The organism is Acinetobacter sp. SM34, assembly GCF_022012365.1.
Taxonomy (GTDB): Bacteria; Pseudomonadota; Gammaproteobacteria; order Pseudomonadales; family Moraxellaceae; genus Acinetobacter.
On the sequence record NZ_JAKLTP010000002.1, the window covers coordinates 173014 to 230684 of the forward strand.

At 42.4% G+C, this 57671-nt stretch carries 52 protein-coding genes and 4 pseudogenes (2 of these 56 only partly in view); 22 read left to right on the top strand and 34 right to left on the bottom strand.

Annotation, left to right across the window (positions count from 1 at the left end; all coding sequences use genetic code 11):
* The 13 genes from LZZ98_RS02560 to LZZ98_RS02620 all read right to left on the bottom strand — a co-directional run.
* Positions 1-563 carry the 5' portion of an ATP-binding cassette domain-containing protein gene (locus tag LZZ98_RS02560; RefSeq protein ID WP_237786512.1) on the bottom strand. Its footprint begins 79 nt before the window's first position, so 563 of the gene's 642 nt are visible here — the first part of the coding sequence; it begins with the start codon at positions 561-563; its stop codon lies off the left edge, out of view.
* Between the two features lies 1 nt (position 564).
* Positions 565-1248 (bottom strand): molybdate ABC transporter permease subunit, encoded by a 684-nt coding sequence (gene modB, locus LZZ98_RS02565; protein WP_237786513.1) that lies wholly within the window; start codon positions 1246-1248, stop codon positions 565-567.
* A 27-nt stretch (positions 1249-1275) separates the two neighbouring features.
* Positions 1276-2037 (bottom strand): molybdate ABC transporter substrate-binding protein, encoded by a 762-nt coding sequence (gene modA / locus LZZ98_RS02570; RefSeq protein ID WP_237786514.1) that lies wholly within the window; start codon positions 2035-2037, stop codon positions 1276-1278.
* Positions 2038-2051: 14 nt separating this feature from the next.
* Positions 2052-3293 carry a molybdopterin molybdotransferase MoeA gene (locus tag LZZ98_RS02575; RefSeq protein ID WP_237786515.1) on the bottom strand — a complete coding sequence of 414 codons (1242 nt, stop codon included), beginning with the start codon at positions 3291-3293 and terminating at the stop codon, positions 2052-2054.
* Positions 3290-4213 (bottom strand): bifunctional molybdenum cofactor biosynthesis protein MoaC/MoaB, encoded by a 924-nt coding sequence (gene moaCB / locus LZZ98_RS02580; protein WP_237786516.1) that lies wholly within the window; start codon positions 4211-4213, stop codon positions 3290-3292. The genes LZZ98_RS02575 and moaCB overlap by 4 nt, the downstream gene beginning before the upstream one ends.
* An 84-nt stretch (positions 4214-4297) precedes the next feature.
* Positions 4298-4831: a molybdenum cofactor biosynthesis protein MoaE gene (locus tag LZZ98_RS02585; protein WP_237786517.1), complete on the bottom strand. Its 534-nt coding sequence runs from the start codon at positions 4829-4831 to the stop codon at positions 4298-4300.
* A gap of 1 nt (position 4832) precedes the next feature.
* Positions 4833-5084 carry a MoaD/ThiS family protein gene (locus tag LZZ98_RS02590; protein WP_237786518.1) on the bottom strand — a complete coding sequence of 84 codons (252 nt, stop codon included), beginning with the start codon at positions 5082-5084 and terminating at the stop codon, positions 4833-4835.
* 1 nt (position 5085) lies between these two features.
* Positions 5086-6138, bottom strand: a complete 1053-nt coding sequence (gene moaA / locus LZZ98_RS02595; protein WP_237786519.1) for a GTP 3',8-cyclase MoaA — start codon at positions 6136-6138, stop codon at positions 5086-5088.
* Positions 6139-6272: 134 nt separating this feature from the next.
* Positions 6273-6899 (bottom strand): molybdenum cofactor guanylyltransferase, encoded by a 627-nt coding sequence (mobA, locus tag LZZ98_RS02600; RefSeq protein WP_086174359.1) that lies wholly within the window; start codon positions 6897-6899, stop codon positions 6273-6275.
* On the bottom strand, positions 6896-9676 hold the full coding sequence (locus LZZ98_RS02605) for a nitrate reductase (protein ID WP_237786520.1): 2781 nt from the start codon (positions 9674-9676) through the stop codon (positions 6896-6898). Before LZZ98_RS02605 ends, mobA begins: the two co-directional genes overlap by 4 nt.
* 309 nt (positions 9677-9985) lie before the next feature.
* On the bottom strand, positions 9986-11596 hold the full coding sequence (gene nirD, locus LZZ98_RS02610) for a nitrite reductase small subunit NirD (protein WP_237786521.1): 1611 nt from the start codon (positions 11594-11596) through the stop codon (positions 9986-9988).
* A 30-nt stretch (positions 11597-11626) separates the two neighbouring features.
* The gene (nirB, locus tag LZZ98_RS02615) at positions 11627-14173 is read right to left on the bottom strand and encodes a nitrite reductase large subunit NirB (protein WP_237786522.1); all 2547 of its coding nucleotides are present in this window, start codon (positions 14171-14173) and stop codon (positions 11627-11629) included.
* A gap of 31 nt (positions 14174-14204) precedes the next feature.
* Positions 14205-15545 carry an MFS transporter gene (locus LZZ98_RS02620; protein ID WP_237786523.1) on the bottom strand — a complete coding sequence of 447 codons (1341 nt, stop codon included), beginning with the start codon at positions 15543-15545 and terminating at the stop codon, positions 14205-14207.
* A gap of 447 nt (positions 15546-15992) precedes the next feature.
* Between LZZ98_RS02620 and LZZ98_RS02625 the strand changes: the two genes are divergently transcribed.
* Positions 15993-16580 (top strand): ANTAR domain-containing response regulator, encoded by a 588-nt coding sequence (locus LZZ98_RS02625; protein WP_086174364.1) that lies wholly within the window; start codon positions 15993-15995, stop codon positions 16578-16580.
* Positions 16581-16583: 3 nt separating this feature from the next.
* Positions 16584-17579 carry an ABC transporter substrate-binding protein gene (locus LZZ98_RS02630; protein ID WP_237786524.1) on the top strand — a complete coding sequence of 332 codons (996 nt, stop codon included), beginning with the start codon at positions 16584-16586 and terminating at the stop codon, positions 17577-17579.
* Here the strand turns inward: LZZ98_RS02630 and LZZ98_RS02635 are convergent.
* Positions 17562-17705, bottom strand: a complete 144-nt coding sequence (locus tag LZZ98_RS02635; RefSeq protein WP_237786525.1) for a hypothetical protein — start codon at positions 17703-17705, stop codon at positions 17562-17564. The two genes, LZZ98_RS02630 and LZZ98_RS02635, sit on opposite strands and share 18 nt — an antisense overlap.
* A 60-nt stretch (positions 17706-17765) precedes the next feature.
* On the opposite strand from LZZ98_RS02635, the gene LZZ98_RS02640 reads away from it, so the two are divergent.
* A complete protein-coding gene (locus LZZ98_RS02640) occupies positions 17766-19844 on the top strand; it encodes a TonB-dependent receptor plug domain-containing protein (protein ID WP_237786526.1) in 2079 nt (692 codons plus the stop codon).
* A 131-nt stretch (positions 19845-19975) separates the two neighbouring features.
* Here the strand turns inward: LZZ98_RS02640 and LZZ98_RS02645 are convergent, their stop codons facing one another.
* Positions 19976-20251, bottom strand: a complete 276-nt coding sequence (locus tag LZZ98_RS02645) for a hypothetical protein (RefSeq protein WP_237786527.1) — start codon at positions 20249-20251, stop codon at positions 19976-19978.
* 354 nt (positions 20252-20605) lie between these two features.
* Here LZZ98_RS02645 and mdh point away from each other — a divergent pair, with 354 nt between their 5' ends.
* Complete coding sequence (gene mdh, locus LZZ98_RS02650; protein ID WP_237786528.1) at positions 20606-21778, top strand: iron-dependent methanol dehydrogenase; 1173 nt, start codon at positions 20606-20608, stop codon at positions 21776-21778.
* 229 nt (positions 21779-22007) lie between these two features.
* Positions 22008-22988: an alpha/beta hydrolase gene (locus LZZ98_RS02655; protein WP_442862679.1), complete on the top strand. Its 981-nt coding sequence runs from the start codon at positions 22008-22010 to the stop codon at positions 22986-22988.
* A gap of 25 nt (positions 22989-23013) precedes the next feature.
* Here the strand turns inward: LZZ98_RS02655 and LZZ98_RS02660 are convergent, their stop codons facing one another.
* A complete protein-coding gene (locus tag LZZ98_RS02660; RefSeq protein WP_237786529.1) occupies positions 23014-24195 on the bottom strand; it encodes a helix-turn-helix domain-containing protein in 1182 nt (393 codons plus the stop codon).
* Positions 24196-24399: 204 nt separating this feature from the next.
* On the opposite strand from LZZ98_RS02660, the gene exaC reads away from it, so the two are divergent.
* Both exaC and LZZ98_RS02670 read left to right on the top strand, forming a co-directional pair.
* On the top strand, positions 24400-25911 hold the full coding sequence (gene exaC / locus LZZ98_RS02665) for an acetaldehyde dehydrogenase ExaC (protein ID WP_086175871.1): 1512 nt from the start codon (positions 24400-24402) through the stop codon (positions 25909-25911).
* Between the two features lie 144 nt (positions 25912-26055).
* Entirely contained in the window at positions 26056-26775 is a 720-nt protein-coding gene (locus tag LZZ98_RS02670) for a glutamine amidotransferase (protein WP_237786530.1), read from the top strand.
* Between the two features lie 72 nt (positions 26776-26847).
* On the opposite strand, the gene LZZ98_RS02675 is transcribed toward LZZ98_RS02670, so the two are convergent.
* From LZZ98_RS02675 to tkt, 3 genes are all read right to left on the bottom strand, one after another.
* Entirely contained in the window at positions 26848-27432 is a 585-nt protein-coding gene (locus tag LZZ98_RS02675) for a YceI family protein (RefSeq protein ID WP_237786531.1), read from the bottom strand.
* Positions 27433-27795: 363 nt separating this feature from the next.
* On the bottom strand, positions 27796-28011 hold the full coding sequence (locus LZZ98_RS02680; protein ID WP_086197972.1) for a hypothetical protein: 216 nt from the start codon (positions 28009-28011) through the stop codon (positions 27796-27798).
* 164 nt (positions 28012-28175) lie between these two features.
* Positions 28176-30164 (bottom strand): transketolase, encoded by a 1989-nt coding sequence (gene tkt / locus LZZ98_RS02685; RefSeq protein ID WP_237786532.1) that lies wholly within the window; start codon positions 30162-30164, stop codon positions 28176-28178.
* A 714-nt stretch (positions 30165-30878) separates the two neighbouring features.
* On the opposite strand from tkt, the gene metK reads away from it, so the two are divergent.
* Positions 30879-32045, top strand: a complete 1167-nt coding sequence (gene metK, locus LZZ98_RS02690; protein ID WP_086197974.1) for a methionine adenosyltransferase — start codon at positions 30879-30881, stop codon at positions 32043-32045.
* Between the two features lie 55 nt (positions 32046-32100).
* On the opposite strand, the gene LZZ98_RS02695 is transcribed toward metK, so the two are convergent.
* Positions 32101-32343: a hypothetical protein gene (locus LZZ98_RS02695; RefSeq protein WP_086175965.1), complete on the bottom strand. Its 243-nt coding sequence runs from the start codon at positions 32341-32343 to the stop codon at positions 32101-32103.
* A gap of 315 nt (positions 32344-32658) precedes the next feature.
* On the opposite strand from LZZ98_RS02695, the gene LZZ98_RS02700 reads away from it, so the two are divergent.
* Positions 32659-32847: a hypothetical protein gene (locus LZZ98_RS02700; RefSeq protein WP_237786533.1), complete on the top strand. Its 189-nt coding sequence runs from the start codon at positions 32659-32661 to the stop codon at positions 32845-32847.
* Here the strand turns inward: LZZ98_RS02700 and LZZ98_RS02705 are convergent.
* Complete coding sequence (locus LZZ98_RS02705; protein ID WP_237786534.1) at positions 32844-33482, bottom strand: LysE family transporter; 639 nt, start codon at positions 33480-33482, stop codon at positions 32844-32846. The two genes, LZZ98_RS02700 and LZZ98_RS02705, sit on opposite strands and share 4 nt — an antisense overlap.
* A 147-nt stretch (positions 33483-33629) precedes the next feature.
* On the bottom strand, positions 33630-34205 hold the full coding sequence (locus LZZ98_RS02710) for an FxsA family protein (protein ID WP_237786535.1): 576 nt from the start codon (positions 34203-34205) through the stop codon (positions 33630-33632).
* Positions 34206-34327: 122 nt separating this feature from the next.
* Between LZZ98_RS02710 and ruvC the strand changes: the two genes are divergently transcribed.
* On the top strand, positions 34328-34873 hold the full coding sequence (gene ruvC / locus LZZ98_RS02715; RefSeq protein ID WP_237786536.1) for a crossover junction endodeoxyribonuclease RuvC: 546 nt from the start codon (positions 34328-34330) through the stop codon (positions 34871-34873).
* Positions 34874-34879: 6 nt separating this feature from the next.
* Here the strand turns inward: ruvC and LZZ98_RS02720 are convergent, their stop codons facing one another.
* Genes LZZ98_RS02720 through LZZ98_RS02730 form a run of 3 tightly spaced genes read right to left on the bottom strand, consistent with a single transcriptional unit; the run spans position 34880 to position 37001 of the window.
* Positions 34880-35206 carry a hypothetical protein gene (locus LZZ98_RS02720; protein ID WP_237786537.1) on the bottom strand — a complete coding sequence of 109 codons (327 nt, stop codon included), beginning with the start codon at positions 35204-35206 and terminating at the stop codon, positions 34880-34882.
* A 36-nt stretch (positions 35207-35242) separates the two neighbouring features.
* Positions 35243-35518 (bottom strand): acylphosphatase, encoded by a 276-nt coding sequence (locus tag LZZ98_RS02725; RefSeq protein ID WP_237786538.1) that lies wholly within the window; start codon positions 35516-35518, stop codon positions 35243-35245.
* Positions 35511-37001, bottom strand: coding sequence for an NAD(P)H-hydrate dehydratase (locus LZZ98_RS02730; protein WP_237786539.1), 1491 nt, complete (start codon positions 36999-37001; stop codon positions 35511-35513). The genes LZZ98_RS02725 and LZZ98_RS02730 overlap by 8 nt, the downstream gene beginning before the upstream one ends.
* Before the next feature lie 24 nt (positions 37002-37025).
* Here LZZ98_RS02730 and queG point away from each other — a divergent pair, with 24 nt between their 5' ends.
* Positions 37026-38120: a tRNA epoxyqueuosine(34) reductase QueG gene (gene queG, locus LZZ98_RS02735; RefSeq protein ID WP_237786540.1), complete on the top strand. Its 1095-nt coding sequence runs from the start codon at positions 37026-37028 to the stop codon at positions 38118-38120.
* Between the two features lie 303 nt (positions 38121-38423).
* Positions 38424-39413: a biotin synthase BioB gene (gene bioB / locus LZZ98_RS02740; protein WP_086198036.1), complete on the top strand. Its 990-nt coding sequence runs from the start codon at positions 38424-38426 to the stop codon at positions 39411-39413.
* Positions 39414-39465: 52 nt separating this feature from the next.
* Here the strand turns inward: bioB and LZZ98_RS02745 are convergent, their stop codons facing one another.
* Positions 39466-39678: a hypothetical protein gene (locus LZZ98_RS02745; RefSeq protein ID WP_237786541.1), complete on the bottom strand. Its 213-nt coding sequence runs from the start codon at positions 39676-39678 to the stop codon at positions 39466-39468.
* A gap of 755 nt (positions 39679-40433) precedes the next feature.
* Here LZZ98_RS02745 and LZZ98_RS02750 point away from each other — a divergent pair.
* From LZZ98_RS02750 to LZZ98_RS02760, 3 genes and pseudogenes are all read left to right on the top strand, one after another.
* A pseudogene (locus tag LZZ98_RS02750) lies at positions 40434-40757 on the top strand (helix-turn-helix domain-containing protein); the annotation flags it as partial.
* Positions 40758-40760: 3 nt separating this feature from the next.
* Positions 40761-41306 carry an IS30 family transposase gene (locus LZZ98_RS02755; RefSeq protein WP_237786543.1) on the top strand — a complete coding sequence of 182 codons (546 nt, stop codon included), beginning with the start codon at positions 40761-40763 and terminating at the stop codon, positions 41304-41306.
* Positions 41307-41407: 101 nt separating this feature from the next.
* Positions 41408-42691, top strand: coding sequence for an acyl-CoA dehydrogenase family protein (locus LZZ98_RS02760; protein WP_237786544.1), 1284 nt, complete (start codon positions 41408-41410; stop codon positions 42689-42691).
* A gap of 442 nt (positions 42692-43133) precedes the next feature.
* On the opposite strand, the gene LZZ98_RS02765 is transcribed toward LZZ98_RS02760, so the two are convergent.
* The 6 genes from LZZ98_RS02765 to LZZ98_RS02790 all read right to left on the bottom strand — a co-directional run bounded on the left by LZZ98_RS02765 (position 43134) and on the right by LZZ98_RS02790 (position 49805).
* The gene (locus LZZ98_RS02765; RefSeq protein WP_237786545.1) at positions 43134-43946 is read right to left on the bottom strand and encodes a MetQ/NlpA family ABC transporter substrate-binding protein; all 813 of its coding nucleotides are present in this window, start codon (positions 43944-43946) and stop codon (positions 43134-43136) included.
* A gap of 54 nt (positions 43947-44000) precedes the next feature.
* Positions 44001-44672, bottom strand: coding sequence for a methionine ABC transporter permease (locus LZZ98_RS02770; RefSeq protein ID WP_086175889.1), 672 nt, complete (start codon positions 44670-44672; stop codon positions 44001-44003).
* Positions 44673-45695: a methionine ABC transporter ATP-binding protein gene (locus tag LZZ98_RS02775; RefSeq protein WP_237786546.1), complete on the bottom strand. Its 1023-nt coding sequence runs from the start codon at positions 45693-45695 to the stop codon at positions 44673-44675. It lies immediately after the preceding gene.
* 144 nt (positions 45696-45839) lie between these two features.
* Positions 45840-47093 (bottom strand): SfnB family sulfur acquisition oxidoreductase, encoded by a 1254-nt coding sequence (locus LZZ98_RS02780; protein WP_086175891.1) that lies wholly within the window; start codon positions 47091-47093, stop codon positions 45840-45842.
* Positions 47094-47288: 195 nt separating this feature from the next.
* Positions 47289-48545, bottom strand: coding sequence for an acyl-CoA dehydrogenase family protein (locus LZZ98_RS02785; protein WP_237786547.1), 1257 nt, complete (start codon positions 48543-48545; stop codon positions 47289-47291).
* Between the two features lie 12 nt (positions 48546-48557).
* Positions 48558-49805: an SfnB family sulfur acquisition oxidoreductase gene (locus tag LZZ98_RS02790; protein ID WP_237786548.1), complete on the bottom strand. Its 1248-nt coding sequence runs from the start codon at positions 49803-49805 to the stop codon at positions 48558-48560.
* Positions 49806-50041: 236 nt separating this feature from the next.
* Between LZZ98_RS02790 and LZZ98_RS02795 the strand changes: the two genes are divergently transcribed.
* From LZZ98_RS02795 to LZZ98_RS02825, 7 genes and pseudogenes are all read left to right on the top strand, one after another.
* Positions 50042-51073 (top strand): methionine ABC transporter ATP-binding protein, encoded by a 1032-nt coding sequence (locus tag LZZ98_RS02795; protein ID WP_237786549.1) that lies wholly within the window; start codon positions 50042-50044, stop codon positions 51071-51073.
* A gap of 12 nt (positions 51074-51085) precedes the next feature.
* Positions 51086-51772 (top strand): methionine ABC transporter permease, encoded by a 687-nt coding sequence (locus LZZ98_RS02800; RefSeq protein ID WP_237786550.1) that lies wholly within the window; start codon positions 51086-51088, stop codon positions 51770-51772.
* A gap of 20 nt (positions 51773-51792) precedes the next feature.
* Positions 51793-52677, top strand: coding sequence for a MetQ/NlpA family ABC transporter substrate-binding protein (locus tag LZZ98_RS02805; RefSeq protein ID WP_237786551.1), 885 nt, complete (start codon positions 51793-51795; stop codon positions 52675-52677).
* Between the two features lie 157 nt (positions 52678-52834).
* Positions 52835-53986: a hypothetical protein gene (locus tag LZZ98_RS02810; protein WP_237786552.1), complete on the top strand. Its 1152-nt coding sequence runs from the start codon at positions 52835-52837 to the stop codon at positions 53984-53986.
* 120 nt (positions 53987-54106) lie between these two features.
* The gene (locus LZZ98_RS02815) at positions 54107-55510 is read left to right on the top strand and encodes an LLM class flavin-dependent oxidoreductase (RefSeq protein ID WP_237786553.1); all 1404 of its coding nucleotides are present in this window, start codon (positions 54107-54109) and stop codon (positions 55508-55510) included.
* Positions 55511-55714: 204 nt separating this feature from the next.
* A pseudogene (locus LZZ98_RS02820) lies at positions 55715-56924 on the top strand (IS256-like element ISAba26 family transposase).
* A gap of 22 nt (positions 56925-56946) precedes the next feature.
* A pseudogene (locus LZZ98_RS02825) lies at positions 56947-57087 on the top strand (IS3 family transposase); the annotation flags it as partial.
* A gap of 77 nt (positions 57088-57164) precedes the next feature.
* On the opposite strand, the pseudogene LZZ98_RS02830 reads toward LZZ98_RS02825, so the two are convergent.
* A pseudogene (locus tag LZZ98_RS02830) lies at positions 57165-57482 on the bottom strand (hypothetical protein); the annotation flags it as partial.
* Positions 57483-57524: 42 nt separating this feature from the next.
* On the bottom strand, positions 57525-57671 hold the 3' portion of the coding sequence (locus LZZ98_RS02835; protein ID WP_237786554.1) for a hypothetical protein. The gene runs 78 nt beyond the window's last position; 147 of the gene's 225 nt are visible here — the last part of the coding sequence; its start codon lies off the right edge, out of view; its stop codon occupies positions 57525-57527.

Consider the following 57671-nt stretch of genomic DNA (forward strand, 5'->3'; position numbering starts at 1 on the left):
ACATAGATCATCGGCACGTCCAGCTCATCTTTCATCCGTTTTAAAAACGGTAAAATCTGTTGTTTTAACTGGCTATCTAATCCGGTAAGCGGTTCATCCAGCAACAGTAAATTCGGTGAAGATAACAGTGCCCGACCTATCGATACACGCTGAGCTTCGCCACCTGAAAGCTGATGTGCTTTACGATGAATTAAAGGTTTTAATTCTAATAATTCTACAATGTCATCAAACTGGAATTTTCGTTCCGATGCAGCCAGCAATTTTTCTGCATAGCACAAATTCTGTTTTACATTCAGATGCGGAAATAGCAAAGCCTGTTGAAAAATTAAAGCGATTTTGCGTTGATGCATCGGCACCTGAATGTTTTGCCGGGTATCGACCAAAATGTGTTGATTAAACTGAATATAACCCTGAGTAGGCTTTAATAATCCCACAATATTTTTTAACAAAGTGCTTTTGCCACAACCAGAAGCACCGACAATCCCCAAAAGTGACTGCTGCATCTCCAGTTCAATATTCAACAGGCAATTATCTTGTTGATATTGAAATGCACATTTCAACATTTCAAGCTCCCAATTTGCGTTGATATTTTTGCAGAATAAAATAATTGGCAATTAAGGCGCTAAAAGCCAAAATAAGTGATAAAGCCACCAGTCGCATTGCCATATCTTCACCATTGGGTTGTTGCAGCAAGGAATAAATCGTGATTGGAATGGTGCGGGTTTCATCCGGAATATTACCTACAAAAGTAATGGTGGCGCCAAACTCTCCCAGACTGCGGCTAAAACATAAAATGCTGCCAATCACGATGCCAGGAATAGCCAGCGGCAAATTGATACTGAAAAATACTCTCCACGGCGCCGCTCCCAGTGAACCTGCAATCTGTTCCAGTTGCTGGTTCATCAGCTGAAATGAAAGCCGAATCGGTTGCACCATCAGGGGAAATGCCACAATCATCGATGCCAAAACCGCGCCTTTCCAGTTAAAGGCCAACTGTATGCCCAGTGTGTGCAGATATTTTCCAATGATGCCCTGATTGCCAAATAGTACCAGCAGTAAATAGCCCAGCACCACCGGAGGGAGCACCATCGGTAACTGTAAAAATGCTTCAACCAGAAACTTAAGCCGAAATTCATGCCGTGCCAATATCCACGCCAATCCGATAGCAAAAGGCAAGCAAAACAAGGTCGCAAAACTTGCCACTTTGGCTGATAAATAAAGTGCACTGAGTTCTTCCGGACTTAACATCTTTCAGCCATTTCCCCCGTGATCTGCCTAAGATTTCAGGCTAAAACCATATTTTTTAAATACTGCTTTGGCTTGAGCACTTTTTTCCACAAACTGTTCAAACTGCGCTGCCTCTTTATTCTGTTCGCCCTGCTTGGTTAAAGCCAGTGGATACGCAATCGGGCTATGTGAGTTTGCCGAAAAAGTACCGATGATTTTTACTTTCTGGCTGATCAAGGCATCGGTTTTATAGACGATCCCCACCTCACATTCACCTCGCTCAACAAAAGCCAAGGCTGAACGGACATCATCCGTTCCGACAATCCGACCCTTTAAATGATCCAGCCAGTTCAGCTGAATCAGGCTCTGTTTGGCATATTTACCAGCAGGCACAGATTCCATTTGTCCTGTACAAAGATGCCCTTTAAATGCTTGGGCAAACTTAAAATTGGGCTGTGGCTTAAATGCAATGTTTAAATTTTTTGGACTGATGGCCACCAGTTGGTTAAACAATACGGACTTGGCTCTGTTTTGATGAATGATCTGCTTTTTGATCAAATAATTCATCCAGTCCTGATCGGCCGAGAAAAATACATCACTGCTCGCCCCAGCCTGCACCTGTTTGGCCAAAGCTGAGGATGCACCAAATACAGGTACGATTTTAGTTTGAGGATGTTTGGCCTGGTAAATATGGGCAATATCGGTCATGGCATCGCTCAGACTGGCCGCAGCATAAAGTTTCACTGTTCCAGCATGGGTTGCAGAAAATATAGATGCAAAACAAACTGATAAAAACAGAAAATTTTTCATGTGCATTTTCCTCATCAGTGAATAAATAAGCCTTGGACGATATCCCCTTCAGCCAGGCTTTGCCCTGCGGGAATCCGTACCAGACAATTGGCCTGCATTAAATTGCTCAGCATATGCGATTGCTGTTTGGACAGACTTTTTACTTTTAAAATCGACTGATCAAAACTGGCGGACATTCTTAAAAAACGTTCTCTGCTGTCCATTTTTAAATCATGGGTGAGTACTGCACTAAACCAGTTTGGCTGCTGCTTTTGTCCCTGTAAGGCATTTAATAAAGTTGCAGTATAAATTTGCATGCCCACATAGACTGCTGCGGGATTGCCCGGTAGCCCCAATAAATAGCAACTTGTTCGGGCATCTCGAGTTAATTCTGCAAAGAACATCGGCTTGCCCGGTTTCTGTTTCACTTTCCAGAACAGCTGTTCAAAGCCTAAATCCAGTGCTACCGGCCGAATAAAATCATAATCACCTACCGATACACCGCCGGTAGTTAAAATCAGGTCATGACTTGCCGATAATTCCTGAATGAGTGCCTGAACCGCATCTTCCGTATCTGCCACATGGAATATTTCGACCTGTTGTCCTGCATTTTGAAACCAGGCTTCAATCAAAGGCCCATTGGCATCGAAAATTTTTCCTGCTGTAAAGTCAGCTACACTTTCTGCGACCTCATCTCCAGTAATGACTACCACAACTTTAGGATATCCAAAGACTTCAACACTTTGAATGCCGGCCATGCTTAGGGATGCAATGGCACCTACAGAAAGTAACTGCCCCCTGTTGGCCAGCAGTTGCCCGATAGAAATTTCTTCACCCACATCACGAATGTCGGCATTGGCATTTAGATTTTCCATTATTTGAATTCTGGATGAATCGATGAGCTTGACAATTTCCTGGCGCGCCACCGTGGTGGTTCCAAACGGAATTTTGGCACCAGTAAAAATCCGCACCGCCTGCCCGGCTTGGAGTTGCAGCTCATCCTGTTGTCCGGCCCGAATTTCACCGATCAGTTTAAATTCGCTACGCGGCTCAATTGCAGATTGGGCACACAGCGCATAGCCATCTACGGCACTTTGCGAAAATAAGGGCAGATTGATGGCAGCATACACATCTTGCGCTAAATAACGGTTTAGCGCTCGATTTACGCCAAGACTTTCCGTGGCGAGGCTCTGGGTCTTCTGCAAAATTAAATTCAAGGCCTGATCTACCGTAATCAGACCAGGCTCTGCTCCGCACCCAGACATTAGGCTATTCATTGATAGCCACCTTGATGTGGAATATTTTTTTGCACATCAAATAAATGCACCAATGCAGGCAGCACTGCAATTAAAGATTCTTTGGCACCTTGGCGACTCCCCGGCAAGGTCATCACCAGACTGTTATCAATATAACCCGCCACACCGCGACTTAAGGCCGCATAAGGTGTACGTTTTTGGCCAAAACTACGTGAAGCTTCCATCAGTCCGGGAATTTCACGTTTTAATAAAGGCTGAATGGTTTCGACAGTTAAGTCTTTCGGCCCCAGCCCTGTACCACCCACGGTTAGAATCAGCGGATAGTCATTTTTTTGCTGTTCGATCAGTGCCAGCAACTGTTCAGGGCTATCCGGAATCACCTGATAGGCAATCTGGCTAAAATTGGCTTCCTGTAAAATTTCCAGTACATTTTTCCCTGCCGTATCCGGTTTTTTGCCTGCGGCCACGGTATCGGACAACACAATGATAGACGCAGGCAAAGCTTCTTTTAAAGCACGGGTAAAATGGGACTTGCCGCCTTTTTTCTTTTGCAATTTAACATGATCCAGACATAGGTCTTCAGGCTCACAATGCGGTTTAAGCATGTCATAGAGGGTTAACCCAGCCAGGCTGACTGCGGTTAATGCTTCCATTTCTACACCCGTTGGACCAATGGTTTCTACGGTAGCTATGATTTCGACATGCGCATCAAACAGCTCATATTCAACGTCAGCACGGTAAATTGGTAATGGATGACATAGCGGAATCAGTTCATCGGTACGTTTGGCCGCTAAAATTCCCGCAATACGTGCAGTTTTCAGTGCATCGCCTTTTTCAGTATTGCCATTACGTAACAACTCAATGCAATGTGGTGGGGCATGCAGAATCCCAGTGGCTACTGCAGTACGATAACTCTCTGCTTTCATCCCGACATTTTTCATTGCATATTTCCTGAATTCATTTTTACTTTAAATATTGCTGTTGACTGACATCTACCCTGGTTCAATAAGTAGATTAATCTGCTTTTAATGATGACAATGTGCATGATCACCGCGTGCAGGTTGTTTATCTGCATATTGTTTATCTGCATGATGATGTGCATGCCCCTGTTCCGCTGTATCTTTACGGATACAGCAACCTTCTACATATTGACTGCTGCCATCCATGTAAAATTCCTCTTTCCACACCGGAACTTCATGCTTGACTCGTTCAACGGCTTCTTCACAGGCAGCAAAGGCTTCGCGGCGATGTGCCGCATAGGCAATGGCAATAATGGCCTTTTCACCAATATCCAAAGCGCCAATCCGGTGAATCACCCGCACATAAGACACTGCATATTTGGCTTGAATCTCCTGCTCGATCTGACGGATCATTTTTTCCCCGACAGGGGCATAAGCGGTATATTTCAGCGCTTTAACCGCTTTACCTTCATGGTGATTACGCACGGTGCCGATGAACACCCCAATACCACCGCATTCAGGAAACTGCTCAATCTGATCAAAGCTGTCTAAAGTTAAGGCGGTATCCTGAATTCTGGAAAATGCTTTGAGTTGTTCCATTTCAGCCTCCCGCCACTGGAGACAACAGCACGAGGGTACTGTCTGCATTCAGCTGAGTTTGACGGGGAATGATGTCCTCACCGATGGCACAGGCACAGCGTTCAATCATGGCAAAAGCTGCCGGATAATCCTGTCCGACTTGCACCAAAACCTCAGCAACAGTGCTTTGAGCACTGCACCACAGGGCTAAATTTTCGGGTAACTGTCGTTCTACCGCACCGAAGGCTTCAATTTGAATTTTGATCTGTGACATTTTAACCTCCAAGCATGTGCATACTAATTTTGCGGCTGCTTTTATCCATACTTTGATTTTTTAAACGTTGCTCTATGGCGTGAAAGCCTTGCTCTTTATGCCAGATATAGTTGAATAATGCGCTATGCAAGCTCACCTCACTCAAGGATTCAGATGCAGCCAGTGCTTTAATTTCAGTTTTTAGCTGCAAACCTTGCGGTGCAAACAGGCAGTTATAAAACTCGCCTTGTGCAGTTAAACGCAGCCGATCGCAGCTGCCACAAAATGAGTTAGTGATGGTGGATATGATTCCGAGCGGATGACCATCAATAAAATACTGTCGTGCTGGTTCCGAAGCTGATTGCACTGAATCATTTGTCCTTTGGGTTAAAGTAAATTCAGTACCGAGATGATTTAAAATTTGCTGTTCACTGACCACATGTGCAGTCGACCATTTACGCTCACCGTCCAGTGGCATAAATTCAATAAAACGGAGCTGGATATTTTCCTCAACTGACCAGCGTGCCAACGGCAAAATCTGATTATCATTGATGCCGTTCATCAATACGCTATTGATCTTGATGGGCAAACCGGTCTCTTGTGCTGCACGAATTCCGTCAAGTACGGGGCTTAAATCTTTTTGGGTCAGCTGTTTAAATTGATCAGCATCCAGACTATCCAGACTGATGTTTAAATCATCCAGTCCAGCCTGTTTTAAAGCCTGTGCATATTGTTTGAGATAATGACCATTGCTGGTCATGGAGATGCGTTTCAGTCCCAAGGGTTTCAGGTTTTGCAATTGTGCCACAAAATGCACCACCCCTTGACGCATTAACGGTTCGCCACCGGTAATGCGAATCGCTTCTATGCCACGACGCACCATAAAAGCACAAAAATGATAAAGCTCTTCAAAACTGAGCAAGTCCTGTTTTTTCATCCATTCAGGATGTTCCGGCATGCAATAGACACACTTAAAATTACAGCGATCGGTCACTGAAATTCGCAATTTACGCTTGCTTCGACCAAACTGATCGACAAATCGCGCATCGGTTTCAAGTTCTGTCATCATATTCATGTTGAACATCCATCTTTAGGCATCTTGTTGTAATTGCACAGATGTTGTGCGCAAGATTTAAAGTGCCCAATCTTGTTATTGTTAGAATTGCAATAAGTGTTCCAAGTTTGTGCCCAAAGGCAAAAGATTCTGTTTTAATGCAGAAATTTAAGTTGTTGATGCTGCTGTAGCTCATCCAGTGAATTAATGCTGTGAAAAAATAGGGCACGATTTTTGAAACTTGCCACCTGAGCGTGCAAGTCGGCAAAACAGTGTTTTAGACTGCGCTGTTTTTGTTCGAGATGATTGATAAAGGTAGGTAGACTACTGCGTTTAAGCAGACAAAATGGATACAGGGCCGTACCATTAATTTCCACATAGGCCACCTCTGCCAGACTGTTTTTCGCCAAAACCTGATGCAACTTGAGTAGAACTCGTGAAGGGATATAGGTCACATCGCAAGGGACAAATAGCACATAGTCGGCCTGTACATGTGCCCAAGCGCTTTTCATGCCCATCAGTGGACCTAAAAAGCCGCTTTCATCATCCTGATAGCAATGAATGCTGGGAATAATTTTCTGGTAAATCGAATCATCCCGGTGGCTGTTAATCCAGACGTGCGCTACATCGGATTTTAACTGTTGATGGATTTTGATCAGTTGAATCTGGTCATCAAATTTCTGCAACAGCTTATTGATGCCATTCATGCGCCGTGCCTGCCCCCCGGCTAAAATCACCAGATCGGTGCTTGGATAAACAGCATTTTTTAATGTTTTTCTCATTCTACCGCCTCCATTTGACAAGCCTTGATCAGGCCACGAATTTCAGGCAAACATGAACCGCAGTTACCGCCCGCTTTTAAGCATGCAGTAACCTGTTTTTCATCGGTGATATTTTTGGTTTTGATGGTATCAATAATTCGGTTTTTACCGACTTTAAAACAGCTACAGACCAGTGGACCTTCATTGTTGGCCATCGACATTGGCTGTCCTGCCAGTAAGGCTTTACGGTGCATTGCACTTAAACGTTCACGCTTAAACAGGCTTGCGACCCAGTCGCGGTCTGGCAATAAAGCCTTCGGTGCAATATACAGGCTGGCAATCAAGTGCCCATCCTTCAACACCACACTGTGACTGATATGCGCAGTTTGATCTTCAATGTTCAACCATTCAAAACTTTCATCCTGAAACGGTAGCAGCTCTTTTAACTGTTCAGTGGTCTGGGTAAATTTTTTACGGTCTGCCAGTTCATAACGCACGGCTTTGGCGGTGGTGATTTTGGTCCACCACACGGTGTTTTGAATGGAAGATTGCACGACCTTTTCAAAGCCCTGACGCACATAAAATACGCCTTGCCACTGGCTATAAAAGGGATGGATGATCACCGGGGTATGCTTAAATTCAGGTTCACCGGAAATGACATCCACCACTGGATTGACGACCTTGCCAATCCGTGCATCCGATGCGACCTGATCATTCCAGTGAATGGGTGCAAACACCTGTCCACGGCGAATGTTGTCACTAACCGTGGCACGAAGTACACAATTGCCCCACTTCGATTTAACTTCCACCAACTCGCCATCTTTCACCCCATATTTCAAAGCATCATGCGGATGAATTTCACAATACGGCTCGGCGCGGTGGCTACCTAAATTGGCAGATAAACCGGTACGGCTCATGGTGTGCCACTGGTCACGAATTCGACCGGTATTCAAAACCAGTGGAAACTCATTACAGGTTTGATGTACCGGATTCACTGCAGAGATGGCAATAAATTTGGCTTTTCCATCAGCATGACTAAACTGACCTTGAGGATAAAGTCGAGCTACGAAACCATCTGCCTGATCTTTAGTCCAGACAGGCCATTGCACCGGTTTTAAAGCCTCATATTCACTTGTAGTTAAATCCGTTAAACCATTTAAATTGAAATAGCGGAAATATGGCGTTATATCGCGCTGGCTTAAATCTGCATTTTGATGTGCGGATAAACGGGCATGTTCCAGGAAAATGTCATGGCTATTGTTAAAATCAAAACCGCTAAAGCCCATGCGTTTTGCGACCTGACTGATCGCCCACCAGTCGGCTTTTGCCTCTAGCGGTGCATCTAGAAATGCACGCTGTCTGGAAATACGGCGTTCAGAATTGGTAACAGTGCCGTCCTTTTCGCCCCAGCCTAAAGCCGGTAACAGCACATCGGCGTATTGCGTGGTGTCGGTGTCCTGGCAAATGTCGGACACCACCACAAATTCACACTTATCTAAGGCACGTTTGACCTGATCAGCATCGGGTAAGCTCACCACCGGATTGGTGGCCATAATCCAGATGGCTTTAATCTTGCCACTTTCAACTGCATGAAATAAATCGACCGCCTTAAAACCTGCCTGCTTGGCAATATAAGGACTTTGCCAAAAGTCTTGCACCAGTTGTTGATGGCTTACATTTTCCAGTTCTAGATGTGCCGCCAACATATTTGCCAAACCACCAACTTCACGACCACCCATGGCATTCGGTTGACCCGTCATAGAAAAAGGTGCTGCACCGAGTTTGCCAATTTTCCCAGTGAATAAATGACAATTGGTAATGCTGTTGGCTTTATTCACTCCTTGCGAAGACTGATTCACCCCCATAGAAAACAGGGTCATCACTTTTTCAGTTTGGGCAAATTTTTCATAAAAAACTTGCAGTTTTTCCAATGAAATACCGGTACGTACCGCGACATCTTCAATGGACGATTCAGTTTGGCTATGTGCCAAAGCTTGCTCTAAACCTTGGGTATGTGCAGCAATAAAATCTGGATCAGCATGACCATTTTGCGCTAAATATTGTAATAAGCCGTTAAACAATGCGACATCTTGTCCGGGTAAAATCGGCAAATGTAAGTCTGCTGCTTCACAGGTACTGGTAAAGCGCGGATCAATCACCACCACAAACAGATCACGCTGTTCTTTGACTTGCATAATGCGTTGATACAGCACCGGATGACACCATGCCGTATTTGAACCAACCAGCACCACCATGTCGGTATGTTCAAAATCTGCATAACTGGCCGGAACAATATCTTCACCGAAAGCACGTTTGTGTGCCGCAACTGCGGAAGACATGCACAGCCGTGAATTGGTATCGATATTGGCCGTGCCCAAATAACCTTTAACGAATTTATTCACCACATAATAGTCTTCAGTCAGCAATTGTCCTGATACATAAAAGGCAATACTGTCACGGCCATATTGATCGATACATTGTTGAAATTTATTGGCAATACTTGAAATAGCCGTGTCCCAGTTGCTAGCCTGACGTTCTGTGTGTCGCCCCATCATCGGTTCAAGCACACGGGTTTCCAGCCCCAAGGTATCCGCCAGATTACTGCCTTTAATGCACAGCTTGCCGTAGTTGGAAGGATGATGAATATCTCCCTCAACCGTGACTTTTTGACCAAATGGCGTTTGGGTGACATGTGCAGTCACACCACAACCTACCCCGCAATAGGGACAGGTGGTATTGGTGATTTTGGTATTTTTTTCTGTGGAGCTATGCAGTTCCATAACGGGAATACTATTCATGGATGCTCCTTTTTATTGAATAAATTCACTTGAATAATTTCTTCTATTTTCCAAGCTATCTAAATCTTTAGAGTTCACGTAAGCATGTATTCTGTCGAGGTGGCATGGATGCCACCGTTTCCCATCCCTTGCACTGCTTTTCAAAGCAGTGCTTAAAAAACAGCTCAGGACGTAATGTATGGGAAACAAAGATTTTTGTTACTTTTGATCTTTCAAAAGTAAGATCATGCCTGCGCAATTACTCTTTAGGTATTAATGCAAAGTGTGGCTGTGCAAATATTTAAAATTGAACGAATACCACTCATGTGATTAGCCTGCTTTCTTTAATGCAAAATCTTTACCAAAGAGCAATTTATTACGAATATTACTGATTGGCGTTTGATCAGAAATCAGTTCTGCATACCAGGCACCATCTTCAGTATCACCAAACAGCACTGCACCAATGACTTTATCTTTTTGAATAATTATGCGTTTATAGATCTGACGTTTTTCATCATTCAAGATAATGTCTTCATAATCATCCTGCGGTTCAAAGTTTCCTGCTGAAAATACATCACAGCCACTGACCTTGAGTTGTGTCGGAACTGTCGGAGCTTTAAAAGTTAAGCTGCCGTGTTCAGCCAGATGTGAGGCACAAATAAAGGCTTGACCCCAAAGTGGTTCAACTAGACCGAAGGTTTGATTACGGTGCTCAATACATTCACCCACCGCATAAATACTCGGGTCAAAAGTTTGCATGGTGTCATTCACAATCACGCCACGGTTACAGCGTAAGCCTGCACTTTGCGCCAATGCCATATTCGGACGGATCCCGACAGCAAAGACCACCAGATCAGCATCCAGCACCGTGCCATCTTTCAGTTGGATTTGCTTCACATGACCCTCTTCGCCAATCAGTTGTTCGGTATTGGCTTGAGTAATGATGTTGATGCCCTTGGCTTCAATACTTTGCCTTAACAAGCTGCTTGCACGGCTATCCAGTTGACGTTCCATGATGCGGTCCATCAAATGTAAAACCGTCACATTCATGCCACGTTGTTTCAGACCATACGCTGCTTCAAGCCCAAGCAGACCGCCACCAATCACCACGGCATTCTGTTTAGACTTGCAGTAATCCAGCATGGTGTTGACATCATAGATATCACGGAAACTGAGCACACCTTTTAAGTCACTACCCGGAATTGGCGGAATAAAGGGCTTGGAGCCTGTCGCCAGGATCAAACGGTCATAATCCACCACCACGCCTTTTTCGGTATAGACCTGTTTACGTGGACGGTCGATTTTCACCGCAGCATCACCAGCAATAAAGCGAATACCCTTCTCTGCATACCAGGCATGCGGATGCAGCATAATGTCATCAATGGTTTTATCACCTGACAGGACTGGCGAGAGCATGATGCGGTTATAGTTGCCCCAAGGTTCTTCACCAATCACGGTCACTTCATAACGCTCAGGCGCCATATCAAGTAAATCTTCCAGACAACGCATACCTGCCAGACCATTGCCTACCAGCACCAGTTTCATCTTTTCCTGAGCAGTGCCATTGTTGGTGATATAGGTTTTTTGCGGCGTTGGATGAACCCAGACTTTGCCTTGTTCAATTTTGCTTGGAAATACCAGCAGCTTTTGGTCTTTATCTTCCAGACAACGCCCAGTGGCCAGACTGAAATGCTGTTTATAGATTGGAGAGGCAACCACACGCTCACCTTGTAAATCCCCCACAATCCCGCGTGACATCACAAAGGCTTGGCTGAACGGATCCTGGTTACTTAAGGCATAAACACGCTTTTCATTGCCGACACGGAACAGCGCAATTTGTTGATCGTTGATCAATGCACCCACCCCGGTATTGGGCGTGATGTCATCCAGACTGCAAACTTCGACCCATTCCAGCTCATTCATTTCTTTTAAAATTGTCATCTTTATTCTCCTTTATTTCCCTGAAGATGCTTAAGCTTCAACTACAGGGATACGGCTTGCATCGCGTTCCGCTGCAGTTTTTGGTCGAATTTGTCCACGTTCAGCGGCGAACTGAATATGCGGATCATTTTGCTTTTCAGCTTTTGCATTGATAAAGGTTTTAAAGCGTTTACGCACTTCAGGATCTTCCACAGCGGTACGCCATTCATCCTGATAGGTGCCGACGACATGCTCCATACGGCGTTCCAGTTCAGCAGCGATGCCTAAAGAATCTCCAACCACAACGGCTTTAAGATAGTCCAGCCCGCCTTCCAGATTGTCACGCCATACCGAAGTACGTTGCAGGCGGTCTGCAGTCTGGATATAGAACATAAAGAAGCGGTCGATATAACGAATCAGGGTTTGTGTATCTAGGTCAGATGCCAGTAATTCAGCATGGCGTGGTTTCATGCCACCATTACCGCAAACATATAAGTTCCAGCCTTTTTCAGTCGCGATAACGCCAACATCTTTACCTTGAGCTTCGGCACATTCACGGGTACAGCCAGATACGGCCATTTTCAGTTTGTGTGGAGAACGCAAACCTTTGTAGCGGTTTTCCAGGAAGATCGCCAAACCGACCGAATCATCTACGCCATAACGGCACCAGGTACTACCGACACAGGATTTCACAGTACGCAGCGACTTACCGTAAGCATGACCCGATTCAAAACCGGCATGAATCAGTTTTTCCCAGATTTCAGGCAGTTGATGAACTTGCGCACCAAACATGTCGACACGTTGGCCACCGGTGAGTTTGGTATATAAGCCATATTCTTTGGCGATTTGACCAATAGCAATCAAGCCATCTGGCGTCACTTCACCGCCTGCCATACGTGGCACAATCGAGTAAGAACCGTCTTTTTGGATATTACCCAGATAATAGTCATTACTGTCTTGCAAGCCGGCATGGCTTGGCTTTAATACAAAGTCATTCCAGCAAGATGCCAGGATATTTGCCACCGTTGGTTTACAGATATCACAGCCCAATCCATGACCATGCTGCCCGATCAGATCATCAAAGGTCTTGATTTCATTGACACGAACCAGGTGGTATAGCTCTTGGCGTGAATAGGCAAAGTGTTCACACAGATGGTTATTGACCGTCACGCCTTGGCGTTGCAATTCAGACTTCAACACTTGCGTGACCAGTGGCGCACAGCCACCACAGGCTGTTGCCGCTTTGGTGCATTTTTTCAGTGCACCGAGTGAAGTTGAACCCTCTGCAATTGCACTGCAAATATCGGCCTTAGAGACGTTATTACATGAACAGATGATTGCACTGTCAGGCAGTAAATCGACACCGCTGCCACCAGCTTTGGCGCTTGATTGTGTATAGCCCGGCATAATCAGGCTTTCAGGATTTTCTGGAATGTCCAATCCATTCAGCATCATTTGCAGCAGGTCATTATATTCTTTGGCACAGCCCACCAGCACTGCACCGAGTAATCTGGTTTTTTCCGCATTCACCACAATCTTTTTATAAATCATGGCATCTTCATCGGCATAGAAATAGCTGAGCGCATTTGGGGTCATGGCATGGGCATCACCCACCGATGCCACATCAACCCCCATCAGTTTCAGCTTGGTGCTCATATCGGCGCCAGCAAATGTATTGCAGGCTTGATCCATCACATGCTTGGCTGCAATACGCGCCATGTCATAGCCCGGTGCAACCAAACCGTAGATTTTATTTTGCCAAAGCGCACATTCACCAATTGCATAAATGTCTGTATTTGACGTTTGGCAATAATCATTGATCACGATACCGCCACGCTCACCAAGCGCCAGACCACTTTGACGTGCCAATTCATCACGTGGGCGAATACCCGCAGAGAATAAAACGATATCGGTTTCAAGTTCAGAACCATCGCCAAACTTCATCACGTGCGTGGTGTTAATGCCTGCCTCGATGCATTGAGTAGCTTTTTGGGTATGAACTTTTACACCCAGATTTTCGATTTTTGCACGTAAAACCTTGCCACCCAGGTCATCAATTTGCACTGCCATTAAGCGAGGTGCAAATTCCACCACATGCGTTTCCAAGTCCAGATCACGCAGTGCTTTAGCAGCTTCAAGACCTAACAGGCCACCGCCAATTACCACACCTGTCTTGGCATTTAAACTGGCTGCACGAATGGCATCCAGATCTTCAATGGTGCGATAAACAAAACAGTTTTCACGCTCATTACCCGGAATAGGAGGAACAAAAGCATATGAACCGGTTGCCAGCACCAATTTGTCATAACTAATCACATCGCCATGATTGGTGGTAACCGTTTTATTTAAAGTGTCGATTGCATTGGCTTTAGTGCTGAGGCGTAAATCAATGCCATACGCATCAGCAAAATCTGCACGGCAAAGCGTGAGGTCTTTGGCTGATTTACCGGTGAAATATTCGGTTAAATGAACACGGTCATAGGCTAAACGTGGTTCTTCTGCCAAGATGGTAATTTCAACTTCATCACCTGCATGTTCAAGCACGGATTCAATAAATTTGTGTCCTACCATGCCATGGCCAATCATTACCAGTTTCATATTGCTTCTCCTATTCTTTTAATCTATTGATTTAAGCCATGTTGTTTCGTTCAAGCACTGCTTGTTCATACAATTTTTGTTCCTTCTCTTTATGTTCAACCGAGAAGCGAATCATCAGAACAAAACTTGCTGCAAGGACTACAAATCCCCCCAGAAACATCAGGCAAGTTTGAATATCCAGCATGCCTTTCAACAAGAAACCAGCTGCAACTGCACCTACGTTACCGCCTGCACCAATAATGCCTGCTACGCCACCCAAAGCATCACGGTCAATAAATGGCACCAGTGCATAGGTTGCACCACAAGCCATATGGGTAAATAAGGCAAACACGGTCATGGTTAAAATCGCCAGCATTGCGCTATTCATTTGTGAGAACACGATCAGGAACAAACCCTCCATCAAGATCATGGTAAACAACACCTTGGTACGGCCATCCAGACCTTTTTTGGTTGCCACCTTGTCGGAGACAATTCCACCTAAAGCACGGGCAAACAGCGCGAGCAAACCAAAGATCCCGGCAGCCAGCCCTGCTTCTTTCAGGCCAAAGCTAAAATGTTCAACGTAGTACATTGCCACGATGTTATGAATGAAGATTTCAATACCGAAACACGCAGCATAGGCACCAAACAGAATCCAGACACGGTAGTTGCGCGCAGCATGCATCAGAATTGCCATACCGCCTTTTTTATCGCTACCGACTTGAATGCCTTGCGCACGAAGTTCCTTAAAGTTACCTTGTGGACAGTCTTGAGTGAATTTCCAGTAAAGCGCACCGACAATCAGCATCATTACACCTGGAACAATCAGGGCAATTCTCCAGCCCATCGCCTGTTCAACACCAAACATCACCAAGGCAGCAAGCATTAACGGCATAAGCGCTTGTGTTGCACCACCGCCGGCATTCCCCCAACCTGCTGATGCAGCATTGGCCGTACCCACCACATTTGGAGCGAACATGATACTGGTGTGATATTGGGTGATCACGAAGCTGGCACCAATCGCACCAATCAATAAGCGGAAAAATAAGAAAGATTCATAGCTGTTGGCAGATGCCACACCAAATACAGGAATACTGCCGATAATTAATAATGCGGTATAGGTTTTGCGTGGACCGTATTTGTCGCATAAAGGCCCGACAATCAGCCGGACAATAATGGTAATAGCCACGGCGGCAATATTGATATTGGCAATCTGGTCTTTGGTGAGATGAAATTCACCTGCAATGACCGGCATTAGAGGTGCACAGGCAAACCAGGCAAAGAAGCAGACAAAAAAGGCGAGCCAACTCATGTGGAAGGCTCTCATCGCCGCGCTGTTAAAACTAAAAAGACTTATTTTTGTTGCCTTTTTTTCATATAAATTTGAAGACATAACCTTCTCCTTCCTGAACTGAACGTATTGGGTTATCTGTTATGCGGATAGCTGCATAGCAGATTCGATCAGAACGGACATCGTTGGCCGTCTTACAAATTTTTTAGAGTCGTCTTTGACTCAGTAGAGATTTAGCAATGATTGTGCCAACAATAATAAAATATCTTTAAATTATTATTTTTTAACATTTTTATTTAAGTTTTACCTTTTTTTGCACAAACCAGTTGCTTCATCTGCTCTACTGAACAACAAAATGAGTATTCACAGCAACTGCACTTGTGCTTCCTCGTAGCGCATTTTTGCATCAAGACAGTGCAATACGCTGTTCGATTCAAGTTTTATGCCTGATTCTTATAAAAAAATAGAGTTTTATTAATTTTGGCATTTAAATTGCTTTCGATTAGATATAAATTTTTCTGGCTCTGCTTAGATGGTATTTAGCTCAATATGCCAAAACTAAAAATTGCACTGATTGATGACGATCAAGAACGTGCCAACTATATAAAAGCTTCCCTGATCGAACATCATTTCGAGGTGGTTGCCTGCCTGACCATCGACCATTTAAGCCTGTTCCGTTTAGAACAGTTACATGCAGATGTGATTTTGCTGGACATGGATCATCCCCATCGCGACATTATTGAAAGTTGTGTCAGCCAGTTCGATTTACCCACCGTGCTGTTTACTAAAAACAGTCATAAAGACACCATTAAAAGTGCCATTGATGCCGGGGTCACGGCGTATATCGTGGACGGGATTGATCCGGCCAAACTACAAAACATTCTGGAAATTTCGATTGCCCAGTATAAAAAACATAAAAAATTACTGGATGATCTGGAAGAGACCAAAAATAAACTGGCTGACCGTAAGGTGGTAGATCAAGCCAAAGTGCTGATGATGCAATTGCATTCCCTCACTGAAGATCAGGCATTTCAATTACTCAGAAAAAATGCCATGAGCCATCGCATGACCATTGGAGAAATGGCACGGCGTTTATTGGATGCCCAACAACTGTTACAAAACCAATTCAAGGATTAGCCCATGACAGATTTAGAAAAAACCCAAATCCAGATTGGCTACATTCCTTTGCTTGACTGTGTGGCTATCCTTTGGGCCAAACAGCGTGGCTTTTTTGCAGAGCTTGGTCTGGAGGTTACCTTAGTCAAGGAAGCCTCATGGGCAAGTCTCAGAGACCGGCTGGCCTTCGGCTTTCTGGATGCCGCCCATTGCCTGTCTGCCATGCTTCCTGCCGCAGCACTAGGTGAAGACCAGTTGGGCATTCCCTTACAAACGGCATTGGTGCTCAGTCATAACCGCGCCTTTATCAGTTTGAGCCAGAAATTATGTTTCGACCTGCACATTTCAGCGCAAGATAATGCCCAACAATCGGCAGAAAAAATTGTCTCCGCCATACAAACACAACAATCAATTCAACTGGCGCATGTGTTTAAGCAGTCCATTCATCATTATTGTTTAAGAGAATGGTTAGCCCTTGCCAATGCTGAGGTCGCAGAAAAAATCAAACTCACCACCCTTCCGCCTCCGTATATGGTGGAAGCCTTAAGCAATCATGTCATTGATGGTTTCTGTGTCGGGGAACCCTGGAACACTCAAGGAGAACTGTTGGGCATCAGTCAGATTGTGGCCAGCAGTCAGGATGTTATTCCCAAGGTTGCAGACAAGGTACTGGCTGTCACGGCCGACTGGGCAGCACAGCATCCTCATACTCACCGTGCTTTAGTGGCTGCGATTGAAAAAGCACAGCAAGAATTGCAGACGTTGGAGGACTATACCGAAGTCTGGAAAATGCTAGTTGACTTTAATATTGTTCAGTTCCAATGTTCCGACAGCATACATGTGAAAAAATTCCATTCTATCCAGAATATTATCCGTAACTTTGTCATTGAATCATCCGTGCCAAAGCTGACAGATTTTCACTGGCTGATTCAGCAAATGCTGAAATGGGATCACATTAACCTGAATCAGCAAAACATTGATCAGATCAGCCAGAACTGTATTTTATCCTTGCAGAAATAGACCAACATCAGTATTGCCCCAGCGATAAAAAAACTGACCAAATGCTGGGGCTAAACCATTCATTTTGATTATTTTATCGCTATTATCGAATTTTAATCTTTTATTTTTATTTACGCGATTTTCCACAATTTTTCTCCACATTTTTACGTTATCTTACGCACAAAACGACATATGGAACATTCAATAATGAAACGCATACAACCGCGTTGGAAATTAAGTGCATTAAGTTGTGCTTTGTTTACTTTTATGTCCCCAACTTGGGCTGCTGATAGCACAACAGATACAACTACAACAGACAGCACTGCGGCCCAAACCGCACCGGTACAAACCCTGACGACCCTAAAGTTTCAAGCTGCCCCGGCTCAAGCCAAAGACCCTGATATCGGTGCAGTGGCCAAAACCATTGTCACCCGGGAAGAAATGCTGCAATTTGGTGATCAGTCGGTAAATGATACCTTACGCCGTGCAGCCGGTTTTCAAATGCCCACTCCAGGACAAGGTCCGCGTGGTGGTGGCAGTGCTTCAGCTATGCGTTTTCGTGGTGGCGGTGCCCCGGTATTTTTAATCAATGGAGAACCAGTTCAAGGCGGTCCACGTGGTGGCATGTCGGTTGTTGACAGCATTACGCCAGACATGATCGAACGGATTGAAATTACCAAACAGCCAAGTGTCGCTCAGGCCTCCGTGGCATCTTCCGCAGTCATCAATATTATTCTAAAAGAACCGCTGGATCATGCCCACATCAGTGGAACCGTCCGTGCGGGATATGGCTTGGCAAAATCGGATCAACAAGAAGAACAACGTAAAAATATCAGTGTTCAGGCCGATGGTCGTGATAATGCCTGGTTATACAGCATGTCTGCCAACCAGATGTGGAATGACACCACCTCGATCACCCAGACCCAAACCAGCAGCGAAACCCGCGAACAAAAGCGCATTACTGAACGCAAGTCGCAAATGCTGGCACCGCGTGTAGAGTATCAGCTGGATGACCAGCAAAAACTGGTTGCCGAAGTGTTCTATCGTAATAATGAAAGTGACGGTATCCGTGGCGATCAGACTCAAAATGACAAGAACGACAGTATCCGTTTAAATACCCGTTATGAACGCAAGGACAAGGGCAATTCCGACAAGATTCGTCTTTCTGTAGAACAGCAAAATGAAACTGAATCGACCCAGTCACCGCTATTCAGCAGCTATACCGATGAAACCGTGAATGAATATGGTGTGGCTTATGATGGTGTGCGTAAGTTTGGTGAAACCAAGCAACTGAAATTTGGTAGTGATATTCGCTCGAGTGAACTTGAGAGCAATATTACAGATACACTGGATGAACAGCGTTATGCACTCTATACCGAAGGTAGCTGGAAGTTTAGCGACCGGCAAACCCTAACCTTGGGTGCGCGTCAGGAATGGATTAACCGTTCAGGACTGGTGGATTATAGTGACCAGCACTTTAGCCCCGTTTTGGCTCATCGCTTTGATTTTGACGATCATTGGTCATTACAAACCAATATCAGCCAGGCGTTCCGCAGTCCAAAAACAGACCAGCTGTTACCCACAGTTTCTGTTTCTACCGACAGTGATGCCGGCAGCCTGAATAACCCTGACCGTGGCGGCAATCCAAATTTACGTCCGGAAAAAATTACCGCCTTTGAGTCTACCCTGGGTTATAACACCCCGGCAGGCGGCATCAATATCACGGCGTACCAACGCGAAATTGAGGATTATATTGAGAAAGTGATTCGTCAGGAAAATGGTCGTTTTGTTGAAAGACCTACTAACCAGAACAATGCCACTACTTATGGTGTTGAAATTGCTGCTCGTTATGCGTTAAAGCAAACTGAAAATGGGCATGCATTTATGTTGAATGGTCAACTATCGACGGTGCGTGCAAAAATTGAAGATGCCAATCATCAACAACGTTTAGCCAGTGATGTTGCGCCTTATACAGCAAGTGCCGGTTTGTCTTATAATTATCAGCCTTGGCATCTTTCCAGCAGTGTGAATCTGAACTATGTTCCTGAATTTACCCGTGCCTTGGATAACCAGCCTTATGACCGTACCAGCAATAAACGGGTTAACATGGATATCAGTGTGACCAAACGCTTTAATGATGACTGGGCAACCACACTCAGTGCACGCAATGTTTTAAGTACAGATTATAAAGAGCGTTTAACCAAACAGTCGGATGGCAGCCTGTATGAATCACGGGTAAATCACGCTATTCCAAGTGTACTTATCAGTGTAGAAAAGAAATTCTAAACTAAAAGATAAAAACCGGTGCCAGACACCGGTTTTTTTTGCAAGCTCGTTGTTGGATATCAGCCTGTCTCTGGTTAAGCGAATAAAAACTTTGTATGGACTCTACCATACAGCCCCATTCAAGGTAAATGTTAAACAAGCAAGGCTTTCAGCAAACTCGTTATTCTTAAGGTATGCTGTTTATTGCCCTTTTGTTCCATCACCTTATGTTCAATGCGCCATAAATAATCAAAAATTTCCGACTCGCTTGCATTTTCATTCAGCATGTTAAAAATTTTTGGTAAATAATCCTCATATTCATCCCGCATGGACGGATTACAACAAATCCCCAAGGGATCCCATTCCTGCAGTAAAATTTTATGTATGGCATGCAATAATGTGACATCTTTTTTTTGTGCGGCTTCCATACACCCCCTAAAATTTCATATAACAATCATACAAATAGAATATTGCGTGTTCAGTAATAGATGATCCATTGCGATCAGCAAAATACTGATATAGCCCTTGCAGATTTGCTGTTAATCCTTTTTTTTATCCCTAAAAAATGATTTTTTAGATTATCTCTTACATTAAAAGTTGTATCACTCATTCAAGCTAATTCCAAGACCTTCAGCATTTTAATTTTCTACAATCTCGGCATAAAAAATATCAAAATTTAAATGGTAGGTTTTTGGTAGGTGGGATTTTTTTACGCTTCATTGAATACTCAAATCACGGTGAGGGTCACCGATAATACAATGAATGGTAGAAGGAATCGCACCATGGCTTTTAAAAATATTGCAGATCAAACCAACGGTTTTTATATTCCCTGTGTTTCACTTTTCGGCCCAGGCTGTGCCAAAGAAATTGGCGCAAAGGCACAAAGTTTAGGCGCAAAAAAAGCTTTAATTGTGACAGATGCAGGCCTGTTCAAATTTGGTGTGGCAGATAGCATTGCAGCTTATTTGAAAGATGCTGGTGTAGACAGTCACATTTTCCCGGGTGCAGAGCCTAACCCAACCGATATTAATGTTCATAATGGCGTTCAAGCTTATAACGAACATGCCTGTGACTTTATTGTGTCCCTAGGTGGTGGTTCATCGCATGACTGTGCCAAAGGTATTGGCCTGGTAACCGCTGGCGGTGGTCATATCCGTGACTATGAAGGGATTGATAAAAGCACCGTACCGATGACACCGCTGATTGCGATCAACACCACAGCGGGTACTGCATCTGAAATGACGCGCTTCTGTATTATTACCAATACCGAAACCCATGTAAAAATGGCCATTGTCGATTGGCGTTGTACCCCACTCATTGCCATTGATGATCCTAAATTAATGCTGGCCAAACCTGCAGCCTTAACTGCCGCAACAGGGATGGATGCTTTGACGCATGCGGTTGAAGCCTATGTTTCCACTGCAGCCAATCCAATTACCGATGCCTGTGCAGAAAAAGCCATTAGCATGATTAGCGAGTGGCTCAGCCCTGCCGTTGCCAATGGTAATAATCTGGAAGCGCGTGATGCCATGAGCTATGCGCAATATCTTGCCGGCATGGCCTTTAACAATGCATCACTCGGTTATGTCCATGCGATGGCACATCAGCTGGGCGGTTTCTACAACTTGCCACACGGAGTATGTAATGCTGTATTACTTCCGCATGTATGCGAGTTTAACCTGATTGCCTGCCCGGACCGTTATGCCAAAATCGCCCAGTTAATGGGGGTAAATACAGAGGGCTTAACCGTAACTGAAGCAGCTTATGAAGCGATCCAGGCGATTCGTCAACTTTCAGCCTCAATTGGCATTCCATCAGGTTTAGCTGAATTGGGCGTAAAAGAAAGCGACTTAGCCATCATGTCAGAAAATGCACAGAAAGATGCCTGCATGCTAACCAACCCACGTAAAGCCAGCCATGCTCAAGTGGTTGATATATTCAAAGCGGCGCTGTAAGTCCTCAAGGTAAGTCTTCTCCCCAATCTTTGACTTACACTTTTAGCAACCAAGGTTTGCACTTCGTCAAGAAGTGCGCCAAGAAAAAGTATCCGGTACCCTTTCTTGGCTTATCCTGTTCCCTTTATTACAGGATAAAGAACTGCGGTTGCTTCTTTTTTTATAAAAATAATTCAATTTGACAAATCACTGCTCATCAGGAAGGATAAGAAAAAACAGATGATTCTAAATGAGTATAAAAATGAGCAATGGCAGCACCGTTCCCCTTTATCAATTGGATGTATTAGGTACAGGTTATGAACAGGCCACTTTAAATTTCCCCGATGATTATGAAGGACAAGTTACTGCAACTTTAATCCGAAAAAAAGCAGCGCAAGCCACAAACAAAGCCGTATTATATATTCATGGTTTTATTGATTATTTTTTTCAAACCGAAATGGCAGAATTGTTTAACCAGCATGGTTTTGACTTTTATGCACTCGATTTACGTAAATATGGCCGCTCGATTCTGCCTCATCAAAAATATTATAACGTACGTGAAATTGCCGAATACGATGCCGAAATTACTGAAGCCTTAAACATTATTGCGGCTGAAGGGCATGATGCCGTTCTGCTCTCTGGCCATTCGACAGGCGGACTCACCACCACTTTATATGCTGCACATCACCCTGATCATCCTTTAATTAAGGCACTCTGGGTCAATAGTCCCTTTTATGACTTCAACATGAATCCGATCAAAAAAAAGCTCGGCCTTCCCAATTTAAGCCGGGTCGGCAAAATTTGTCCGGATTTAAAAATTCCCAGCAATCTGAATAAATGGTATACTCCCAGCCTGCATAAAAATTTCCATGGCGAATGGTACTTTAATCTGGACTGGAAACCGCCTTCCTACCCTTTGGTACGCCTGAGTTTTGTAAGGGCAATTTTTGAAGCACAAAAAGAAATTCATCAAGGAGTGACATTAAATGTCCCTGCCTTGGTCATGCATTCACACCAAACCAAAAATCCGAAAAAATGGCATAAATATGCTCAAACCAGTGATGTGATTCTGGATGTCAAACATATAGACAAATATGCCAAAAAAATTAAAGGTGATGTCACCCTCAGCGAAATCAAAAATGGCTTACATGATTTGGTGCTGTCTGAAAAATCGGTGCGCGAAAATGTCTATCAACAGCTGTTTGAATGGCTAGAACTGAAAGGTTTATAAAGATAATGATGCAGCAATATTGGCATTAATTATCTTTATATTTAAGCAAAGTTTGATGCACGGGATGGGTTCTGGGCATCAGCTCAATCAAGCGCTCCACCGCATCAATCGCTTCAGGAAAACGTGCCACATGTTTAAGTAAAACATCGGTTTCATTGGCTTTGAAGATGGCATCACTTAAACGTGATTCCAGACAATCACGCCAGGCACATAAAAAAGGACTTTCGGTTTTGGCTAAAAATATGCCGGTGCACAGTTTTAAGGCCGAATCAATATAGCCGGCATCCAAAGACTGTTCTGTCAATAAAAAGTCAGCCTCGACATGGGCCAACAACCGATAAGGTCTGGAACCCAGCATACCACCCAGTACATCACGCAACTGTGACATTTCTGCTTTTAAGGTGCCTATACTGACTTTTCGCTCACCATATAAAGCCTGATGTAGATTATCCAGGCTTAAACCTTGTGGACATAAGGCTAGGATGGTCAAAATTTCAATTTGGCGTGGGGTCAGAACCAGCACCTTGCCGTTAAACAAAACCTGAGGCACAGAAAAAGCCCGAATAAACAGATGCTGCTTTTGGTATTCCAGCAAAGCCGATTGAATAATCGAAGCACAGCGTTCCGCTGCAAGCAGTCCCAAACTGTTATGCTTTTGCCAGGTAGTCGACAAGTCAATCACCCCTAACACCTGTTTGGAATAAGGATCAATAATCGGGGCAGCATAACAGACCCAATCATGAATGGAAGGCATGTAATGTTCGTTAGAAAAAACGCAACTGGATTGCTGGGTTTTTAATGACAGTGCCAAGGCATTGGTTCCGACCAGTTCCTCGCGCCATTGCCCGCCTTCAATAAAATGCACACTTTCTGCTGCACTCTGCATTTGTGGGCTGGATGCCGTCCAGATAATGGTGCTACCGATATCCCCGACTGCAATCACCATCGAAGACTGTTCAGCAATATGCTTTAAATCCTGTGCACAATGTTGCAAGGCATTTGCCAAAGCCGAAGGATAGGTTTCTTTTTGTAAGTGGACCAGTGGGGCGGCTAAACGGTCCTTGGGAATTTCGGCCGAGGATGAACGTTGCCAGGAACTCGCAATACTTTGACCCAGTTGTTCCGCATGTAAGACAGATAAACTGCTACTTTGCCTAAACTGATCAATTTTATGCCTTTTTTGCATCAAATTTTGTTTTGTCATCATTCCTTATTCTCACAACAATTCATGATTTACATCCACTGTAATCGCTATTTTTTATGCTGGATTGAAAAGATTGTAAACCTTCTTGTATCCAACCTTTCTCCAACCTTATTCAGGTTATGCTAATCATATAATGTACACAAGTACCTTATATACCAAAGCTGTAGATACGGTTTTAAGACACTAAAATAAGCAAAGGAAATACATATGCGTTACGTCGATCCTAACCAACCTGGTTCAAAAGTTCAGTTTAAAGCCCAATATGAAAACTTCATTGGTGGACAATGGGTAGCTCCTGTCAAAGGAGAATACTTTGACAATATTTCGCCTGTAGATGGCAAAGCCTTCACCAAAGTTCCGCGTTCTAGCGTTGAAGATATTGAACTGGCTCTTGATGCGGCACATAAAGCCAAAGCACAATGGAACAAGTCATCGCCAACGACCCGTTCCAATATCCTGTTAAAAATTGCCGACCGTTTAGAAGCTAATCTGGAGCTTTTGGCGGTTGCTGAAACCTGGGATAATGGTAAGCCGATTCGTGAAACCCTGGCTGCCGATATTCCTTTGGCGATTGATCATTTCCGCTATTTTGCCGGCTGTATCCGTGCACAAGAAGGCGGCATTTCAGAAATCGATGAAGATACTATTGCCTACCATTTTCATGAACCTTTAGGTGTAGTCGGACAAATCATTCCATGGAACTTCCCGATTTTAATGGCAACCTGGAAACTGGCTCCGGCTCTGGCTGCAGGTAACTGTATTGTTTTAAAACCGGCTGAACAAACTCCGGTCAGTATTTTGGTGCTGGTTGAACTGATTCAAGACCTGCTGCCTGCAGGTGTATTAAACGTTGTGAATGGTTATGGCGTTGAAGTAGGTCGTCCTCTTGCTACCAATCCACGTATTGCCAAAATTGCATTTACCGGCTCAACAGCTGTCGGTCAGCAGATCATGCAATATGCAACCGAAAATATTATTCCAGTCACACTAGAGCTGGGTGGTAAATCACCGAACATTTTCTTTGAAGATGTCATGGCGCAACAAGATGACTACCTAGAAAAAGCACTGGAAGGCTTTACCATGTTTGCCCTGAACCAGGGGGAAATCTGTACCTGTCCATCACGTGCTTTGGTTCAGGAAAGTATTGCTGACCAGTTCTTAGAGATGGCAGTAGAGCGGGTAAAACGCATTAAGACCGGTCATCCGCTAGATACCGACACCATGATTGGTGCTCAGGCTTCCCAGGAACAACAAGACAAAATTCTGGGCTGTATCGCGACAGGACGTGGAGAAGGTGCGGAACTACTGACGGGTGGTGAAGCACGCCATGAAGTCGGCCAAGGTTTCTACATTGAACCGACCATTTTCAAAGGCACCAATGACATGCGTACATTCCAGGAAGAAATTTTTGGACCGGTACTTGCAGTGACCACCTTTAAAGATTTTGATGATGCCATCAAAATTGCCAACGATACCATCTATGGTTTAGGTGCAGGTGTCTGGTCACGTTCAGCGCATACTTCATATCGTGCAGGCCGTGCGATTGAAGCGGGTCGTGTATGGACCAACTGTTATCATATCTACCCTGCACATGCGGCATTCGGTGGTTATAAAAAATCAGGTATTGGCCGTGAAAACCACAAGATGATGCTTGATCATTACCAGCAAACCAAAAACTTGCTGGTGAGCTATGCCACTAAGCCAATGGGCTTCTTCTAAAAATAACGTTGTATAAACTAGCTCAAAAGCGAACTTCGGTTCGCTTTTTTTTCTTTAAATTGCAAATGATCAATAGAGAAATCTTCATTTTTCTGACTATTCAGGCTAAATTGCTCTTATTCCTGACCGCTTAGAAAAAACAGTATGACTACAGCCTCTCCAGACTTTCCCGACACCATTTATGCCATTCAACATCTTGCCTTTGAAGACTTGGGGGCATTTGAAGATGTCTTTTATCAACTCGGTTTTCGGGTGCGTTATTTTGAAGCCGGTGTAGATGATTTAACCAAAGCATTTCAGTATACAGGTTTGACCATTATTTTAGGTGGACCGATTGGAGTGTATGAAACTGATGACTACCCTTTCTTACAACAAGAAATAGACTTACTAAAAGTTCGCTTAAAAGAAAACTTGCCAACTTTAGGCATCTGTCTGGGTGCTCAACTGATTGCCCATGCCTTAGGTGCCAAAGTTTATGCTGGACATCAAAAGGAAATTGGCTGGAGTCAACTCAGCATTTCAGATGCAGTAAATAATCTGCTTGCGCCATTAGCTGAAACCCCGGTATTACACTGGCATGGCGATACTTTTGATTTGCCTGAGCAGGCTACATTATTGGCAAGTTCAGAGATTTATCCTCATCAGGCATTTTCGATCGGTAAAAATATTCTGGCCTTACAATTCCATTTAGAAGTTGCAGGCGATAGTTTGGAAAAATGGCTGATTGGCCATACCTGCGAATTAAGAAAAGCCAACGTTAACATTCTGGCTTTGCGGTCAGACAATCAACGCTATGCCCATGCATCAGAAGTTCAGGCACATGCTGTATTGCAGGCATATCTTAAACAGATTTCAGCAATTTAAATTAACTTGTTAAATTAACTTCCAATAAAAAAGCACCATCTCAATGGTGCTTTTTTATGAGCCAATTCGTACTTATTTTTTCGCAGGAACAGAGGCTTCAGTGGTAATGTTTACCGTGATTTTATCGCCTACATTCGGAACATAAGCACCTACGCCAAATGCTGAACGGTTAAATGAAGTCGTTGCATTAAAACCAATAGCCTCTGCTTTAGTCATTGGGTGTACACCCTGTTTGTTTAAGACTGCATCTAAAACTACCAGTTTAGTTACATCTTTTACGGTCAGGTTACCTGTGATTTTATATTTGTTTTTGCCTAAAGCCTGAACTTTAGTACTTTTGAAAGTAATGTTTGGATACTTAGCCGCATCAAAAAAATCTGCTGTTTTTAAATGCTCATCCAATGCTTTGACATTGGTATTCAAACTCGATAAAGGAATGGTCACATTCACGGATGAATTTGCAGGTTTTGCATTATCGACGTTAATGGTACCTTGAATGTCACTAAAGTTTGCAGATGGGGTAGAAAAACCAAAATGATTCCAGGTAAATACAGTCGCTGTATGGGTTGGATCAATTTGATAGGCAACCGGTTTTGCCAAAGACAATGTTGCTACCGATGCAACAGCCAAACCTAAAGTTAATGCTTTGAAATTCATGTGTAATTATCTCGCTTTGGAATGATTGTTAGTTTATACCTTTCTTATCTTAATTCACCGATATAGATAAAACGATATGTTGCAAGAATAGAACAATTACCGGGTTACCCAGCTCAATAAATGAAACGATGTAATCGAATAATCTTAATATATTGATAATTTTTAAATTTTTTGAAAATCCTAAGGATTAAATCTTAGGATGTGACTACTCTCATCTGTTTTTACTAAAAATTTAATACAAAAATATACAGTTTATAAAAATCATGATCAAAGTAATGCAACTTAGGCTATACACAACAGATGAATTCTAAATTTCCAAAATAATTAAAGCCCCATTTGGGGCTTTTTACAGAGGTTTCATCTCTATAACTTTTCAACCAGAATGCGATCCACCTGTTTCATACCGGTATGCTTCTCATGGTTTTTACGGCGGATTTTAATCACTTTATCTTCTTGCAGATCTTGCAGCATCAGTTCAACAGCCATCATGCTTGCAAGTGGCAAATCCTGACCGATCCACTTTTGCTCACCCGCATCCATCAGGACAATTTCATCATTAATCTGCTCATAAAGGCTCATATTTTCCTCGCTCTGGCAGCACGCTGCCATTTATGCTGAATACTCCAATGAATGATTAAATTTTAAACCTTCATTTTTAATCATTCGTTGAAATATCGTTATTTTGAAAAATAAAAGACGCCCCTTTTACTGGGGCGTCTTTTTAACAGTTAATTCGTGATGAATTAAGCTGTAATTTCTTTAACCGCTGCAACAACCGCTTCAGTGGTAATACCGAAGTACTGATACAAGTCTTTCGCTGGAGCAGACTCACCATAAGTAGTCATACCGATCACACGACCGTCAAGACCAACAAATTTCCACCAGTAATCGACATGAGCTGCTTCAACGGCAACACGTGCACGAATATGAGATGGAAGAACCGCTTCACGGTAAGCTGCATCCTGTTTAACAAACTCTTCTGCACACGGCATAGATACCACACGTACGCCTTCAAGCTGTGCATGTGCTTCCATCGCCAATGAAACTTCTGAACCTGTAGCAATGATGATGGCTTTTAATTCGCCTTTTTCTTCAGCCAGCACATAACCACCTTTAGCCACGTTCTCAATTTGTGCTTGAGTACGTGTTTGGAATGGCAAGTTTTGACGAGAGAAGATTAACGCTGTAGGGCCTTCGCTACGTAACAATGCAGATTTCCAGGAAATAGAAGCTTCTACAGTGTCACATGGACGCCATGTATTTAAGTTAGGCGTCCCACGCAAAGATGCAATTTGTTCTACCGGTTGGTGTGTAGGACCATCTTCACCCAGACCAATTGAGTCATGAGTATAAACATGAATCACACGCTGTTTCATCAGTGCAGACATACGCACTGCATTACGTGCATATTCCATAAACATCAAGAATGTAGCAACGTAAGGAATGAAACCACCGTGTAGTGCAACACCGTTAGCAATTGCAGTCATACCGAATTCACGTACGCCATAGTGTACGTAGTTACCCGCTGGATTGTCTTGTACACCTTGTGCACCTTTCCACAAAGTCAGGTTAGAACCTGCAAGGTCAGCAGAACCGCCTAGTACTTCCGGCAGTGAAGGTACAAGTGCTTGTAAAGCATTTTGGCTTGCTTTACGCGTTGCAATAGTTTCTGCTTTTGCATTCACTTCAGAGATATAAGCATCTGCTTTAGCAACGAAATCAGCCGGTAATTGACCGCTTAAACGACGTTTAAGTTCAGCCGCTTCAGTTGGGTATTTTGCAGCATAAGCAGCGAAAGTTTCGTTCCACGCAGCTTCAGATTGAGCACCTTTATCTTTTGCATCCCAAGCTGCATAAACGTCAGCAGGAATTACAAATGCTTCTTCTTTCCAGCCCAGCGCTTCACGAGTTAATGCAATCTCGTCATTACCGAGTGGTGCACCATGGCAATCTTCTTTACCTTGTTTATTTGGAGAACCTAAACCAATCACAGTTTTACAGATAATTAAAGTAGGTTTAGCGGTTTCAGCTTTTGCTGCAACAGTTGCTTGACGGATTGCAGCAGCATCGTGACCATCAACTTTAATCACTTGCCAGCCATAAGCATGGAAACGTTGTTCTGTATCGTCAGAGAACCAGCCTTCAACTTCACCGTCAATTGAAATGCCGTTGTCATCATAGTAAGCAACAAGTTTACCCAGACCCAAAGTACCTGCCAATGAACATGCTTCATGAGAAACACCTTCCATTAAACAGCCATCACCGAGGAAACAGTAAGTGAAATGGTCAACAACTTTAATGTCGTCTTTGTTAAATTGCGCAGCTAAAGTTTTTTCAGCAAGTGCAAAACCAACAGCATTGGCAATACCTTGACCCAATGGACCAGTGGTTGTTTCAATACCAGGTGCATAACCCAATTCCGGGTGACCTGGAGTTTTAGAATGTAACTGGCGGAAAGATTTTAAATCTTCAATAGAAAGATCATAACCAGTCAAATGCAATAGCGCATATTGCAACATTGAGCCATGGCCATTCGACAATACAAAACGGTCACGGTTGGCCCATTGTGGATTTGTTGGGTTATGATTTAAAAATTCACGCCAAACGACATCAGCGATGTCTGCCATCCCCATTGGAGCACCTGGATGTCCTGAATTTGCTTTTTGCACAGCATCCATTGCCAATACACGAATTGCGTTTGCAATACGACGTTCGTTAAGCGGGGTTGTCATAGGTCAGAGTCCAACTAAATCGTTTAAAGAATATGATGAATAGGAAAATTCAAAGCTGGCTATATTGTCTTAAAAAAACAGCAAGGGGTAAAGCCTAATACTCAACATTTCACTATTTATTCGTGAGTGGGCTTATTTTAATGCAGGCAGAGCTCAATTTCACATCATTTGCAAACACTTAGTTCATGGATAAATGTCATAACTGATTTATTTTGGAGCAAACTGAACTCCACCCTTCAGATTGATGAATAAACAGATAAAATCCCAAAAGATGAATAAAATTCAGCTTAAATATAACCAACTGAAAAATTCAACATCTTTTAATTTGTACTTTTATCGTATTAAATTTTATTCAATTTAATCATCTCAAGCTTTATTAAGTATAAATTTTTACCTAATAAATAAAATAAATACATAATATTTATAATTTTATTCATATAATAAAACACATTTGCCAATCTCCATAAAAGTTTCCAATCAATAGCAGTCACACTTTTCAATCCCTGATTAAATATTTGCTTAACAAAATTCGTTCAGGCCTAAATTCCAGCTTTAAAGCCGAATTTCTTCTGCTTATCAGTTTTTTGGATGCATATATCAATTAAAAAGTCGTGAAATTGAAATAATTTCAGTCATTTTGGTCGTGTAGAACTAGTCCAAAAGTCTAACTCGATGTAACATATCGGGTCTTTAAAATTAACTGTGATAGGACTTATGCGCGAGTACGCTGTATTTACCTCGGAATCTGTAAGCGAAGGCCATCCGGATAAAATGGCTGACCAAATCAGTGACGCTATTTTGGATGCAATCTTAACAGAAGACCCATATGCACGGGTTGCTTGTGAAACGCTTGTAAAAACGGGTGCGGTAGTACTTGCCGGTGAAATCACAACAACTGCAAATGTTGACTTCGAAGCAATTGTACGTCAAACCGTAAATGGTATTGGTTATCACCATTCTGACCTTGGTTTTGATGGTTCAACCTGTGCTGTCATCAACATGATTGGTAAACAGTCTCCTGAAATTGCTCAAGGTGTAGACCGTCAAAAACCTGAAGATCAAGGTGCCGGTGACCAAGGTTTAATGTTTGGTTATGCAAGCCGTGAAACTGATGTTTTGATGCCTGCTCCTATTTCTTATGCACATCGCTTAATGGAAAAACAGGCTGAACTACGCCGTAATGGCCGTTTACCTTGGTTACGTCCAGATGCGAAAAGTCAGGTGACTTTTGCTTATGAAAATGGCATGCCTGTTCGTTTAGATGCAGTGGTATTATCAACCCAGCACGATCCTGAAATTTCACAGGCCAATCTTAAAGAAGCTGTGATTGAAGAAATCGTGAAGAAAATCATTCCTGCAGAAATGTTCCATGCAGACACCAAATTCCACATCAACCCTACCGGTATGTTTGTGATTGGTGGTCCTGTAGGTGACTGTGGTCTAACCGGTCGTAAAATCATTGTAGATACTTACGGCGGTATGGCACGTCATGGTGGTGGTGCTTTCTCTGGTAAAGACCCATCTAAAGTTGACCGTTCAGCAGCTTATGCTGGCCGTTATGTTGCTAAAAATATTGTGGCAGCCGGTTTGGCAGACAAATGTGAAATTCAGGTGTCTTATGCGATTGGTGTTGCTGAGCCAACTTCAATTTCAATCAATACATTTAATACTGCAAAAGTGCCTGAAGAATTCATTATTCAATTGGTTCGTGAACACTTTGACTTGCGCCCGTATGGTATTACCCGCATGTTAGACCTGATTCAACCGATGTATAAGCAAACTGCTGCTTATGGTCACTTTGGCCGTCAAGGTTCAGACACTGCTTTTACCTGGGAAAAAACAGATAAAGTTGAAGCACTTAAAGCCTCTGCTGGACTGTAATTTTCCCCCTAAAAAAGCCCACATCTGTGGGCTTTTTTGTTGCTGGAATTACACATTATTTGCTTTTCCCTCCTCCATTTAAAACATCGAGTAAAGAAATTTGCACCGGTGTTTCCTGATGGTCTTGCAAATAAACATGTACGACTTTAAAGATAATTACCGCAGCCAGGCATGTTAAAACACAAAAAATCCAGAAACCATAAGGGCTTTTAATATTATGTGAACCGCAATTTGTACATTCTTTTTCGGTTGATTCAACAACCTTGTTACAACAGGCACAATGATATTGATATAACATAAGTACACTCTTGCCAATTTTGTTTTTATTTTCCATCCGCTTATAGCCGATAGACTGGACACTCACTAAAATCTTATGCCAGTCTTTTTTAAGATACAAGCTTATTTATCAATAATTAAAATTAACTCCAATATAAATATTTTAAATACTCACCCCAAATACTCATTTTTAATAAAATATATTCATTAAACATCAAAACCAAGAGACACTATTTGTAACACAATGGAATACCTCACAATTTAACCTGCAGGCTTTAATCCTCTCCCATGTGCTCATGTTTTTAGTTAAAATAGCAGTGAAGACTGGGAGTATTGAATGGTTCAACTGATTAAAAAAGGCGGCTTACGCGAACGTGCCAACCGTAGTCGGAGCTATCAGGGCTCTGAAAATACCGAAACCACATTAAGCCCCAATCGTTATGCACAGCCACAAAAAAATGAGGAAGTCATATCCACTACTCCCTCGTATACACCTGCAACTGATAATACCAGTAAAGAAAGTTAAAGCATGGCCAATGCGTCATACCATAACCAGATAGCAAAAATCAGAAATAATCCCCCCGAAATCACATCAATATAACTACCAGAACGCTGATATGCCGTTTTAATTTTTGGCATGGACAAAATCAGCATCAATAAAGTAAAAACCAAAAAAGTTTGTATGGGAATAATGATGGCCAGCTGGGTTTTTAAATGCGTTGAAGCGGAAGAACTTAAGGCTAAAGAAAAAACACTACTAAAATAAATCAGCGTTTTGGGATTGGAGAGATTGGTGAAAAGTCCCTGCAACACATAGTTTTTAGCATCAGCTGTACCAGAGGGAGCATTATCATCTAAACGGGTGGCTTGCTGCAGGTTTTTGAGTCCTCCATTCAACATGGCCCAGCCCATACGTGCCAAAAATAAGCCCCCAACGAGCATTAAAACCTGTTGTATCCATGGAAATTGTTCCATCAGTACAGTAAAGCCAAGTAAAGTCAGCACCACCCAAGCTACGATCCCTAAAGAAATTCCCAAAATAATTTTTAAGGTATTGGCTCTTGAAGTCGATGCTGAACTTTTGGCAATCAGTAAAACATCCGGCCCGGGGCTAAGCTGTGCAACAAAATGCAGTGCACAAATGGTCAAAAGCAATGACATAGCAATAAGGAAGATTTTTTAAAATCAGTATTATATCGCCTGTTCAATTTTTTGCATGGTTCCATGCTTTAAATACTTTAGATAAAAATGAAGCACATAAAAAAGCCGAATAATGATTCGGCTTCAACTTTAAAAGAAAAGATGGATTTATTTATTCACATCTTTCATTTCAATTTTTTTCGCTTCCGGCGTTACTTCACGTGCTTCACCATCAATAATGCTGGAATCGTGACGCTGCGAACCGCCTTGTTGCATGCCTTGCATTTGACGCATTAAATCGGCAAATGGATTCTGTCCTTGAGCATCACCGCCCATACCATTCATGTTGCCCATCATGCCACCCATCATTTTATCCATCATGGCTTGCTGACGTTTTGCCATGGTTTTCATCATGACATTTTTAAAGGCATTCTGAACGCCCGGAATCAAAATTAACAATGCCAAAACATCGGTAATTAAACCTGGAATCAGCAGGAAAAAACCGGCCAAAATTTTAGGTAAATTATTGCTCAAGGCAGGATCGCCTGTCATTTGCCCCATTTGCATTTGCTGCATCTGTGGCATGACCCCTGCCGAATATTTACGAATCAGGTTCATACCGATAAAGAAGGCTGCAACAAACCAGAAAAATACGTACCACATACTGCCGACGAGGTCACCCACGCCAATCCAGACAAAAACTTCCAGGATTAAGCCAACCAGTACAATAAGAAATAATTTCATGAAAATTAATCTAATCTCAACAAAATGAATAAGGTGTAGTCATTAACTGCTTAATCACTATCAAGCTTTTTTGCTACGCTTATGTAACAATATGGGCATTATTTTATTTTTAAAGGCTTTGCATGTCATTAATTATCGGTATTGACCCCGGTTCACGCTTAACAGGTTACGGCATCATCGAAAGAGATGGGCAGAAACTGACTTTTGTAGATGCAGGAATCATTCGTACCGAAACTCCGGAAATGCCTGAACGCTTAAAACGGATTTTTGCAGGTGTGGAACGGATTGTTAAATTTCATGGCCCTACCGAAGCCGCAGTTGAACAGGTGTTTATGGCACAAAACCCGGACTCTGCGCTAAAACTGGGGCAAGCTCGTGGTGCCGCGATTGCCGCTTTGGTAAATTTAGATTTGCAGGTGGCTGAATATACTGCCCGTCAAATCAAGCAATCGGTAGTCGGTTATGGTGCAGCGGATAAAGAACAGGTTCAGATGATGGTGATGCGAATTTTAAATTTAAGCATCAAACCACAGCAGGATGCTGCCGATGCCTTAGCTGCCGCCATTTGTCATGCGCATGCCTCAGGCAGTATGAGTAAAATGGCGGTACTGAATGCCTTGGGTGGCATGGCCCGTGGGCGTAGCCGTTACAGTGGTAGAAGACGTTAAGCACGTTTAAAGATAAGGTGCAAAATCCTGACGCATTTCCCGGACCGAGGGTTGTTTGCTATAAGTAAAAGTCACCCTCTGACCAAATTTCCTGATATTCTTTTTTTGGTTTAGATCAATTCGAATCATGATTCGCTCTTCAAACTGGTCATGCGTATTGTACTCACCGATAACAATCACACCATTTCTTTCAATGACTTTATATGGGCTAAATTCTTTTTGTACAATGTCTTTAAATGATCTGCTCGCCGTACCTGTATCAGCGCGCTGCGTATAAATCACCAGAACAATACAAGCGATTACAACAATAGCGACCACCAGATATTTATCCATCTTTTCCTTTAACCTATTATTCTTATCGTTTCTTATTTAACACAGGATTTTAAATTCTTTAAGATGAGCATCGGGCTGGACTGGTGTTTGAATAATCCGGGATACTTCCGCCCGACTCGGCCCCACCCAACTTCGTTTTAAAAGCTCCTGAATGATCTGTTCATTGCCCATAACCAAGGCTTCAACTTCACCCGTTTGCAGATTCTGGACATAACCTTTCAATTCTAATTCCAAGGCTTGCTTGGCAAACCAACGCCGATAACCAACTCCCTGTACCTTGCCCTGAATTAGCAACTTCATCGCCTTATTCATCACAGCTTCCTGTATTTACTACACGATATACCGCATCACGCATATGATGAGCCTGCACACCACGTATGCCTTGCTGAGCCAATAAGTCACCCGCCAAAGCATGCAAAGTCACAATTTCATGCAGATGAATTTTTTCTGCAAATTGCGCTTTTAAACTTGCAGTCATACCGGCCAAGACATCGCCCATTCCTCCAGTCCCCATTCCGGCATTTCCAGCGGTACAAATCCACAATTGATCTTCCAGAATCAGACTACCTGAGCCTTTCAGCACCCACTGGCCGGCATATTTTTCCTGTAGTTGATGAATTGCTGTAATCCGGTCGCTTTCAACCTCTTTTACCGAACAATGTAACAGTTTTGCTGCCTCACCCGGATGCGGTGTTGCATAACTATCCTGTTTTAATGCTCCTGGATGCTCGGCTAAAAACCATAGAGCATCAGCATCCAGCACCACATGTAAATGTGCAGAGGAATTGATTTTAGGGAACCATTTAAAATATTGCTGTTCTGACCAGCTATCACGGCCGAGTCCCATCCCGAAACTCACCGCATCAACATGATCTAAAAGTTGCTGAATCTCAGCTTTGGTCAAGGCGTTGATATCGCGTAGCATGATATTGGGTGAACGTGCCAAAATTGCGGTGTGATGTTTTTCATGGCAGACAACAGTGACTTTTCCCGCGCCCGCACTAAAAGCAGATTCGGCTGCCATCATTACCGCACCGCCCATATCCGCATGACCACCGATAATCAAAACATGACCATAACTGCCCTTATGACCAAAAGCCTCACGTTGCGGTAATGAAATGCTATGCGGTGAAAGCTGTGCTATCGGTTTTAATTCTGCATCGGCAGGAATCAGGGAAATGACCTCGACCTGTCCGGCAAACTCTTTGCCTTGTCCGGTAAACAGTCCAGCTTTTAAGCCCAAAGCTGTATAAGTGTAATCAGCTTTAATGGCACAGGGTAAAGGCTGACCACTATTTGCTTGTAAGCCACTTGGAATATCAATGGCAATTTTCAAACCAGTTTGAGCATTAATTGTTTGAATAATTTGCTGCCAGTCTGAGCTAAGTTCACGATTTAAACCGATACCAAATAAGGCATCAATAAAGCAGTCATAGGGTTTCTGAAAGGCAAAATCTGGGTAAATTTTTATTCCTGTATCTACCGCTTCTTGATAGGCACTGTGTAAATCTTTTGATGTACCTAATTCAGCGGCATAAATATCAACATTAAAACCATACTGTTTTAAATATTTAGCCGTCAGATAACCATCGCCTGCATTATTGCCCTGTCCACAGCAGACTGCGATATTGTGTATGTTGCCCTGTTGAAAAACAGGAACTAAACGCTGTGCAATCCTCCAGGCCACTTGCTGCATTAAGCCATAAGAACTGTTTTGCTTGGCAAACCAGCGTTGTTCCCAGGCTTGAATACTTTGGCTATGATAAACAGGGCTATGGTAAACTTGCTGAGGCATTGTTCTTCCTTTTTTTATATCATTATGGCTTCTTCCACACCTTCACAAAAAATTCCTGTAGATCAACATGATCCTGAAGCGCTGAAAGCGTGGATTAAAGCGCAGGCGTTGCAATTAGGCTTTAGTGATTGTGTCATTGCCAAACCGGATGCTCAAGAAGAATTACCGCGTTTTCAGGAATATTTAAAACGTGGCTATCACGGCGACATGAAATTTCTGGAAGAAAATCTGGAAAAACGTGCCGATCCTACTTTGCTGGTGCCTGGTACTAAAAGTATCATTTGTGTACGGATGAATTATCTGGTCGAAACACCCAAACCACGTTATGTACCGGATGAACCGAATGCCGCCATCATTGCACGTTATGCCCGCGGCCGTGATTATCATAAAACTATGCGCGGTCGCTTAAAAACCCTTGCAGCGAAAATTCGTGAAAAAGTCGGTGAGTTTGAGTCGCGTCCCTTTGCAGACTCCGCACCAATCTTTGAAAAATCCTTGGCTGAGAATGCCGGCATGGGCTGGACAGGCAAACACACCCTGCTCATTCATAAGAAATCAGGTTCCTTTTTTATCTTGGGTGAACTGTTCACTTCGCTAGATTTACCTTTTGATAACCCGACTAGCAAACACTGTGGTTCTTGCACAGCCTGTATTGATATTTGCCCGACTCAAGCCATTGTTGAACCCTATATGCTTGATGCACGCAAATGTATTGCTTATTTAACCATTGAATATAAAGGCATCATTCCTGAAAACTTACGCCGTGGTATTGGTAATCGGGTTTTTGGCTGTGATGATTGTCAACTGATTTGCCCTTGGAACAGCTTTGCCAAGAAAGCCAGCATAGAAGATTTTAACCCGCGACATGGTCTGGATCAGGTCAGTTTACTGGACTTATGGCATTGGGATGAACAGACTTTTTTAGCCCATACCGAAGGTAGTCCACTACGGCGCACCGGTTACCAAAGCTTTATGCGTAATATTGCGATTGGTTTGGGCAATGCGCCATTTTCCACAGAAATTATGGAAACTTTAAAGCAGACACGTGATTTACATGATGAGATTGTGCAAGTCCATATTGATTGGGCGATTCAAGAACAGCTGCTAAAATCCAATTAAATTTTTAAGCTAAATTTAAAATTTAATTCTCTTTTTTAACATTCAAGATAGTGACAAAGTTTTACCCTAAGAAAAAACATAAGCTCCAGATCAGAACAAACTTGTAAAAATAATAAAAAAACTTTGCAGCGATATTTACAATAAAAAGCTTTAGTTTGTAACTAAATATACAATTTCATCATAACGAAAAATGATGAAATTTAATCGACAGATACCATGAGATTTGGTCAATTATGCCTTTGGTTTTAGCATAAATTATGTATGATAAAAGCAATGAATAATGATGATTATGGATTTTCATTCATGAATGTACGCAATGACTGGACACGAGATGAAATTCAGGCCTTATATAACCAGCCTTTTCTGGATTTAGTTTTTGAGGCACAACGGGTTCATCGAGAACATTTTGATGCCAACACGATTCAAGTCAGCACATTGCTTTCAATCAAAACCGGCAAATGCCCTGAAGATTGCAAATACTGCTCACAATCGGCACATTACGACTCGAAACTGGAAGCAGAAAAACGTATTGCAGTAGATAAAGTGATACAGGAAGCCAAAGAAGCGCTTGCTTCCGGTTCATCGCGTTTCTGCATGGGTGCAGCTTGGCGTAATCCGCATGAACGCGATATGCCCTATGTGCTGGAAATGGTACGTGAAGTAAAGTCACTGGGTTTGGAAACCTGTATGACTTTAGGCATGCTCAATCAATCGCAGGCAGAACGTTTAAAAGATGCAGGCCTAGACTACTATAATCATAATCTGGATACCTCACGCGAATACTATTCTAATGTCATCAGCACTCGTACCTTTGATGACCGTTTAAATACTTTGGATCATGTCCGTCAAGCAGGTATGAAAGTCTGTAGTGGTGGGATTGTTGGCTTAGGTGAAAACAGTAAAGATCGGATTGGTCTTTTGTACGAACTCGCAACGTTACCCATTCATCCTGAATCGGTACCCATCAATATGTTGGTGCCTATTGAAGGCACACCACTGGCTGATGTGGAAAAACTGGATATTACCGAGTGGATTCGTACTATTGCTGTAGCCCGCATTATTATGCCAAAAAGCTATATCCGCCTCTCCGCAGGGCGAGAATCTTTGTCTGATGCGGATCAGGCTCTGGCTTTCATGGCAGGTGCCAATTCGCTCTTTTCCGGAGAGAAACTTTTAACCACCCCGAATGCTGGCGAAGGCAAGGACAAACAATTATTTGATAAATTGGGTTTGATTGCAGAAAAAGCCAAACCGACGGTTAAAGAACTTTCTGTAGATGCAATGGCAAGTTAAACCGCTCATCTTGTACAAAAAAAGCCCATATGGGCTTTTTTTATTTGAGCATTTAGATAGAGCTAATCAAAATACCATAACGTGCATTGAGATAATTCCCCTCACGAATAATATCCGCCCCATTGGCATGGTAAACCACTAACTCTTGAGTAAAAGTGTCGTAACTGAACGAATCAAAACAATCCTGATGATGGCTTAACCAGACCAAAGTGTCTGCCAATCGATCAGTTACAATGTAAGTATCCGCCGTAAAATCCATGCTCATAAATACAGTTTCAAACAGTTTTTAGAGGTGTATTGTAACATTTTATCCTTTTTTTATTTTTACTGCTTTCTCAATCATTTTGCATTTTTTATTTAGTTGCAGTTAGTCATGCTGAAAAAATTATTTTCATGTCAGTTTTATAGAGTTTAGCTCTATAAAGAATTCCCAAAATACAGACTGTAGTAGCTAGGGCGTGTCCTCATTTACTATTAATTTTTATTTTTTCAAAATTAAAAAGTGAGCATTATGCTCACTTTTTAATGTTCAATATAATTCAATTAAAGTGGCTTATTCACTCCACACTTTCTGCATTCCTTATGTTCCCCTATTTCTTCCATGTGTTCATATTCATACACATGTAAGCAAAATAATTTCATAAGTAATTGAAGCATCGTCCCAACTCCCTTCTCATTGTTTTTAAAATTTAACTTTTTTAAAAATACATTTCATCCCGAAATATCAATGTGACTAAAAAAACATCACCACTATTTATTACCATATTTTTATGACAATTCAAATAACTTAACCATAATTTATGATGAAAATTACAAAATTAAAATTCCCTTTAAGACCTTAAAGTGACAAGACAATCATTAAAGACAAGAAAACATAACAAAATCTTAGATTTTACCGAATGTTAAAATACAAATAACATTGAAAAACAATAATTTATTCAAAAATCAAGATCATGAATTTTATCTTAGATTCTCAAATGAGAGTGCAACAGAGATTAATTTAGCTAGGAAGAAAGATATCAGATTTATGCTTTATTACGTGAAGGTTTTTCCACGCGTCATATTGCCCGCAGATTGACCCGTGCTTCCTCTACGATTTCCAGGGAGATCAAACGCAATCGAAATAGAAATAGAAATGGCTACTTTGCCAAGCATGCTCACAAACTGGCTAAAACACGCCATATTTCGAATTATAGAACCATAAATTCCACTGTATGGAAACAGATTGAAAGCTATCTTGCTTTGCAATGGAGTCCTGAACAGATCGCTTCTCAAGTTGCTGTCAGCATGCATTCGATCTACCGTTATATCCAGCAGGATAAAATAAAAGGAGGTGACCTGTAGTACTTGCATTTACGTTTTAGAAACCAACGTAAAAGAAAGTATGGACACCCAGAAAAGCGTGGGAAACTCAATAACCGTAAAAGTATTCATGACAGACCGAAGATCATTGAAGAGCGGTCACGTTTTGGCGATTTAGAAATAGATACGATTGTCGGCAAGAATCATCATCAGTCTCTGGTTTCAATCGTCGATAGAAAAACCGGCTACTTATGGTTAAAGAAGTGTAGCACCCGTAAAAGTCAGGAGGTGGGTGAAGCAACGGTTCACTTGCTAGATCCAGTCAAAGAGAAATTACAGTCGATCACTGCTGATAATGGTAAAGAGTTTAGCTTGCATGAACAAATCGATGCTGAGTTAGGATTAGAATTCTACTTTGCCGATCCTTACAGTGCATGGCAGAGAGGGACGAATGAGAATACCAATGGTTTGATCAGGCAATATATTAGAAAAGGAAGTGATTTAAGGGACTATTCAGACGACTGGACTGCTCCCAGTATCCTATTTTTCAAGTCAAGTTCTTATTCGCGATTCATGGTTATATTAAATTAATTCATTTAATATTATTTTCTCATTTCAATATCTTGTTTTATTACTTTATAAAATAAACTGCTCGATTAGTATTTTATCTTTATTGTTTTACTTATTTTATTATGACAGCGCTTACTGATTTAAATCCGCCTACGCAATTAAAACATCAGCTTTCACAAGAGTCTTCTATTTATCAAGTATGGGGACAAGGACCTTCCTCACGCTATGATGAGCTGGCGGAAAATTTCCGTCCAATTTTCAACAAAATCCGTACAAGCACGAATGCGCGTGAAAAAACGCATACGCTGCCATTTGAACAGTTGCAATGGCTGAAAGATGTTGGATTTACACGCCTACGCCTACCTAAAAGTCATAACGGTTTTGATGCGACGATTCCAGAATTGTTCGCCCTACTCATTGAACTAGCACAAGCTGATGCCAACTTGCCGCAAGTACTCCGTGTGCATTTCGGCTTTACTGAAGATATCCTGCTGCTTGCAGATTCTGACTACAAACGCCTATGGCTAGAACGTATCGGTCAAGGTCAAACTGTCGGCAGCGCTTGGTCTGAAGGCGGCAAGGAATCTATCGGGAAATTCAGCACGCATCTTTCCAAAACTGCAGAAGGACGCGTGGTGCTGAACGGCAGAAAATATTACACCACAGGCAGCCTATATGCGGAATGGATTGACGTCGGCATTACGGATTTAGAAGGTAATTCAGCTTCAATTATCATCCCACGCCATGCAGAAGGCGTCGACGTGATTGATGACTGGAATGGCTTTGGCCAAGTCTTAACTGCTAGCGGCACAACTATTTTCAATAATGTTGAAGTAGATCCTGCGGATGTACTTCCTGATGATGATAGGTTTAAATATTCAGCAGGTTTTTACCAACTGATTCAGCTATCAATTATCACCGGTTTAACTCGTTCCGCTGCTTATGATGTGTCCAAAGCAGTAGAAAAACGCACTCGTAACTACAGTCATGCTAATTCAACGCATGTGCGCCATGACCCGCAAATCTTGCAAGTCGTAGGAAAAATCCGAGGCGCAGCCTACACCTCTGGCGCAATCATTGAGAAAAATGCGCAAGCTTTGCAGCGCGCCTATGAATCTGCTTTCCTTAATAATCTCGCTGAAGAAGCAGATCAAAATGCAATTGCAGAATTGGAAATCGCGCAATCTCAAACGATTATTTCTGATTTGGCCTTAAATGCATCAACGATTATCTTTGATGCACTTGGCGCTTCTGCAACAGATAAAGACTTGGCGCTAGACCGCTACTGGCGAAACATCCGCACATTGGCTTCTCACAACCCGCGCATCTATAAAGACCGCATTGTGGGTGATTTCAGTGTGAATGGAACTTTGCCTCCTTACCAATGGCGTATTGGCCAAGTGTAGTCAGTACAAAATAATTCTGTTTTACTTTTCTCAGCATGCGCTTGGATTGATTTTCCAAGCGTTTTTTAATCTGTATTTTTATTGGGAAACATCATTGGATCTTATACGTATTTCTTTTCCCGTTATGCCGTTATGAAATTAATCGTGAATACACATTCTTGCATAAGCTGCGGCCAAATGCATTTTGCATAGATCCCAATTATTCACACAGTTTTAGAATACATTTATTGATCGAGATTGGATATCAATTTAAAGCATCCACACCTTGACTCAGCCTCTCTCCATGATCTAAAGAATTCCTTTAAATTGCCCGCACAAACAGCGAAAGAAGTAATACACCTCCGTTTAGATTGAATAATCAAATAGCCAAACACTCTGTTCATAATATATAGCCAATAAAAAAGGCATTGATCACAATGCCTTTTTTATATTTTTCAGCTCATCAGAATGCAGTATAAATTTCACCTTTAAAGTGCTGCTTGATAAATTGGCGGGTTGAATCGCTGTTCAACGCTTTTGCGACTTTTTGGATTTCAGGTTTCTTTTGGTCGCCAGGGCGTACAACTAAATATTCAGCCCAGATGTTTTTACCGTCCTGACCGCTTTCAATATATAGCGATTTTTTAATATCCAGCTTCGCTTCCAGTACGTAGTTGCAGTTCAATGCAGCTAAATCTACCTGAGACAAAGTTCGCGGCAGCATTGCTGAATCCAACTCTTTAATTTTCAGTTTCTTTGGATTAGATGCAATATCACGGACTGACGGTAGTTTATCTGTTGGTACTGCCAGCTGTTTAAAGCCTGGCTTTAAAGTGATCAAATTCAGTTTAGCTAAAAGCAGCAGGCCACGCCCGCCATTGACTGGATCACTCGGAATCGCGACTGTTGCACCATCTTTCAGCTGTTTTAAATTGGTGATTTTTGATGAATATAGCAAAAACGGTTCAATATGTACTGGCACTACAGGCACTAAATTCGATTTAGTTTTGGCATTAAAATCATTTAAAAATGGGCGGTATTGGAAATAATTGGCATCCAGTTTTTTCGATACCAGCTGGGTATTCGGCTGTACATAATCTGAATAGACTCTGATTTTCAGATCAATACCCTGCTTTGCCAGCTCAGGTTTAATGTGCTCTAAAATCACAGCATGTGGTGTTGCGCTGGCGCCAATCGTAACCGTTTGATTTGCCCAAGCACCTGCAGATACCGCAGCAATACTAATAACTGCTGCTAATTTTTTTAACGTATTCATCGTTGTTCCTATAAGTTAAATATTCAATGTGTTGTATTTGAATTTTTGGATGGCTTAAGTGTAGTTTTTGGAAAAATACAGCACTGCTTTGTTGCCGATGAACTGCATGATTTGCACAATCACGATCAACAGAATGACAGTCACCAGCATAATTTCGGTTTGGTAACGCTGATAGCCGTATCGAATGGCTAAGTCCCCTAAACCGCCGCCGCCAATTACACCGGATACCGCCGTATAGTCCACTAGCGCGATACTGGTCACCGTAACCGCAGCAATGATCGGCGCACGTGCCTCTGGCAGCAGAACACCCTTCACCATCTGCCAGTAGCTCGCCCCCATGGATTGCGCCGCTTCAATCACGCCTGTATCGACTTCATGCAGTGCTGTTTCAGTCAAGCGCGCAAAGAATGCAATGCCTGCAACAGTAATCGGTGGAATAACACCGGCAACATCAATAGTTGTACCTGTAATAATCGCAGTCAGAGGCATCAGCAAAATCATTAAAATAATGAACGGAATTGAGCGGATGATATTAATGAAGAACGACAGGATGGAATAAAGTACGGGATGCTTCTTAATCCGGCTGTTGGCAAACGAATAAATCGCCACACCTAAAGGCAGGCCCAGTAGCACAATAAACAGTAGTGAAAGCCCGAGCATCAGCAATGTCGCTTTAGTCGCATCCAACAGTTCTTGATAATCCAAATTTGCAATTAATTCGAGCATTTAGGCTGCCTCCGTTATGCGTGGCGCAGCGCCGTGAATGATTTCAATATGTGCACCCTGCTGTTCCATCTGCTCAAGGTAACAAGTGATACCCAGCCCGTGAAGTGACAGAATGGATTGGCTATACAGCGAAGTTTTGGTGCGTTCGACTTTGGAATGCAGAATTTGATAATTCACCTGATGCTTAATCGCCAACGTTTCAAACACTGGACGCTGCGCCAGCTCACCGATTGCAGTAACACGGATGATCTGTGAGTTTGGCAGCAGATGTACTTCATCAATATCGATATTTTCTAAGATCAAAGAGCGGGAAATCTCATGCGCAGGATGCAGCAGCACTTGATCAACTGGCCCCTGTTCTGCAATGTGACCTTTTTCCAGCACTACAACGTCATCGCAAATACGGCGGATCACGTCAATTTCATGTGTGATCAGTACGATAGTAATGCCTAAATCTCGGTTGATTTGCAGCAGCAAATTTAAAATTTCATGTGTAGTAATCGGATCAAGCGCGCTGGTCGCTTCATCACACAGCAGAATTTTCGGTGAATTTGCCAAAGCTCGGGCAATGCCAACACGCTGTTTTTGACCACCTGAAAGCTGTTTCGGATATTTATGCAAATGCTCGGTTAAGCCGACTTGATGCGCCAATTCCTCTACACGCAGCTCTAGCTGCTTTTTGTTTAAGCTGCCGTCTAAACGTAACGGAAATGCAATGTTGTCAAATACTGTTTTGGTCTTCAGTAAATTGAAATGCTGAAAGATCATGGAAATCTGTTTTCGCAGTGCTTTCAGTTCACGCTCAGACGCATCCTGAATGGACTGGCCCAACACCTCCACTTGACCAGCATCGGCTTTCTCTAGCCCATTCATCAGCCTTAATAATGTTGATTTACCCGCACCGGAATAGCCGATGATTCCAACTATTTTCGATGCGTCAATCTGCAGGGAAATATTTTTTAATGCAAAGATTTTATTATTCTTTGCATTAAAATACTTATCAGCATTTGCAATATTAATCATGGCAGCAGTTCTATATTTCAATTCTGCAAAAATATACAAAAATGCTTGTTTAAAAAATAATTTAAATATTATTTTGATATGCAAAAAACAGAATTAATAAAGGCTGCATTGATTATTAATTTTGCGTATAAACAAATCCTTTCATCAGCTCCACGGGTGGCGCGGCAAATATTTGCCTTTTAAATAATATTCTCCAATCAGCTTATACTTCCAGCGCACAGGATCATGCAGCGTATGAATGCGCGCATTGCGCCAATGACGGTCTAAATTCAGCTCTGACAGCGCTGCGCGTGTTCCGGCCAATTCAAACAATTTATTCGACGCTAAAATTGCAATTTCTGCACTTAGCACTTTGGCCTCAGCCACCGCCAGAGTAGCCGCATTGGCATTGTCTTCGTTCAAATTTTCCAAGGCAGCATCGACATAATCACCGGCACGGTCCAGCAGCGCTTCTGCCGCATGCAATTTGATTTTCAGATCAGCTACTGCAGCTTGTGTGAATTGATCATCTACAGCATGTTCCTGATCAGCATCAATCCAAGGACGGGTATAATTCTGTACAAATTCAATTGTGTCCTCAATGGCTGCATGGGCAATGCCAACATCAATTGATGAATGAATCAGCTGTGAAATCGTCCCGACGAGATTAATGCTTTCACCGCCTGCACCCGTTTGGATAACATATTCAGCATCCACTTGAATATTGTCCAAAATCACCGTACCGCTGGCCGTAGAGCGCTGGCCGAAGCCCGACCAGTCATTGATAATGCTCAGTCCCGCAGCATGATGCGGAATCAACGCAGTGAGTTCATTGCCGTCATCATCCAGTCCTACCGCATAAACCCAATGCGCCAAGATTGCACCTGTGGCATAAAATTTCTTGCCGTTTACCGCATAGCCTTGCTCGTTCGGTGTAATTCGGGTTTTCAAGTCAATTACAGTTCTACCACCGCGTTCAGACAGCGCATTGCCCAAACGCTGACCTTTCAGGATATTGCCGAAAATCAGCTGCTTCTGTGCTTCAGTGGCATCTAAGCGCACTTGTTCCAAAAACGAAAGATGATTTTCTGATATCTGTGTCAGTGCAGGATCGGCGCTGGCTAAGATGCGGATCACCTGTGACAGCGTGCGGTGCTTCACTTGCGCGCCGCCATACTGTTTAGGAATGTTGATGCCCCATAACCCGCTTTGTGAAAACTCAACAATTTCCTGCAGCGGCAGCAAGCGGTTGGCATCACGGTGTGATGCCTGCTGCTTAAAACGTTCAGCAAGCTTTTTTGCTGTTTCTATGGCTTCGGCATCATTTTGGATAATATGCGCCGGCTGCTGCTGTACAAATACTGATTCAGGAATATCCTGATTATTTTCAATTTGAAGGTCTTGAAGTTTAATATTCATAATGGCTTAAAACTCTGCATCATTAAAATTAATTTATTCGTATTAAAATATCAGCAATTTATTTAATCATTTAGAATTTATAAATATTTACAAAACACGAAATAAAATAAGCCCCATTATATTTTTTAAAGATATAAATAGAATTAAAACCGCAATCATGCGGTTTTAATTCTCAGTTTTTCATTTAAAAAGACTTTAAGCTGCAATTTCCTGATGTTTGGCTGCGGGACTATTGCCGATTTGCCATACATAAGGCAGCGGCGCTTTATTAATCTCCCAATCACCAATGACTTTTTGTTTATAAATCAGCGGATTGTGTGAAGACACCACGCGCGCATTGCGCCAGAAACGGTCGAGCTGCTTTTCGGTTGTACTGGCAGATGCGCCAAGTGCATTGAACAATTCTGTGGTCAAGTTTAATACCAGTTCAGAAATTACGACCTGCCCTTGAGAAGACTCAAGTTCAGCAAGGTCATTGGCCTTTTGATCCAGCAGCTGATCATTTTGGAAATGGCTCAAGTATGCGCCGTCCAAAGCTTCAGCTGCATGCAGCGCAATGGATTCACTGGCATACACTTGAGCAGATGCTTTGCCGATCACTTGCAGAATCTGCGCATCATCACGCACCAGCTCTGCATTGCCGTGGCTGTAAATACGGGTACGCTTGCGAACTTCATCACTGAAGGCTGCAACAGCGCTTTGCGCAATCCCTGCCAGCGTTGCCAAATGCACCACCTGGTAGAAAGCGGTTTGGTATTTAAAACGCTGATCAAAAGGCAAAATATATTCACGGCTGACCGGCACATTTTCAATCACCAGCGTACCACTACCTGTGGTTTTTTGACCGAAACCATCCCAGTCATCACTGATTTTAATGCCAGATGCATGGGTCGAAACCGCTGCAATCACATGCTGATTGGTGGTTTCATCTAACGCAAATAAGTCAATCCAATCCGCGAAAATGGTGCCGGTCGAATAGTATTTGCGTCCATTCACCGTCAGCTGCCCCTGCGCATTTTCAGTCACGCGGGTCACGACATCACCTATCTCAACTTTGCCGATTTCCGTCCAAGCATTGCCGACCAAATCACCTTCAACAAAACGCTGAAACCACAGGCTCTGATCTTCTGTTTTATGCGCATTCAAACGGTCTTCGACAAAAGCGAAATGACCGCGCAGCGCCTGAACGACATTTGAATCCGCTTTGGCCAATTCAATCAGCAGCTGGAACAGCTGTTTCTGAGATACGCTGTCACCGCCAAACGCCGTCGGCACACGCACTGCACCAAAGCCAGCTTCTTTCAGCCATTGAATCGGTTCCCGCGGCAGCTCGCGGTTTTTCTCACGCGCCAAAGCTCCTTCTGCAATACGCTGGAAGATCGGGCGGAATTTACCAGCCACCTGCTCATAGTTCGTGCCAAGAGATAAGTTCTGTTTATTTTGAATGGTCATAGTTTTTCCCTCTCAGCTCCACGCATGGCGCGGCAACGGAATATCATTTAAATAGTAATTACCGACTAAATTAAGTTTCCAGCGCACGGGATCATGAAGTGTATGCGTGCGCGCGTTGCGCCAATGACGGTCTAAATTCAGTTCAGACAGCGTCGAACGTGTGCCTGACAGTTCGAACAGCTTATTGGCCGCCAGCAGCGCAATTTCCGTGGTCAGCACCTTGGATTCGGCGGTCAGCAGTGTGGCTTCCGACACTGTTTCTTCTGTGGCATTTTCCAGCGCGCGGTCAATCGCTTCACCAGCTAAATCCAGTACAGCTTCAGCAGCGCGAAGCTTGATTTTCAGCTCTCCGATATTGGCGATGGTGTACGGGTCTTGATAAGCATTATCTAAGCCTGAATCAATCCATGGACGCGCATGCTGACGCACATAGTCAATGGTTTCCTGAATCGCGCCTCGGGCAATGCCAGCATCTACAGCAGACTGAATAAACTGGGAAATTGCGCCTGCAGCTGTCGGACGTTCAAAGGCTTGATGAATCGGCACTATGTACTTCAGATCTACCTGAACATTTTCTAAAAGCACTGAACCGCTAACTGTGGTGCGCTGGCCAAATCCGCTCCAGTCATTAATGATTGTAAGTCCAGGCGTATGCTGGGGCACCAGCGCGGCATAAGGCTTGCCATCACTGACAGCCACCACCGGTATCCAATGTGCCAGTAGTGCACCGGTGGCAAAAAACTTCTGCCCATTAATCACTGCATGATCGGATTTGAAATCAATCGTTGTGGTTAAATCCGCTACTGTTTTAGAACCTTTTTCTGAAAATGCATTGCCGAACCGCTTGCCCTTTAACACCTGATCAAAGAAAAATTCCTGCTGTTCTGGACTGGCATCCAAACGGATGTGCTCTAGAAATGCCCAATGGTTTTGCGCAATCTGACCTAAAGATGAATCGGCGCTAGAAATAATTTTAACGACTTCGGCTAATGTCTTATAGCTGACACCTGCACCACCAAAAGCTTTCGGTATGGTAATGCCCCATAAGCCGGAAGCAGAATACTGCTGTACTTCCTGCAATGGCAGGCGACGTTCATGATCGCGTTTCGACGCTTCCTTAGCAAAATCAGCAGCTAAGCGCTGCGCTGTTTCAATGGCTTCTTTATCAGATCGTATTACATGAGCCGAAGAATCATGTTGATAAAAATCCCGAGGGACATTCTGTGCATCTGTCAATTTTATTTCGATTTTAGAAGTCATTATAAAATGCTCTCTTGTTTGTCATAAAAATAAGCTAGCATCATTTTCTGATTTTTTTTATACATTAATTAGAGAAAGAAATCTTTTTATTTAAAATAATTTCTATTAAATATTATTAGCTTTTCATTTATTTATATATGCCTTTAAATGCATATAATCTGCAGAAATTTATATTTAATAAACATATTAAATTCAGATTAAATTTCAGCACTTGTTTCAGTTGAAGTTTTTGCACAGTGTATGAAATTCGAAATCTTAATAAAAGCTATCCGCTGAAAAATGGCGGCGCGGCACAGGTGCTGAAAGATATCAATCTCAGCATTGCAAAAGGCAAAATTACTGCGATTGTTGGCCCCAGTGGTTCAGGCAAATCCACACTGTCCAAATGCTTAAGCCTATTAGAACATCCGAGTTCAGGTGAGCTGATCTTAGACGGCACAGTGTTAAATAAGCTATCAGCTGAAGCGCTCCGCCAGCAGCGCCAGAAGATTGGCCTTATTTTTCAGTCTTCAGCACTCCTCAAGCGCCGTACAGCTGCTGAAAATATTGCCCTACCCCTAGAATTTCTTGGCGTAGTGGATCATCAAATCAAAGACCGGGTCGCTTACCTGCTGGAAAATGTGAAGCTATCTGATCGCGCCAACCATTATCCTGCGCAGCTTTCTGGCGGTCAGCAGCAGCGTGTCGGGATTGCCCGCGCCTTGGCACTGCAGCCTAGTATCGTAATTGCAGATGAAGCCACATCAGGCCTAGATCCTGATTCAACACAATCCATTTTAAAACTACTGACTGAACTGCGCGATGAACTCGGGCTGTCCGTAATTTTAATTACCCATGAAATGGACGTCGTACGTCAAATTGCAGACGATGTCGCAGTGCTCTCGCATGGTGAAATCGCGGAACAAGGCAGTGTCTTGGACCTGATTTTAAATCCTGAATCGGCCATCGGCGCTAAAATTTTGCCCTTGCATATTCCAGCAGTATTGCCGACTGACCATACCATATTTTCAGCGACCTACTCCTCAGCATTGGATACACCACTGAACTGGCTCAGCCAGCTGAGTATCCACGCAGGATATGACCTGGATGTGCACACATCTACAGTTGAAGTGATCAGCAATGCCACTGTCGGCAAGATTATTTTCAGCCTGCCGGATGTGCTGTACAACAAAAATAAAACACAGATAGAACGCCAACTGGCCAAATGGAATGTGCAATTCAAAGTCATTCAATCTGCACCACCCTGTTCCCAGCATGCAGCCGCTTAAGGAATAAACATCATGTCGAAAGATATCGTACTGGATCAAAATACACCTTGGACAGAAATACCTGAAATGCTGCTGCCGGCTTATTTAGAAACATGGACCATGGTCGGCATCGTGATGACATTGGTCATTATTATCGGCGGCATTACCGGCATTGCTTTATTCAACAGCTCTGACCGCGGACTATTCGAAAACCGAAAGCTGTACGGCGCACTTAGCGCAATTGTCAATATTGGCCGGTCATTACCCTTTCTGGTGCTGATGGCTGCCATTATTCCGCTAACCAAATGGCTGACTGGAACAACTATTGGTATTGCTGCGGCTATAGTTCCCATGACCATCGCTGGCATTCCATTTTTTGCCCGCTTGGTCGAAAATGCACTTAATGAACTGCCACCTGAGATCACTTCTGTCGGACGTGTATCTAGCGGCACTTCCCTGCAGATCATTCATCAGGTACAGCTGAAAGAATCGCTGCCTAGCCTGATTTCAGCCGCCACACTAAATCTGATTGCCATGATTGAATACTCTGCAATTGCCGGCACAATCGGCGCAGGCGGCATTGGCTATTTGGCGGTGCTTTACGGCTATCAGCGCTTTGACCATCACATCATGATCGCCACGATTATCACGCTGATCGCGACCATTCAAGCGGTGCAATTTATCGGCAACCGCATCAGCGCCTCCTTAAAACATGCTTAATTCAACATACGGACATTGTTATGACTTCCCCGCAGCACCCATTTGAACTGAAAAAAACAACTAAATTGCCTTTAATCATCGGCGCGATTGTCGTGATCGCCGTCATTGCAGGCCTTGCCCTGTTTAAGCAAAATTCCTCTCATCAGGCATCCGCAGAAAGCAATGTGCTAAAAGTTCATTATGAACCGACCATGATCGGTGAAAAAAACCTGATTGAATATGCCAATGAACATATTGCCCCTGATTACGGCGTGAAGCTGGAAGCCGTTAGTGTACAGGATCCAGTTCAGGCCAACCGCGCAGTCAATGATGGTGAATTTGCCGGCACCATCTATCAGCATCAATGGTGGCTGAAACAAGTCGCAGACGCCAATGGCTTTAAACTCCTGCCGACAACTGAAGTCTTCCAATGGGCGTTCGGAATTTATTCAGACCGTTATAAGAACATTAATGAGCTGCCAAAAAATGCAGTATTTGCCATTCCTAGCGATTTAGCCAACCAAGGTCAAGCGCTATGGTTGTTACAGCGTGAAGGCCTGATTAAACTGAATCCTGCGATTGAACCACGTACAGCAAAAATTAAAGACATTCAGGAGAATCCCCACAGCTTTAAATTTACTGAAATTGAATTGCTGTCTATGGCGCGCACTCTAGACTCTGTTGATGCGGCAATTGGCTATGTCGCTCAGTTTGATGCAGGTAAAATCCCGCGCAGCAAAGGCATTCTATTTCCAGCAGCACCGCGTACTTTCGCCAGCCGTTTAGTCATTGCTGAGGCAAAAAAGGATGATCCGCAAATTGTAAAACTGCAAAAGATCTTCGCTGACCCTCGCATCGCTGAATATCTGAAAACCACTGATGACTTAAATGTAAAAGGCATTTTAACCCCAGTATCAGAAGATTAATTATTACTTAATACATCTATGGCATATTTATATGCCATAGATGTTCATTTTAAAGTCTTATATAAATAATCAGAATTAATTTATCACTTTATATTAATACTTAAAAACAAAATACAAACATATAATTACACAATACCTTTTAAATTAAATTTAAGCCATGATTAAACAACTGATTTTATCAATATCTATTCTTTCAATATTCAATCAAATTTCACATGCAGAAAATACTGAAAATAGTCTAGATGTAAGTGGAACTATTCGCTTCCAATATACACATAATGATTATTTAGAAAACAGTGGAAATAAAATTGATTTTAGCGATGCAGTTTTATGGTTAAATTATCAGAATAATGCCCTAAGTGGTCATTTAGATTATCGTGTATATGAAGCACATGATAAATTAGCTGGTATACATTTTCCTATAAATGCTTGGTTGGCCTATCAGTTCACACCTGAACATAAAGTAACTGCTGGCCTACAACCTGTACCAATTGGGTTAGACCGCTATTACGGTACGACTTACAATTTAACTCAACTTTATAATTTAGGTTTAGAAGACTTAAATAATATAGGCTTAACTTATCAATACACACCAAAATCATTTAATTTAACAGCAGGTTATTTCTTTAGTGATGCAGGGAGCTATACAGGTAAAAGTAAAAAATCATCGCACTATTCTAGTAATTTAACCGCAGAACCTGATTTTGCAGATGGCACACAAACAGAAGAAAAAAATCAGTTCACAATTAAATTAGATAAAGATTTTAATTACAATATTTCAGATACTAAAATTACAACAAAAGCTGGTGCATCATATTTACACAGTCAAATTGACAACTTAAAAACCAATGCTACAGGTGATCGAAATGTTTGGACCGTATTCCAGAAAACACAAGCTGGACCATTAGGTTTTAATATTATATATGGTGGACAAAATATTAAAAATAAAGATATAGATCATCCTGAATATTCAACTTTTGGTTTCTTTGATGGCTATTATAATGTTGCAAATAAGGCCAACTTTTTATCTACTGAAATAAACTACGCACTGCCCTTAAATTACAAAAACTTTAGCAGTCCAATATTATACTCAAATTACTCCAGATATTTTAAAGACAATAATGATTATTCTGACTCTGAACGCCTAATCAATGGTGTATATACAAAATACAAAGATAATCTTCAATTCTATTTAGAATATATTAATGCAAAAAATGATACTGCATTTGGTTCTAGTGATGGTTATGCCACAAGCAAAGATAACAACTGGAATAATATGTTATTCCTTTCATTAGGCTATTATTTCTAATAACTAAATACGTTATTTTCATAAACAACGATTATGATAAATATTGAAATTTTTATTATTAAAAGTTTCAATATTTTTTTATTAAAATTAATTAAATTTTTGATGTTATTACAGACCAATATGACTAAGCAAATTAGATTTAATGCCTTTGAAATGAATTGTATCGCCCATCAATCACCGGGGTTATGGCGTCATCCGCTAGACCGCTCTACCGAATACAAAGACTTAGAATATTGGACTGACTTAGCTCAAATCTTAGAACGCGGTAAATTTGATGGTATTTTTCTTGCAGATGTACTTGGTATTTACGATGTATATAACCAGTCTGCAGAACATGCGCTGACTGGTGCAGTTCAAGTACCAGTGAATGACCCTTTACAGATTGTTCCTGCCATGGCTGCTGTAACCAAGCACTTGGGCTTTGGTGTCACAACCTCTATTTCATTTGAGCATCCCTACCCATTTGCACGTCGCATGAGTACATTAGACCATTTAACAAAAGGTCGTGCGGGCTGGAACATCGTGACCTCATATTTAGAAAGTGGCTCTAAAAATTTAGGCTTAAAAAATCAGGTCAGTCATGATAACCGTTACGATATTGCCGATGAATACTTAGAAGTACTCTACAAGCTTTGGGAAGGTTCTTGGGAACAAGATGCAGTTCTTCGCGATAAAGAAAAAGGAATTTTCGCTGACCACACCAAAGTTCACCCTATTAATCATGAAGGTGAATATTTTACAGTTCCTGGTATTCATATTTGCGAGCCTTCTCCTCAGCGTACGCCTGTACTGTATCAAGCTGGGGCATCTAGTCGTGGGCAATCTTTTGCCAGTCAAAATGCAGAATGTGTTTTTATTTCTGCGCCAACAAAAGCAGGCGTAAAAAAACTAGTTCAAGGAATTCGCACTAAACTTGTAGAAGAGGGTAAAGATCCACATTCCATTTTAATTTACACTATGCTTTCTATTGTTGTAGATGAAACAGATGAAGAAGCGCAAGCTAAATTTAAAGAATATCAAAAATATGGAAGCTATCATGGTGGATTAACCTTAGCTTCTGGTTGGTCTGGTGTAGATTTTTCACAATTTAATGCGCAAGACCAAGTAGAATATATTCATACCAATGCAATTCAATCTATGCTCGATTCGTATGTTAAAGCAGATCCAGAACGTGTTTGGACAATTGAAGAAATTGCTAAATTTATCAGTGTTGGAGGTAATGGACCTGTATTAGTAGGCTCTCCTGCAACCATTGCTGACCGTCTGCAAGAGTGGGTAGAAGATACCGATATTGATGGTTTTAACCTCGCTTATATTTTGGCCCATAAAACATTTGAAGATGTTGTTGAGTATGTGGTTCCTGAACTTCAACGCCGCGGTGTTTATCAGACTGAATATGCAACAGGAACTTTACGTGAAAAACTTTTTGGACAAGGACCGCTGTTGCCTAAAAATCATAGAGGAGCCAGCTTCCGTTATAATACCCAAGAGAATAAAACAGAAATTACATCAAAAATAGCTTAACTTTTAAACCCAAAACTTACCACAGCCATCTTTCAGTTTCTCAAGGATTTTTGATGTAAACTGAAAGAAGCTCAAACCACTACGAGGAGTAATATATTCAAAAATAATATAGTCTTGAGGGTCGGAATAGGGACTGTTCTAAATTTGGTGTAAGTACTTAATTTTCATTTATCCTTCATAGGATAATTACAAAAGGTACTTCACATGGATGAAGCAACAATCAGAAGTATGGCTGCTGAATTGGCTAAAGGTCTAAAAACACCAGAAGACTTAAACCAAATGACAGCAGTCTTTAAAAAAATTCATGATTGAAACTGCACTCAATACTGAACTTTCAGACCATCTCGGTTATGAAAAGCATCAGCCCAAGAAAGGCTCAAATAGCCGTAATGGGTTTAGTTCTAAAACCATTACAACTGAAGATGGACAACTCGCTTTAGATATTCCCCGTGATCGAGAAGGTTCATTTGAGCCACAAATTATCAAGAAGCACCAAACACGCATTACCAGTATGGATGACCAAATCCTCTCACTGTATGCAAAAGGAATGACTAATAGGGAAATTGTCGCATTCTTCAAAGAAATGTACTATGCCGATGTCTCAGCATCACTCATAAGCAAAGTTACCGATGCTGTGATTGAGCAAGTGACTGAGTGGCAAAATAGAGCCTTAGATAGCCTGTATCCTGTTGTCTATCTTGACTGTATTGTTGTAAAAGTCCATCAGCACTCCAATGTGATTAACAAGTCCGTATACCTTGCTTTAGGCATCAATATGGATGAGCAAAAAGAATTACTGGGTATGTGGATTGCTCAGACAGAAGGTGCCAAATTCTGGCTGTCAGTCATGACTGAACTTAAAAATCGAGGGGTGCAAGATATTCTTGTTGCCTGTGTAGATGGGCTAAAAGGCTTTCCTGACGCGATAGCTTCTGTTTACCCTCATACTGATATTCAACTGTGTATCGTGCATGTTGTACGCAATAGCCTGAGATTTGTAAGCTGGAAAGACTACAAGGCTGTTACATCGGGTCTGAAAGCGATCTATCAGGCAAGTACAGAGGAAAATGCTTTAAAGTCCCTAGATATCTTCTGTGATCAATGGAATCACCAGTATCCAAAAATTGGAGAATCCTGGCGGGAAAATTGGAAAAATATCCGAACGATCTTTAGCTATCCAGCCGAAATACGTCATGCAATTTATACAACAAATGCGATTGAGTCGTTGAATAGCGTAATACGCCATTCAACGAAGAAGAGGAAAATCTTCTCATCTGATGACTCAGTGAAAAAGGTCATTTACTTAGCAACATCAAATGCTGCTAAAAAATGGACGATGCCAATTCAAAATTGGCGTTTAGCAATGAATTGGTTTACGATTCAGTTCGATGATCGATTAAAAGATCATTTATAAAAAATGAAACTTACACAAAATAATTTACAGGCTCGGCCGCGGTGTACTTCGCAAGCCAGTCCAAATGAGGTACACCGTTATTCAGGACAACCAGCATATATGGCCTGTTCGTCGTTTATGTTCAACGTTAGATGTTCATCACAGTGGTTATTACGCGTGGTTACCCTTCTTTAATAGCAGTTGCCTGAACTTGCTCAGTGCTAACTCCAGATATAAAAAAACCGCCTAATGAGGCGGTTATCCCATTTCTTCAGCATGGTCGTAACGATCAACGCTCCAAGCCTTTGTAGCAAGACGACCTTTACGACCACCTGACCATGGACCACTAGCGATTTCAATCAACATTCGATACTCAATCAAATTAAAATCAAAACGCCAATGTTTAGTGCTTTTGAAATGAAAATATTCTTCGTACTTGATTTCCATGCGATCAAGGATTTCTTTAAATCGCTCGAATGCTTCTTAGCATTTTTCACCGGCTTTAGGTAGTGGTTTATTACGAGGTTTTTTCTTTATTGGGCCTTTAGCGGTTAAGGTTTTATAGAGTATTTGATCCATAAACTTCAGCCATTAAAAAAACCTCCCGGAGGAGGTTATATTTCATTCTATTATTTCAATAATCAAGATTGTCCTGTCATCAATAATAAAACTCATATTAGGCATTACTGAATTTCTAGGCAGCTTCTTGTAAGGGCGAGTAGTTGACCGTAAAAAATTTCCTTCTGGATCATGATAGAAGAAATTCAA

What these genes read in the sequence shown, in the direction of transcription:
- modB (WP_237786513.1), bottom strand. Translation starts at nt 1,248, where the DNA reads ATGTTAAGTCCGGAAGAACTCAGTGCACTTTATTTATCAGCCAAAGTG.
- modA (WP_237786514.1), bottom strand. Translation starts at nt 2,037, where the DNA reads ATGAAAAATTTTCTGTTTTTATCAGTTTGTTTTGCATCTATATTTTCT.
- LZZ98_RS02575 (WP_237786515.1), bottom strand. Translation starts at nt 3,293, where the DNA reads ATGAATAGCCTAATGTCTGGGTGCGGAGCAGAGCCTGGTCTGATTACG.
- moaCB (WP_237786516.1), bottom strand. Translation starts at nt 4,213, where the DNA reads ATGAAAAATGTCGGGATGAAAGCAGAGAGTTATCGTACTGCAGTAGCC.
- LZZ98_RS02585 (WP_237786517.1), bottom strand. Translation starts at nt 4,831, where the DNA reads ATGGAACAACTCAAAGCATTTTCCAGAATTCAGGATACCGCCTTAACT.
- LZZ98_RS02590 (WP_237786518.1), bottom strand. Translation starts at nt 5,084, where the DNA reads ATGTCACAGATCAAAATTCAAATTGAAGCCTTCGGTGCGGTAGAACGA.
- moaA (WP_237786519.1), bottom strand. Translation starts at nt 6,138, where the DNA reads ATGAATATGATGACAGAACTTGAAACCGATGCGCGATTTGTCGATCAG.
- mobA (WP_086174359.1), bottom strand. Translation starts at nt 6,899, where the DNA reads ATGAGAAAAACATTAAAAAATGCTGTTTATCCAAGCACCGATCTGGTG.
- LZZ98_RS02605 (WP_237786520.1), bottom strand. Translation starts at nt 9,676, where the DNA reads ATGAATAGTATTCCCGTTATGGAACTGCATAGCTCCACAGAAAAAAAT.
- nirD (WP_237786521.1), bottom strand. Translation starts at nt 11,596, where the DNA reads ATGACAATTTTAAAAGAAATGAATGAGCTGGAATGGGTCGAAGTTTGC.
- nirB (WP_237786522.1), bottom strand. Translation starts at nt 14,173, where the DNA reads ATGAAACTGGTAATGATTGGCCATGGCATGGTAGGACACAAATTTATT.
- LZZ98_RS02620 (WP_237786523.1), bottom strand. Translation starts at nt 15,545, where the DNA reads ATGTCTTCAAATTTATATGAAAAAAAGGCAACAAAAATAAGTCTTTTT.
- LZZ98_RS02625 (WP_086174364.1), top strand. Translation starts at nt 15,993, where the DNA reads ATGCCAAAACTAAAAATTGCACTGATTGATGACGATCAAGAACGTGCC.
- LZZ98_RS02630 (WP_237786524.1), top strand. Translation starts at nt 16,584, where the DNA reads ATGACAGATTTAGAAAAAACCCAAATCCAGATTGGCTACATTCCTTTG.
- LZZ98_RS02640 (WP_237786526.1), top strand. Translation starts at nt 17,766, where the DNA reads ATGAAACGCATACAACCGCGTTGGAAATTAAGTGCATTAAGTTGTGCT.
- LZZ98_RS02645 (WP_237786527.1), bottom strand. Translation starts at nt 20,251, where the DNA reads ATGGAAGCCGCACAAAAAAAAGATGTCACATTATTGCATGCCATACAT.
- mdh (WP_237786528.1), top strand. Translation starts at nt 20,606, where the DNA reads ATGGCTTTTAAAAATATTGCAGATCAAACCAACGGTTTTTATATTCCC.
- LZZ98_RS02655 (WP_442862679.1), top strand. Translation starts at nt 22,008, where the DNA reads ATGAGTATAAAAATGAGCAATGGCAGCACCGTTCCCCTTTATCAATTG.
- LZZ98_RS02660 (WP_237786529.1), bottom strand. Translation starts at nt 24,195, where the DNA reads ATGATGACAAAACAAAATTTGATGCAAAAAAGGCATAAAATTGATCAG.
- exaC (WP_086175871.1), top strand. Translation starts at nt 24,400, where the DNA reads ATGCGTTACGTCGATCCTAACCAACCTGGTTCAAAAGTTCAGTTTAAA.
- LZZ98_RS02670 (WP_237786530.1), top strand. Translation starts at nt 26,056, where the DNA reads ATGACTACAGCCTCTCCAGACTTTCCCGACACCATTTATGCCATTCAA.
- LZZ98_RS02675 (WP_237786531.1), bottom strand. Translation starts at nt 27,432, where the DNA reads ATGAATTTCAAAGCATTAACTTTAGGTTTGGCTGTTGCATCGGTAGCA.
- LZZ98_RS02680 (WP_086197972.1), bottom strand. Translation starts at nt 28,011, where the DNA reads ATGAGCCTTTATGAGCAGATTAATGATGAAATTGTCCTGATGGATGCG.
- tkt (WP_237786532.1), bottom strand. Translation starts at nt 30,164, where the DNA reads ATGACAACCCCGCTTAACGAACGTCGTATTGCAAACGCAATTCGTGTA.
- metK (WP_086197974.1), top strand. Translation starts at nt 30,879, where the DNA reads ATGCGCGAGTACGCTGTATTTACCTCGGAATCTGTAAGCGAAGGCCAT.
- LZZ98_RS02695 (WP_086175965.1), bottom strand. Translation starts at nt 32,343, where the DNA reads ATGTTATATCAATATCATTGTGCCTGTTGTAACAAGGTTGTTGAATCA.
- LZZ98_RS02700 (WP_237786533.1), top strand. Translation starts at nt 32,659, where the DNA reads ATGGTTCAACTGATTAAAAAAGGCGGCTTACGCGAACGTGCCAACCGT.
- LZZ98_RS02705 (WP_237786534.1), bottom strand. Translation starts at nt 33,482, where the DNA reads ATGTCATTGCTTTTGACCATTTGTGCACTGCATTTTGTTGCACAGCTT.
- LZZ98_RS02710 (WP_237786535.1), bottom strand. Translation starts at nt 34,205, where the DNA reads ATGAAATTATTTCTTATTGTACTGGTTGGCTTAATCCTGGAAGTTTTT.
- ruvC (WP_237786536.1), top strand. Translation starts at nt 34,328, where the DNA reads ATGTCATTAATTATCGGTATTGACCCCGGTTCACGCTTAACAGGTTAC.
- LZZ98_RS02720 (WP_237786537.1), bottom strand. Translation starts at nt 35,206, where the DNA reads ATGGATAAATATCTGGTGGTCGCTATTGTTGTAATCGCTTGTATTGTT.
- LZZ98_RS02725 (WP_237786538.1), bottom strand. Translation starts at nt 35,518, where the DNA reads ATGAATAAGGCGATGAAGTTGCTAATTCAGGGCAAGGTACAGGGAGTT.
- LZZ98_RS02730 (WP_237786539.1), bottom strand. Translation starts at nt 37,001, where the DNA reads ATGCCTCAGCAAGTTTACCATAGCCCTGTTTATCATAGCCAAAGTATT.
- queG (WP_237786540.1), top strand. Translation starts at nt 37,026, where the DNA reads ATGGCTTCTTCCACACCTTCACAAAAAATTCCTGTAGATCAACATGAT.
- bioB (WP_086198036.1), top strand. Translation starts at nt 38,424, where the DNA reads ATGAATGTACGCAATGACTGGACACGAGATGAAATTCAGGCCTTATAT.
- LZZ98_RS02745 (WP_237786541.1), bottom strand. Translation starts at nt 39,678, where the DNA reads ATGAGCATGGATTTTACGGCGGATACTTACATTGTAACTGATCGATTG.
- LZZ98_RS02760 (WP_237786544.1), top strand. Translation starts at nt 41,408, where the DNA reads ATGACAGCGCTTACTGATTTAAATCCGCCTACGCAATTAAAACATCAG.
- LZZ98_RS02765 (WP_237786545.1), bottom strand. Translation starts at nt 43,946, where the DNA reads ATGAATACGTTAAAAAAATTAGCAGCAGTTATTAGTATTGCTGCGGTA.
- LZZ98_RS02770 (WP_086175889.1), bottom strand. Translation starts at nt 44,672, where the DNA reads ATGCTCGAATTAATTGCAAATTTGGATTATCAAGAACTGTTGGATGCG.
- LZZ98_RS02775 (WP_237786546.1), bottom strand. Translation starts at nt 45,695, where the DNA reads ATGATTAATATTGCAAATGCTGATAAGTATTTTAATGCAAAGAATAAT.
- LZZ98_RS02780 (WP_086175891.1), bottom strand. Translation starts at nt 47,093, where the DNA reads ATGAATATTAAACTTCAAGACCTTCAAATTGAAAATAATCAGGATATT.
- LZZ98_RS02785 (WP_237786547.1), bottom strand. Translation starts at nt 48,545, where the DNA reads ATGACCATTCAAAATAAACAGAACTTATCTCTTGGCACGAACTATGAG.
- LZZ98_RS02790 (WP_237786548.1), bottom strand. Translation starts at nt 49,805, where the DNA reads ATGACTTCTAAAATCGAAATAAAATTGACAGATGCACAGAATGTCCCT.
- LZZ98_RS02800 (WP_237786550.1), top strand. Translation starts at nt 51,086, where the DNA reads ATGTCGAAAGATATCGTACTGGATCAAAATACACCTTGGACAGAAATA.
- LZZ98_RS02805 (WP_237786551.1), top strand. Translation starts at nt 51,793, where the DNA reads ATGACTTCCCCGCAGCACCCATTTGAACTGAAAAAAACAACTAAATTG.
- LZZ98_RS02810 (WP_237786552.1), top strand. Translation starts at nt 52,835, where the DNA reads ATGATTAAACAACTGATTTTATCAATATCTATTCTTTCAATATTCAAT.
- LZZ98_RS02815 (WP_237786553.1), top strand. Translation starts at nt 54,107, where the DNA reads ATGACTAAGCAAATTAGATTTAATGCCTTTGAAATGAATTGTATCGCC.